The following is a 56775-nucleotide window of genomic DNA, read 5'->3' as shown; positions in this document are numbered from 1 at the left end:
CGCCCGTGTTCGTCACCGTCATGGTGATGACGGGCTTGCCCAGGTAGTCGGTGCCGACCAGGGTGTGGCCGTCGCCGGACAGGGACCAGACGACCGGCCGTCCTTGCGAGTACAGCGCCGTGTCGGCCGGCTTGACCAGCGTCACGGTATGGGCGTCGCCCGAGTCCACGTCGGCAATGATCAGCTTGCCGGAGTAGGTCGCGGCGTCCGTCGTATCGGCAACGCCCTTGTCGTCCTCCAGGCCGAGCGGCAGTCCCTCTTCGGAGATGTTGAGGATGGCGCTGGTGATCGTGGGCGCGTCGTTGGCGCCGTTGATGCTCAGGCTGAGCGTGGCGCTGGATTCATCGCCATCCGCGTCGGTGATGGTGTAGTCCAGCGTGAAGTCCAGCTTGGTGTTCGCGCCCAGCGCCTGGACGGCCGGCTTGCTGTTGTCCAGCGTGAACCGCCAGGTGCCGTCGTTGTTCAGGGTCAGCGTGCCGTACTGCTCGATCTCGGCGCGCTGCGCGTCGGAGACGTTCCAGGTCACGTCCTTGATGGCGTCGGCGCCCTTGGTGTCGTTGTCCACGACGTTGCCGCCCAGAGTGTTGACGGTGGCGTCTTCGGTGACGCTGCCGCCGTCGTCGTCGTTGGCCGTGGGTTCGGTGTCGATGATCTGGATGACGAGGTCACCCGTGGTGGTCTTGCCGGCCACGTCGGTGACGGCGACCTGGAACTCGTCACGCACCTTGTCGTCACCCGCGCTGTGATCGTCCGCGCCGCCCGTTTCCTCGTAGGAGTACGTGATCTTGCCGGTGGCGGCATCGTAACCGGTGATGGTCAGGATGCCCTTGTCGGTGGTGATGACCACCGGCGTGGTGTTGGCGCCGGTGACGTCCTGGCCGCCGACGGTCACGCCACGGATGCCGGCCTCGGCCGAGACCGTGACGGAACCGGTGACGATGTCGCCGGTGCCTTCGAGCACGCTGTTGTGCGCACCGGTGACGGTGCCGTCGCTGTCCTCGGGGGTGATGACAGGCGGGCCGTCGGTCTGGCCGTTGATCGTGATGGTGATCACCGCCTCGGCGATGTCGCCATCGGCGTCGGTGATGGTGTAGCGGATGGTCTCGGTCAGCGTATCGCCATCGTTCAGGGCCTGGACAGCCTCCAGGCCGTTGTTCAACTGATACGACCAGGTGCCGTCGCCGTTGTCGATCAGCGTGCCGTACTTGGCGTCGGCCGTGTTGATGACGGTGGTGCTGGCATCGGCGCCCAGCGTGTCGTTGGCCAGCACGTTGCCGGTGATCGGGGCGGTCGCGTCTTCCGTGACGGAAGCGACATCGTCCTCGGCCTTGGGCTCGGTGTCGATGATCTGGATGACGAGATTGTTATCACGGCTGACGTTGGCCACGTCGGTGACCACGATTTGGAACTCATCACGCACGCTATCGTTGCCTGCACGGTGATCGTCCGCGCCGCCCGTTTCCTCGTAGGAGTACGTGATCTTGCCGGTGGCGGCATCGTAACCGGTGATGGTCAGGATGCCCTTGTCGGTGGTGATGACCACCGGCGTGGTGTTGGCGCCGGTGACGTCCTGGCCGCCGACGGTCACGCCACGGATGCCGGCTTCGGCCGACACCGTGACGGAACCGGTGACGATGTCGCCCGTGCCTTCGACCACGCTGTTGTGCGCGCCCGTGACGGTGCCGTCGGTGTCTTCAGGCGTAATGACCGGCGGGCCGTCGGTCTGGCCGTTGATCGTGATGGTGATCACCGCCTCGGCGATGTCGCCATCGGCGTCGGTGATGGTGTAGCGGATGGTCTCGGTCAGCGTATCGCCATCGTTCAGGGCCTGGACAGCCTCCAGGCCGTTGTTCAACTGATACGACCAGGTGCCGTCGCCGTTGTCGATCAGCGTGCCGTACTTGGCGTCGGCCGTGTTGATGACGGTGGTGCTGGCATCGGCGCCCAGCGTGTCGTTGGCCAGCACGTTGCCGGTGATCGGGGCGGTGGCGTCTTCCGTGACGGAAGCGACGTCGTCCTCGGCCTTGGGCTCGGTGTCGATGATCTGGATGACGAGGTCGCCGGTGGTGGTCTTGCCGGCCACGTCGGTGACTGCGACCTGGAACAGGTCGCGCACGGCGTTGTCGCCGTCGCTGTGGTCGTCGGCGCCACCCGTCTCCTGGTAGGAGTAGGTGATCTTGCCGGTGGTGGCGTCGTAACCGGTGATGGTGAGGATGCCCTTGTCGGTGGTGATGACCACCGGCGTGGTGTTGGCGCCGGTGACGTCCTGGCCGCCGACGGTCACGCCACGGATGCCGGCTTCGGCCGACACCGTGACGGAACCGGTGACGATGTCGCCCGTGGCTTCGATCACGCTGTTGTGTGCGCCCGTGACGGTGCCGTCGCTGTCTTCAGGCGTGATGACAGGCGGGCCGTCGGTCTGGCCGTTGATCGTGATGGTGATCACCGCCTCGGCGATGTCGCCATCGGCGTCGGTGATGGTGTAGCGGATGGTCTCGGTCAGCGTATCGCCGTCATTGAGCGCTNNGTCGCCGTCGTTCAGGGCCTGGACGGCCTCCAGGCCGTTGTTCAGCTGATACGACCAGGTGCCGTCGCCGTTGTCGATCAGCGTGCCGTACTTGGCGTCGGCCGTGTTGATGACGGTGGTGCTGGCATCGGCGCCCAGCGTGTCGTTGGCCAGCACGTTGCCGGTGATCGGGGCGGTGGTGTCTTCCGTGACGGAAGCGACGTCGTCCTCGGCCTTGGGTTCGGTGTCGATGATCTGGATGACGAGGTCGTTGCTGTTGCTGACGCCCGCAAGGTCGGTGACGACCACCGGGAAGCTGTCGCGCACGGCGTTGTCGCCGCCGCTGTGGTCGTCGGCTCCACCCGTCTCCTGGTAGGAATAGGTGATCTTGCCGGTGGCCGCATCGTAACCGGTGATGGTCAGGATGCCCTTGTCGGTGGTGATGACCACCGGCGTGTTGTTGGCGCCGGTAACGTCCTGGCCGCCCACGGTCACGCCACGGATGCCAGCCTCGGCCGAGACCGTGACGGAGCCGGTGACGATGTCGCCGCTGGCTTCGATCACACTGTTGTGCGCGCCGGTGACCGTGCCGTCGGTGTCCTCGGGGGTGATGACGGGCGGGGCGTCGGTCTGGCCGGTGACCGTGACGGTCAGCGTGGCGGTGGTCGTGGCGNNNGGCGGTGGTCGTGGCCCCGTCCGCGTCGACGACCGTGTAGGTGATCGAGGTGGTGGCGGTCTGCTGGTCGTTCAGGTACTGGAAGTCGCCGCCCGGATTGAACGAGTACGAGCCGTCGGCGTTCAGCGTGAAGGTGCCGCCGTGCGAGCCGGCCACCGGCTGGCCGACGCTGGCGTCGTTGTTGTTGACCTGCGAGACCTTGATGGTGTCGCCGTCGGGATCGCTATCGTTGGCCAGCACGCCATTGCTGGCGTCGACGGCGAGCGAGGTTTCTTCGTCGGTCGTGTTCTGGTCGTCGACGGCCTTGGGCGCGGGGTTCTTGATGTCCCATTCGAAGGTCTGGCTGATCTTGGCGCCGGATGCGTCGGTCGCGGTGACGACGATCGTGTAGACGCCGTTGTTGCCGCCCTGCGAGGCCGAGGAGTCGATCTTGCCGGAGATGAGGCCGGTGACGGGGTCCAGCGCCAGGCCCGGCGGCAGGCCGGTGGCGGTGTAGGTGAGGGTGTCGCCCTGGTCCACGTCCTGGAACTGCCTGGCGATGTCGACCGGGGTGATGACGTCGCTGTCGTTGTTGCTCAGGTCGCCCAGGATGACGTCCGGCGTGAGGATCGGGGCGTCGTTGCTGCCGGTGACCGTGATGACCAGCGTGGCCTTGTCCGTGGCGCCCTGGGCGTCGGTCACGGTGTAGGTGATGGAGGTGGTCGCCGTCTGGCCGTCGCCCAGGCGCTGGAAGTCTGCGCCCGGATTGAAGGTGTAGGTGCCGTCGGCGTTCAGCGTGAAGGTGCCGCCGTTGGAGCCGGCCACGGGCTGGCCCACGCCGGCTTCCTTGTCGTTGACCTGCGAGACCGAGAGCGCGTCGCCGTCCGGATCGCGGTCGTTGCCGAGCACGCCTTCGGTGCGGTGGTCGACGACCAGGACGGTGTCTTCCTGGGTGCGGCCGGCGTCATCGAGGGCGATCGGCTCGGGGTTGCCGATGGTCCAGACGAAGGTCTGCGAGACCGAGGCGCCCGATTTGTCGGTGGCGGTCACGGTGATCAGGTACTCGCCCTTGACGCCGGTGTTGGTGTGGTCGGAGGCCCAGTTGGCCAGCGTGCCGGAGAAGGTGCCGGTGGCGGTGTCGAAGGTGAGGCCGCCGGGCACGTGGTCGACGGAGTAGGTCAGCGCGTCGCCATTGTCGATATCGCTGAAATAGCCGGACAGGTCATAGCTGACCGTGTCGCCGTCCATGTTGTCGCGGTTGTCCAGCGCGATCGCCACGGGCGCATCGTTGGTGCCGGTGATCTCGACCGTCAGGGTGGCCGTGCTGGTGCCGCCTTCGCCGTCCGAAACCAGGTAGGTGATGGAGCTGCTGGTTTTCTCGCCGGCCGCCAGGTTCTGGAAGTCCGCGCCGGGGTTGAAAGTGTACGAGCCGTCGGCGTTCAGCGTGAACGTGCCGCCGCCCGAGCCGGTGACGACGCTGCCCACGCCGGCGGCGCTGCCGTTGACTGCGGTGACGGTCAGCGTGTCGCCGTCCGGGTCGTTGTCGTTGGACAGCACGCCGTTCGCGGCGTCGACGCTCAGGGTGGTGTCTTCGTCGGTCTGGCCGACGTCATCCAGGGCGGTGGGCGCGGGGTTGGTCACGTCCCAGTCGAAGGACTGCGAGGTGGTGGCGCCGGAGGGGTCGGTGGCGGTCACGGTGACNTCAGCGTGAAGGTGCCGCCGTTGGAGCCGGCCACGGGCTGGCCCACGCCGGCTTCCTTGTCGTTGACCTGCGAGACCGAGAGCGCGTCGCCGTCCGGATCGCGGTCGTTGCCGAGCACGCCTTCGGTGCGGTGGTCGACGACCAGGACGGTGTCTTCCTGGGTGCGGCCGGCGTCATCGAGGGCGATCGGCTCGGGGTTGCCGATGGTCCAGACGAAGGTCTGCGAGACCGAGGCGCCCGATTTGTCGGTGGCGGTCACGGTGATCAGGTACTCGCCCTTGACGCCGGTGTTGGTGTGGTCGGAGGCCCAGTTGGCCAGCGTGCCGGAGAAGGTGCCGGTGGCGGTGTCGAAGGTGAGGCCGCCGGGCACGTGGTCGACGGAGTAGGTCAGCGCGTCGCCATTGTCGATATCGCTGAAATAGCCGGACAGGTCATAGCTGACCGTGTCGCCGTCCATGTTGTCGCGGTTGTCCAGCGCGATCGCCACGGGCGCATCGTTGGTGCCGGTGATCTCGACCGTCAGGGTGGCCGTGCTGGTGCCGCCTTCGCCGTCCGAAACCAGGTAGGTGATGGAGCTGCTGGTTTTCTCGCCGGCCGCCAGGTTCTGGAAGTCCGCGCCGGGGTTGAAAGTGTACGAGCCGTCGGCGTTCAGCGTGAACGTGCCGCCGCCCGAGCCGGTGACGACGCTGCCCACGCCGGCGGCGCTGCCGTTGACTGCGGTGACGGTCAGCGTGTCGCCGTCCGGGTCGTTGTCGTTGGACAGCACGCCGTTCGCGGCGTCGACGCTCAGGGTGGTGTCTTCGTCGGTCTGGCCGACGTCATCCAGGGCGGTGGGCGCGGGGTTGGTCACGTCCCAGTCGAAGGACTGCGAGGTGGTGGCGCCGGAGGGGTCGGTGGCGGTCACGGTGACCGTGTAGACGCCGTTGTTGCCGCCCTGCGAGGCCGAGTGGTCGATGGTGCCGGTGATCACGCCCGTGTTGGGATCGATGCTCAGTCCGGGCGGCAGGCCGTTGGCGGTGTAGGTCAGCTTGTCGCTGGTGTCCGGGTCGGAGAAGTAGCCGGAGACGTCGTAGCTCACGCCGGTCTGGGCGTCGACGCCGCTGGTGCCGGAGATGGCGGTCGACACCGGGCCTTCGTTGCTGCCGGTGATCGTGATGACCACGTTGGCGGTGGAGGTGGCGCCGCTGGGGTCCGTGATGACGTACGAAATCGTGGTGGTGGTGGTTTCGCCTTCGGCCAGGTGGGTGTAGTTGCCGCCCGGGTTGAAGACGTAGCTGCCGTCGGGCTGGATGGTGAAGGTGCCGCCGTTGCTGCCGTTGACGGTGATGCCGCCCGGGGTCATGGGACGGCCGCTGATCGAGACGATGGCCAGCGGGTCGCCGTCGGGATCGGAGTCGTTGAGCAGCAGGTTGCCGCGCACCAGGCTGTCCTGGCCGCCGCGGCCGGCGTCGTCGAGCGCGTTGGGCGCGTTATTGACGGTGGTGGGGGTGACGGTCGCTTCTTCGTCGTCGCCGCGCGAGCCCAGGCCCGACAGGCGGGGCAGCACGTCGTTGGCGCGGGCAGGATTGGGGTAGGCCAGGTCCAGCGGAGACGTGGTTTCGAGGATGCGGGCCAGGCGCACGAAGCTGCTGCCGCCGTTATCGCCGCCGCCGGCCACCACGGCCGCGGTGGGATCGAGTTCGTCGAACGGGTCGCGGCCGTCGCGCAGGGCGGCCAGCAGGCGGTCGGAATCGGTGCCGCTGGGCGGGGCCACCGCGGCTTCCGAGGGATCGGCCAGCGGGCCGCCCATGTCGCCGTTCATCGCCACTTCGCGGCCTTCGCCGATCACGATCGGCATGCCGTCGCCCACCTGAAGCGAAACCGTGGCGCCCGAGGCCGTGACGACCTCGCTGCCGGCGGGCACTTTGCTGCCCTGGTGCAGTTCGGTCAGGGAACCGTCGCTATTGCGTATCCAGGCGCGACCGGTGATTTCGTTGACGACTGCAGGGGTAGTGTTGGCCATGTTGGTTCCGTTTCAGGGAGTTATCCAAGATGACCAGATACTAGGTCGCGCCGGCGGCGCGGGATATTGTCCTCAAGGACAGTATCAGGAGGCGATTTTGGCGGCGCTGTCGGCGGGGGTGGAAATGCCGTGGACCAGCAGGGCGAGCTGCAGGCGGTCGGTGACGCCCAGCTTCTCGAAAACGGCCGACAGGTGGGCCTTGACCGTGCGTTCGGTAATGCCCAGGGTCTCGGCGATGGGCGCGTTGGCATGGCCGTTGGCGGCGTAGCGCGCCACCGTCATTTCGCGTTCGGTCAAGAGGCCGCCGTCCCACGAGGGCGCGCCCTGGGTGCGTTCAGCCACCAGCTTGAGCAGCCGGGACACCAGGGACCTGCCCATCCAGATGCCGCCGGAGGCCACCACCTCCAGCGCCTGCGACAGGGCCGCCGCCGGCGCATAGCTGTGGCAATAGCCGTGGGCGCCCGCGCCCAGGGCCTGCGTGCCTTCTTCGTCGTTGGGGCTGGGGCTGGCCACGACGACGCGCATTTCCGCCAGGGCGGCGGTCCAGCTGGGGTCCTGCCAGGAGGGAAGCCGGGGCAGGCCGGTATCCAGCACCGCCAGCGTGCGGCCCTGCTCGCGCCAGCGCTGCAGGTCGGCAAGGCCGCGCCCGCGGGCGGCCATCCAGCGCGCCGGGTCCAGCGCGCGCCAGTGTTGCCACAACAGGTCGTCGTGCGTAATCAACAGGACAGGAACGGGTTTCATAAAGCCTTGCAGTCCTCCGTCAACGTTCGGTGAAGGCATTCGCCTTGGCGCGCAATATCGGCTTGAGCAGGTATTGCAGCACCGTGCGCTTGCCGGTCAGGATATGGACCTCCGCCACCATCCCGGGGATGATGGGCAACAGCTTCTCGCCCACGGTGCTGCGGTCCGTGCGGACGCGCACCACGTAGTAGGAATTGCCTTTCTCGTCGGTCACGGTGTCCGCGCCGATCTGCTCGACCTTGCCTTCCAGGCCGCCGTAGATGGCGAAGTCGTAGGCGGTGAACTTCACTTCGGCCTTCTGGTCGGCGTGCAGGAAGCCGATGTCGCGCGGCAGGATGCGCACTTCGAGCAGCAGGGTGTCGTCCTTGGGCACGATCTCGATGATGTCCTTGCCCGGCTGCACCACACCGCCGACGGTGTTGTTGAACAGCGTCTTGACGGTGCCGCGCACCGGGGCGCGGACTTCGGCCAGCTTGACCCGGTCGACCAGCGCCAGCTTGCCTTCGCGCAGCGTCGACAGCTTGGTGTTGGTTTCGGACAGTTCGCTGCGGGCCTGGTTGCGGATATTGAGCTCGGCTTCCTGGATCTTGCTTTCGGCTTCCTTGATCGAGGCCTGGAAACGGTCGATCTGCGCTTCGGCGCCTTTCTGTTCGCCGCAATAGCGCGCCACGTCGCGCTGCAGGCGCAGCAGGTCGACCTCGGAGACGGCGCCGCTCTTGAGCAGCGGGCGGGTCACCTGCAGTTCGCGCGAGGTCAGGCCACAGCTGGCGGCGGCCTGGTCGCGCTTGGCGATGGTTTCGCGCAGGTCTTCCTGGCGCTGATTGAGCTGTTCGCGGGCGACGTTGACGGTGGCGTTCAGTTCGCTGGTGCGGGCCTGCCACGCATTGCGTTCCATTTCGACCAGCCCTGGCGCCTGCGCCAGTACCTCTTCGGGCGCGACGAAGGGCTCGCCCGTGGCCAGCGCCTTCAGGCGCGCCGACTTGGCCAGCAGCGACAGGTATTCGGCGTTGTTCTCGCCCAGCGACGAGGCGAAGCGGGTGGAGTCGATCCTGAGCAGGACTTCGCCGGCCTCGACCTCCTGACCGGGGCGCACCAGGATTTCCTCGACGATGCCGCCGTCCAGGCTCTGGATGATCTGCACCTGGCGCGACGGCACGACCTTGCCTTCGCCGCGGACGACCTCGTCGATGCTGCCCACGGCGGCCCAGAACAGCAGGCCGCCGGTGGCCAGCAGGCTGACCCACAGCAGGATGCGCGAGCCGCGCGCCTGGGATTCGTGGATGACCCATTCCGCATTGCCGACGTAGTCGGAGCGGTGCTGCGGCTTGTTCCGGTCGGCGCCGTCGAGCAGGCGGTCGAAAAAGAACATGAAGACGCCGCGCAGCTTGCGCCACAGGGTTCCAAACAGGCCGTGCCTGGTTTCGGCTGGGTTGTTCAGCATGCTTGCCTCAGCTTCCGCGTCCGACGCGTCCTTGACGCAGGGCTTCGACCACTTGCTCCTTGGGACCGTCGGCCACGATGTGGCCGTTGTCGATCACGATGAGCCGGTCGACCAGGTCCAGCAAGGCGGTGCGGTGCGTGACCAGCAGGATGGTCTTGGTTTCGCTGGCTTCTCCCAGGCGCTTGCGCAGCTGGGCTTCGCTCTGGTGGTCCATGTTGCTGCTGGGCTCGTCCAGCAGCAGGATGGGCGGATCGTTGATCAGGGCGCGGGCCACGGCCACCGACTGGCGCTGGCCGCCGGACAGGGACTCGCCGCGTTCGCCGATCAGCATGTCGAAGCCATTGGGATGGAGGTTGGCGAAATCCGTGACGCCGGCCAGGTTGGCGGCCGCGAGGATGCTGGCGTCGTCGGCGTAGGGCGCGCCCATGGCCAGGTTGTGCTTGAGGCTGCCGTAGAAAAGCAGCGGGTCCTGGGGCACGTGGCCGATGGCCCGGCGCACGTCGGCCGGATCGATCTGGCGCACGTCGATGCCGTCGAGCAGCACCGCGCCCTCGGTGGGCTCATACAGCGCCAGGGCCAGTTTTTCCAGCGTGGTCTTGCCCGAGCCGATGCGGCCGATGACGCCGACCTTTTCGCCCGGCTTGAGCTTGAACGAGACCTTCTTCAGCGCCGGCTGCGCCGCGCCCGGATAGGTGAAGCTGACGTCGCGGAATTCCAGCCCGCCGTGGAACACGGGGCGGTGCAGGAATTCGGCATTGGCGGGGCGTTCGACCGGCAGCTTCATGTAGTTGTCGATCGAACCCAGCGACGTGCGCGCGTTCTGGTACTGCATGAGCAGGCCGGCGACCTGCCCCAGCGGCGCCAGGCAGCGGCCCGCGATCATGGACGCGGCGATGATGCCGCCCATGGAGATGGCGGACTCCTGCGCCTGGTAGACGCCGATGATCACGACCGAGATCGACACCATCTGCTGCACGGCCTGCACGAAACCGACCGTGGACGAGGAGATCAGCTTGAGCTTGCCGCCGGTCTAGGCGATGAATTCGGTGGCGCGTTCCCAGTTGCGCTGGATCGCGCCCTGGGCGTTGAGCGTCTTGACGGCCTCCAGGCCGGTCAGCGCCTCGACCAGGGTGGCGTTGCGCTGCGAGGCGGCCTGGAACGACGACATGGTCAGCGCTTCCATGCGCGCCTGCGCCGCCAGCGACACCAGCAGGATCAGCACGATGGCGACCAGCGGCGGCAGCACCATCCAGGGCGAGATCCAGGCCAGGGCCAGCAGGAACAGCAGGATGAAGGGCAGGTCCACCAGGGTGGTGATGGTGGCCGAGGCGATGAAGTCGCGGATGGACTCGAACGAGCGCAGGTTGGCGGCGAAGGAGCCGACCGACACCGGCCTGCCTTCCAGCCGCAGGTCCAGCACCCGTTCCATGATCTGGGCCGACAGGCGCACGTCGACCCGCTTGCTGGCGCTGTCGACCACGTGCGAGCGGGCGGTGCCCAGGATCATGTTGAAGATCACGACCAGCGTGATGCCGATGGCCAGCACCCAGAGGGTTTCGATGGCGTTGTTGGGCACGACGCGGTCATAGACGTTCATCGTGAACAACGGCATGGCCATCGCGAAGATGTTGATCAGCAGCGCCGCGACCAGCGCGTCGCGGTACAGGCGCCGGTTCTCCATGATGGCGGCCCAGAACCAATGGCGCTCGCGCACCTTGGCGACCTCGGGCGCGCGCGCGTCGAAGCGGAACTGCGGGCGCACGAAGCACACCAGGCCGGTGTATTGCGCCGCCAGTTCCGTGGCGCTCATTTCCATGGAGCTGCCGCCCAGTTCGGGATGGCTGACCACGTATTTGTCGCCGTCCGTCTTCAGCAGCAGACAGGCGCGCTCGCCATGCAGCAGCAGGATGGCGGGCAGCAGGTCCTGGGAAATGCTTTCGAGCGGGCGTTTGACCACGCGCGCCGACATCTGCGCGCGCGCGGCGGCGCGCGGCAGCAGGGCGGGGGTCAGCCGGTGTTCTTCGAGCGGCAGGCCCGAAGACAGCGCCTGGGCCGTGGCCGTCACCCCGTGCAGCCGGGTGATTTCCACCAGACAGTCCAGCAGGGGATCGTCATGCGCGGCGCGGGCGTCCGCGCGCCACTCCCGGGCGGCCAGTTCAGATAACTTGTCCATCTTCGTCATCCAGCAGGTCGAGGTGTTCCGAGAGTCGCGCGCGCTGCTGCTTGCGCTGGGTGAGTTTCTGTTGCGCCTGTATCGGCAGGTCCGTCATACGCAAGGTGCCATTGGCGATCAGCGCGTCGATCAGGTCTTCCAGGACGCGGACGAAGTCCGCGTCCAATTGCGAGAAGTCTTTGCCCTGTTTCGGCATGGGGTCTCCTTGCGCCAACGGGCGCTCAGGGTTTGGCGCTGGGCGAGCTCATGGGAATGAGCGTGGGCGGCAGCGCGCCTTCGTTGTATTTCACATGCACGGGCGCCAGGCGGGCGGTGTCGGGAACCGTCGAGTTGCACAGCTTGATCACTTCGTCGGACACCACCAGCTTGCCGTTTTCCTCGGGCATTTCGTTGCGTGCGGGCTGCAGCGCCAGGGCGGGCAGCAGCGCGTGCGACAGCGCCAGCCAGCGGTACTGAGCGAGCTGCAGATCATACAAGGCGTTGGTCAGCGCGCGACGCGATTCGAAGAGTTCGTTCTCGGTGTCCAGCAGGTCCAGCAGCGAGCGCTGGCCGATCTGGAATTGCTGGCGATAGGCCTCGCGCACCTTGGTGGTGGCGACTTCGTGATCGCGCAGGAACGGCAGCTTCTGGTTCAGGCTGACGATGTTGTTCCAGGCCACGGCCAGGTCCTGCTGCACGTTGCGGCAGGTGTAGTCGCGGATGTCGCGCGCGGCGTAGGACTGCGCGGCGGTCTGGCGCACCCGGGCCGAATCGGCGCCGCCGCGGTACAGGTTGTAGCTCATGACGAGCTGGACGCTGGAGTTCTGGATGTCGCGGTTCTGGGGCGTCGGGTCGTTCTGGTCGCGGCCGGTGGCGGCCACGAATTCGAACTTGGGCGAGAACGCGCCCTTGGACGAGGCGACGCCGGCTTCGGCGGCCTGCTTGGACAGGAAGCTGGGGTTGCGGCGCAGCGACTCGTTGAAGTCGGCGGGCTTGGCCGGCAGCTTGCCGCTGATGTCGGGCGGCGGCTGCATGGATTCCGGGGGCAGGGCGCCGGTCACGCGCTGGAAGCGCTGCTGCACGTCCAGCAGGTTGGCGGTCTCGGTCATCAGGTTGGTCTGCGCCAGCGCCAGGCGGCCGCCGGCCTGTTCCAGGTCGACGCGGCGGCCCACGCCCGATTCGGTGCGCTCGTTGATCTGCTTGAGCGTTTCCTCGTGCAGGGAATAGTTCTGACGGGCCAGCAGTTCCATGTCGCGGTAGCGCTGCAGGTCGACATAGGCCTGCACGGCGGAAAACGCCGTCGTGTCGCTGGTGGCCAGCAGGTCGTAGAACTTCGCCAGTTTGTCGAAGCCCGCCTGCTTGACGTCATTGCTGGTGCGGAAGCCGTCGAAAATCAATTGCCGCAACTCGACGCTGTAGCCCGGCCGGCTCCAGTTCTGCGAACCCACGCCCGGCACGTTGTTGCGGTACTCGCGACCCACATAGCCTTGTGCGTTGACCTGCGGGAAGAACGCCGCGCGCGCGACGTTCTGGCCTTCCAGCGAGGCCTGGAAATCATGGTACTTGGCCTGGATTTCCGGGTTGCTGAGCAGGGTCTGCTCGACGATCTGGTTCATCGTGACCGCGGGCTGCGACGCAGCCGGAGCGGATGACTGTGCAAATGCCGCAGGACCGAATGCCAGGGCAAGGGCCGAAGCCGTGCTTTTGAGCAAAAACGAAGCCATAGTGATTATTCGCGAGTCGAGTTGAGGATTAGATGGCCGCCATATTGTGTGGAAATGTCAGTTTTGACGAGTCAATATTTGTTAATAGTTGACGAACTTTTCCAGGCGCTCCATTGAGCTTCTCCGCGTATCATCCATTAATTCAGGCTAACTTGCACGATCTTTGCTCAGTAAGGTCTTGATATGCGGGTTTAATTCAAATTTAAGTCGGTTTATTTCTCTTTATTTCGTAAAAGAAGCAACCGCGGCCACGAATAATTATATCGGTTTGATAATTTTGTATCTGTTTATCGGTCCGGTTTTACATGTGAGGTTATTTGCAACAACAATGGCCGCTGATATGAAACACACAGCAGAAGGCGTTGCGCGCCCAGCATGGTAGTGCTGGTACTGGTATATCAGGTGTGGTTGTACTAGGTTCCGGGCGTGGGCATAATTCCTCCATGCCGCAGCGGCCGGTGCGGGAGCGAATTGCTCACACCGTGCGAGGCCCGAGTCGGACTGTCTACCAGCAGAGCGCATCCATGGCCCAAACCCTTTACGACAAACTCTGGGACGCCCACGTCGTCCATCAGGAATCAGACGGCACCTGTCTGCTCTATATCGACCGCCACCTGGTGCACGAAGTCACCAGCCCGCAGGCGTTCGAGGGGCTGGCCCTGGCCGGCCGCAAGCCGTGGCGCACCGGCGCCAACCTGGCGGTGGCGGACCACAACGTGCCCACCCTGAACCGCGCCCAGGGCATCGACGACCCGATTTCGCGCCTGCAGGTGGATACGCTGGACGCCAACTGCGAAAAATACGGCATTACCGAATTCCGCATGAATGACCTGCGTCAAGGTATCGTGCACGTGATCGGCCCGGAGCAGGGCGCGACGCTGCCCGGCATGACGGTGGTCTGTGGCGACTCGCACACCAGCACGCACGGCGCGCTGGGTGCGCTGGCCTTCGGCATCGGCACGTCCGAGGTCGAGCACGTGCTGGCCACCCAGACGCTGCTCATGAAGAAAGCCAAGAGCATGCTCATCAAGGTCGAAGGCGAACTGCCCTTCGGCTGCACCGCCAAGGACGTGGTGCTGCACATCATCGGCCGGATCGGCACGGCCGGCGGCACGGGCTATGCCATCGAGTTCGCCGGCAGCACCATCCGCGGCCTGTCCGTGGAAGGCCGCATGACCATCTGCAACATGGCCATCGAGGCCGGCGCCCGGTCGGGCATGGTCGCGGTCGACGACAAGACCATCGAGTATTTCCGCGGCCGTCCCTTCGCGCCCACCGGCGTGCTCTGGGACCAGGCGGTCGCCTACTGGCGCACGCTGCATACGGACGAAGGCGCCAAGTTCGACTCCGTCGTCGAGGTCGACGCGCGCGACATCACGCCGCAGGTCACCTGGGGCACGTCGCCCGAAATGGTGCTGCCGGTGGATTCCCGCGTGCCGGACCCGGACCGCGAAAAGGACGAAGGACGCCGCAGCGGCATGGAGCGCGCGCTGCAGTACATGGGCCTCAAGCCCAACACGCCGCTCACCGACATCCGCATCGACCGCGTCTTCATCGGCTCGTGCACCAACTCCCGCATCGAAGACCTGCGCGCCGCCGCCGCCGTGGCCCGCGGCAAGCACGTGGCTTCCAATGTGCGCCAGGCCATGGTCGTGCCGGGCTCGGGCCTGGTCAAGCAGCAGGCCGAACGCGAAGGGCTGGACAAGATCTTCATCGAAGCCGGTTTCGAATGGCGCGAGCCGGGCTGCTCCATGTGCCTGGCCATGAACGCCGACCGCCTCGAACCGGGCGAACGCTGCGCCTCCACCTCGAACCGCAACTTCGAAGGCCGGCAGGGGCAGGGCGGGCGCACCCACCTGGTGAGCCCGGCCATGGCCGCCGCCGCCGCGGTGGCCGGCCACTTCGTCGACGTCCGCACCTTCCGTTAAGCGCCACGCACCGAGACCGACATCATGCAAGCATTTACCAATCACGAAGGCCTGGTGGCTCCGCTCGACCGCGAAAACGTCGACACGGACCTCATCATCCCCAAGCAGTTCCTCAAGTCCATCAAGCGCTCCGGCTTCGGCCCGAACCTGTTCGACGAACTGCGCTACCTGGACCACGGCGAACCGGGCATGGACAACAGCAAGCGTCCGCTGAATCCGGATTTCGTGCTGAACCAGCCGCGCTACCAGGGCGCGTCGGTGCTGCTGACGCGCAAGAACTTCGGCTGCGGCTCGAGCCGCGAGCATGCGCCCTGGGCGCTGACCCAATACGGCTTTCGCGCCATCATCGCGCCGTCGTATGCCGACATTTTCTTCAACAACAGCTTCAAGAACGGCCTGCTGCCCATCGTGCTGTCCGAGCTGGAAGTCGCGCGCCTGTTCGACGAAGTCAAGGCCTTCGCCGGCTACAAGCTGCGCATCGACCTGGAGCGCCAGGTCGTGGTGGCGGCCGACGGCCGTGAAATGGGCTTCGAGATCGAACCCTTCCGCAAGTACTGCCTGCTCAACGGCTTCGACGACATCGGCCTGACCCTGCGCCAGTCCGACAAGATCCGCGCCTTCGAGGCCGAGCGCCTGGCGCGCCATCCGTGGCTGGAAAGCCGCCCCATCGCCTGACGCACCGCTTATTCCGACCACAGGATAGTTTTCGTATGACTCACAATATCGCAGTCCTGCCGGGTGACGGCATCGGCCCGGAAATCGTCGAACAGGCCGTGCGCGTCCTGAAGGCGCTGGACATTCCCCTCGACATCAAGGAAGCGCCCGTGGGCGGCGCGGCGTTCGACGCGTTCGAGCATCCGCTGCCGCCGGCCACGCTCAAGCTGGCCCAGGAATCGCACGCCGTGCTGTTCGGCGCCGTCGGCGACTGGAAGTACGACAGCCTGCCGCGCGAATTCCGCCCGGAACAGGCCATTCTGGGCCTGCGCAAGGCGCTCGGCCTGTTCGCCAACCTGCGCCCGGCCATCCTGTATCCCGAGCTGGCCAGCGCGTCCTCGCTCAAGCCCGAGATCGTGTCCGGCCTGGACATCCTGATCATCCGCGAACTGACCGGCGACATCTACTTCGGCACGCCGCGCGGCGTGCGCGCCTCGCCCGACGGCGCCTTCGCCGGCGAGCGCGAGGGCTACGACACCATGCGCTATGCCGAATCCGAAGTGCGCCGCATCGCGCGCATCGGCTTCGAATCGGCCCGCAAGCGCAACAAGAAGCTGTGCAGCGTGGACAAGGCCAACGTGCTGGAGACCTCGCAGTTCTGGCGCGACATCGTGATCGAGGTGGCCCGCGACTATCCCGACGTGGAGCTGTCGCACATGTACGTCGACAACGCCGCCATGCAGCTGGTGCGCAGCCCGCGCCAGTTCGACGTCATCGTCACCGGCAACCTGTTCGGCGACATCCTGTCGGACGAGGCGGCCATGCTGACCGGCTCGATCGGCATGCTGCCCTCGGCCTCGCTCAATGCCGGCGGCCAGGGCCTGTACGAACCCAGCCACGGCTCGGCCCCGGACATCGCCGGGCAGGGCGTGGCCAATCCGCTGGCCACCATTCTGTCGGCCGCCATGCTGCTGCGCTACTCGCTGAACCTGGCGCCGCAGGCCGACCGGATCGAGGCCGCGGTGCGCCGCGTGCTGGCCGACGGGCTGCGCACCGCCGACATCTTCGAGGCGGGCACGACCAAGGTCGGCACCGCCCAGATGGGCGACGCGGTGCTCAAAGCCCTGGGCTGAGCCGCCTGACGGACTCGGCAAGAGGCCGTCCAGGTGGCGGCCTCTTGCATTTCGGGGCTTTCCGGCGTGGCCGGGACGCCGCGAAAACCGTCCCGGCCCATTGCGGCCCCAATTTTTTATAGCTGCGCCGCAACATCTCCCCGTGCATTCTGATAAATTGTTGAATTGCACGGCTTTTTTCCCGGACCCTGTCTTCACCTTTATATAGAGCGATTGAAATGAATCAAGCAGTAGGCCTTGTCGGCTGGCGCGGTATGGTCGGCTCGGTGCTCATGCAACGCATGCGCGACGAGAACGACTTCGCACTGATCGAGCCGGTTTTCTTCTCCACCAGCAACGCTGGCGGCGCTGCGCCCACTTGGGCCGACGGCGCGGGCCCGCTGCAGGACGCCTACGACATTGACGCTCTGAAAAAACTGCCGATCATCGTGACGGCGCAAGGCGGCGACTACACGTCCGAGATCTATCCCAAGCTGCGCGGCGCCGGCTGGAACGGCATCTGGATCGACGCGGCCAGCACGCTGCGCATGGCCGACGACGCCATCATCGTGCTGGACCCGGTCAACCGCCCGGTCATCGACGCGGCGCTCAAGCGCGGCGTGCGCAACTTCGTCGGCGGCAACTGCACGGTCAGCTGCATGCTGATGGGCCTGGCCGGCCTGTTCAACAACGACCTGGTCGAATGGATGACGACCATGACGTACCAGGCCGCCTCGGGCGGCGGCGCGCAGCACATGCGCGAGCTGCTGACCCAGTTCGGCGAAATCAACCAGGCGGTCAAGCCGCTGCTGGACGATCCCGCCTCGGCCATCCTCGAAATCGACCGCGGCGTGCTGGCCAAGCAGAAGGACCCGGCGCTGCCTCAGGAGCATTTCGGCGTGCCGCTGGGCGGCAACCTGATCCCCTGGATCGACAAGGACCTGGGCAACGGCATGTCCAAGGAAGAATGGAAGGGCGAGGTCGAGACCAACAAGATCCTCGGCCGCGGCGCCGCCTTCGGCACGCCCGCCACCCCGATCGACGGCCTGTGCGTGCGCATCGGCGCCATGCGCTGCCATAGCCAGGCGCTGACCATCAAGCTCAAGCGCGACCTGCCGATCGACGAGATCGAAGCGCTGATCGCGCAAGGCACGCAATGGGCCAAGGTGGTGCCGAACACCAAGGAAGCGACCGTCGCGGCGCTGACGCCGGTGGCCGTCACCGGCACGCTCGACATCCCCGTGGGCCGTCTGCGCAAGCTGTCGATGGGCTCGCAATACCTCGGCGCGTTCACGGTCGGCGACCAGCTGCTGTGGGGCGCCGCCGAGCCGCTGCGCCGCATGCTGCGCATCGCGCTGGCCGAGGCCTGAGGCCGGTCTGGCGGCGCGTCGCGCCGCCTGTACACGCCGTCAGCGCGAACAAGGGCACCTGCGGGTGCCCTTGTCGTTTTACGCGGGGTCCGGCCGCATGCGCGGGACCGGCGCGCCAGCAAATCCCGGCGGGCCTTTCAGGTTTGTGAAATGCGCTCGATCCATTACACTTTTCCGATGAATTGATGCCGATTCCGGCCATGTTCGGCATGGATCGGCGCCAGCCCGTCATTCGACTACAAGAACGGAATTCCAGCTTATGACCCAGCGTTCGCGCCAAGTGAAGCATGCCCGCCGTTTGAAAGCCTTGCAGTGGGCGATCGCGTTGGCGATCGGTTCAAGCGTGTGCGGCTCGGCTGCGGCCATGCGCGTGGGGCATTCGCGGGTGGTTTCGGTGCCGGGCGCGCCGCTGCAGGCGATGGTGGGACTGCAGGACCTGACGCCCGATGAAGTGTCGTCGCTGAAGGTCTCGGTGGCCGACGAGGCGGCGTGGCAGCGCGCCGGCCTGAAGCCGCCGGTTCCGCTGGCCAGCATGGTGGTGCGCGTCGAAGACGGCATGGACCCCACGCGCAAGAACCTGCGCGTGCGCGCTTCGCAGCCACCGGCCAGCGGCGCGGTGGACCTGCTGCTGGACATCAGTTCCAGCTCCGGCCAGCGCCAGGTGCAGGTCAGCATCCTGGTGCCGCTGCGCGGCACCACCGCCGAGGTCACGCCGGCCGCGGTCGGCACGCCGTCGCGCGCGGCCGGCGGCCGTTCGGTCAACGTCAAGTCGGGCGACAACCTGTTCGGCATCGCCCAGCGCAACGCGGTGCCCAACGCCTCGGTCTACCAGATGCTGGTGGCCCTGTGGCGCGCCAATCCGCAAGCCTTCATCCAGAACAACATGAACCTGGTGCGCGCCGGCGAGAAGCTGACGATCCCGGACGCCGCCACCGTGCGCGCCGTGGACCCGGCCGAGGCGCGCCGCATTTTCAACGAACACGCGGAAGCCTTCGCCAAATACCGCTCGCGCATTGGCGCGGCCTCGGCCGCGAACCCCGCCGTGGTCCGCGGGCAGGGCGGCGCCTCCGGCAGCGTCGCAGCGCCGGCGGAAACCGGCGTCGCCACCGCCACGCCGCCGCAGGACCGCGTGCGCCTGTCCGCCGGACGCGCCGAGGACAGCGCGGCCGCCCAGGCCGAAGCGCAGGCCGATGCGCGGACCTCCCAGCAGCGCGCCATGGCCGACGTGCAGGGACGGGTGGACCAGCTGCAGAGCAACGTCGACGATTTGAACAAGGCGCTCGAACAGCAGCGCGCGGGCGCGGCGGGGGCAACAGGTACGCCGGGCGCCGCGGGCACGCCGGGGGCAGCGGGTACGCCGGGGGCAGCGGGTACGCCGGGGGCCGCAGGTACGCCGGGCGCTGCAGGCACGCCGGGTGCAACAGGCACGCCGGGTGCAACAGGTACGCCGGGTGCAACAGGTACGCCGGGTGCAACAGGTACACCGGGTGCTGCGGGTACGCCTGGCGAAGCGGGTACGCCCGGCGCAGCAGGTGCATCGGGCGCTGCAGGCGCACCGGGTGCTGCAGGCACGCCAGGAGCAACCGGCACGCCGGGCGCAGCAGGCACTTCGAGCGCGGCAGGCACGCCGGGCGCGGCAGGCACGCCGGGCGCAACTGGCACGCCGGGCACAGCAGGTACGCCGGGCACAGCAGGTACGCCGGGTGCTGTAGGTACGCCGGGCGCAGCAGGCACGCCGGGCACAGCGGGCACGCCGGGCGCAGCGGGCACGCCGGGCGCAGCGGGCACGCCGGGCGCAGCAGGCACGCCGGGCGCAGCAGGCGCGCCGGGCGCAACAGGCGCGCCGGGTGCTGCAGGCACGCCGGGCCCCGCGGCCGCGCCCGGCGCCGTCCAGGCGGACAAGCCCGCCGGCACGCCGCCCATAAAGCAGGAGAACTCGTCGGGCATGCCTTCGTGGCTGGCCGACAATCTGCTCGTCATCGTCACCGCCGTGCTGGCGCTGATTGCCTTCGCCATTGCCTGGCTGCTGCGCCGGGCGGGCGCCCGGCGCGAGGACGACGACGAGGAGACCTACGCCTATAACGAGCCGGTGCTGGATACGGCAGCACTGAACCGCAAGCTCGACAGCATCAATCTCGACCTGGACGAACCGCCCACGGACGAACCGCGCCGTGTCGGCGGTCCACGGGTTTGATACATGTCTAGAGTTGCATTGGGGCTGGCGTACGACGGCTCCGCCTGGCAGGGTTGGCAGACGCAGCCGCATCGGCAGACGGTGCAGGATACGCTGGAGGCCGCGCTGGGACGTTTTTGCGGGATCGAGGAACCGGTGCCGACGATTTGCGCGGGCCGCACGGACACCGGCGTGCATGGCGCCATGCAGGTGGTCCACCTGGACACGGCGCTGGACCGTCGCATGGAATCCTGGGTCAGGGGCGTCAACGCGTTTCTGCCGCCCAGCATTTCGGTGCAGTGGGCGCAGCAGGTATCGGATGAATTCCACGCCCGGTTTTCGGCCAGCGCGCGGACCTACGTCTATCTGCTGTGGCGCGGCCGGGTGCGTCCGGCGCTGTGGGCAGGGCGCGCGGGCTGGTGCTTCCAGCCGCTGGACGTGGACGCGATGCGCGCGGCGGCGAGCGCCTTGCTGGGCGAGCACGATTTCTCCAGCTTCCGTTCTTCGCAATGCCAGGCCAGGCATCCGGTGCGCTACCTGCAGCGGCTCGACATCGAAGAGCGCGGGCCGTTCCTGGTGTTCACCTTGAAGGCGAACGCCTTCCTGCATCACATGGTGCGCAATATCATGGGAGCGTTGCTGCAGGTCGGGCAGGGCAGGGAGACGGTCGACTGGATGGCGCAGCTGCTGTCGTGGCGCGACCGCAAGCGCGGCGCGCCGACGTTCGCGCCGGACGGCCTGTACCTCTCGGCCATCGATTATCCCGAAGCGTTCGGGCTGCAGGAACTCGACGGCGGGTCGCAGTTGCTGTCGCCGTTTACTCAAACCTATTAGGAAAGCCGCCGGCGACGGCGCCGCCTTTTCCTGCCCGATGGAGGCCTTTTGCCATGCGACGCCGCGCGTTTTTGAAGCAGACCGCCCTGGGAGCCGCCGCCGGCGGCGCGGCCGTGGCGGCTCCGGTTTTCGCGCAGGAAGCTCCGGCCGTCGCATGGAGGCTGGCTTCCAGCTTTCCCGATGAATCGCCGACGATGTCGGCGGGCGCCGAAGACGTGGCGCGCTATGTCTCCGAAGTGACGGACGGGCGTTTCACCATCGAGATCTATCCGGCCGGCGATCTGGTGCAGCCGGGCCAGATACTCGAGGCCGTGCAGTATCGCGTCGTCGATTGCGGCCATACGGCCTCGACCCGCTATTTCGACACGGACCCGGCGCTGAGCTTCGACGNTTTGAAAGCCTTGCAGTGGGCGATCGCGTTGGCGATCGGTTCAAGCGTGTGCGGCTCGGCTGCGGCCATGCGCGTGGGGCATTCGCGGGTGGTTTCGGTGCCGGGCGCGCCGCTGCAGGCGATGGTGGGACTGCAGGACCTGACGCCCGATGAAGTGTCGTCGCTGAAGGTCTCGGTGGCCGACGAGGCGGCGTGGCAGCGCGCCGGCCTGAAGCCGCCGGTTCCGCTGGCCAGCATGGTGGTGCGCGTCGAAGACGGCATGGACCCCACGCGCAAGAACCTGCGCGTGCGCGCTTCGCAGCCACCGGCCAGCGGCGCGGTGGACCTGCTGCTGGACATCAGTTCCAGCTCCGGCCAGCGCCAGGTGCAGGTCAGCATCCTGGTGCCGCTGCGCGGCACCACCGCCGAGGTCACGCCGGCCGCGGTCGGCACGCCGTCGCGCGCGGCCGGCGGCCGTTCGGTCAACGTCAAGTCGGGCGACAACCTGTTCGGCATCGCCCAGCGCAACGCGGTGCCCAACGCCTCGGTCTACCAGATGCTGGTGGCCCTGTGGCGCGCCAATCCGCAAGCCTTCATCCAGAACAACATGAACCTGGTGCGCGCCGGCGAGAAGCTGACGATCCCGGACGCCGCCACCGTGCGCGCCGTGGACCCGGCCGAGGCGCGCCGCATTTTCAACGAACACGCGGAAGCCTTCGCCAAATACCGCTCGCGCATTGGCGCGGCCTCGGCCGCGAACCCCGCCGTGGTCCGCGGGCAGGGCGGCGCCTCCGGCAGCGTCGCAGCGCCGGCGGAAACCGGCGTCGCCACCGCCACGCCGCCGCAGGACCGCGTGCGCCTGTCCGCCGGACGCGCCGAGGACAGCGCGGCCGCCCAGGCCGAAGCGCAGGCCGATGCGCGGACCTCCCAGCAGCGCGCCATGGCCGACGTGCAGGGACGGGTGGACCAGCTGCAGAGCAACGTCGACGATTTGAACAAGGCGCTCGAACAGCAGCGCGCGGGCGCGGCGGGGGCAACAGGTACGCCGGGCGCCGCGGGCACGCCGGGGGCAGCGGGTACGCCGGGGGCAGCGGGTACGCCGGGGGCCGCAGGTACGCCGGGCGCTGCAGGCACGCCGGGTGCAACAGGCACGCCGGGTGCAACAGGTACGCCGGGTGCAACAGGTACGCCGGGTGCAACAGGTACACCGGGTGCTGCGGGTACGCCTGGCGAAGCGGGTACGCCCGGCGCAGCAGGTGCATCGGGCGCTGCAGGCGCACCGGGTGCTGCAGGCACGCCAGGAGCAACCGGCACGCCGGGCGCAGCAGGCACTTCGAGCGCGGCAGGCACGCCGGGCGCGGCAGGCACGCCGGGCGCAACTGGCACGCCGGGCACAGCAGGTACGCCGGGCACAGCAGGTACGCCGGGTGCTGTAGGTACGCCGGGCGCAGCAGGCACGCCGGGCACAGCGGGCACGCCGGGCGCAGCGGGCACGCCGGGCGCAGCGGGCACGCCGGGCGCAGCAGGCACGCCGGGCGCAGCAGGCGCGCCGGGCGCAACAGGCGCGCCGGGTGCTGCAGGCACGCCGGGCCCCGCGGCCGCGCCCGGCGCCGTCCAGGCGGACAAGCCCGCCGGCACGCCGCCCATAAAGCAGGAGAACTCGTCGGGCATGCCTTCGTGGCTGGCCGACAATCTGCTCGTCATCGTCACCGCCGTGCTGGCGCTGATTGCCTTCGCCATTGCCTGGCTGCTGCGCCGGGCGGGCGCCCGGCGCGAGGACGACGACGAGGAGACCTACGCCTATAACGAGCCGGTGCTGGATACGGCAGCACTGAACCGCAAGCTCGACAGCATCAATCTCGACCTGGACGAACCGCCCACGGACGAACCGCGCCGTGTCGGCGGTCCACGGGTTTGATACATGTCTAGAGTTGCATTGGGGCTGGCGTACGACGGCTCCGCCTGGCAGGGTTGGCAGACGCAGCCGCATCGGCAGACGGTGCAGGATACGCTGGAGGCCGCGCTGGGACGTTTTTGCGGGATCGAGGAACCGGTGCCGACGATTTGCGCGGGCCGCACGGACACCGGCGTGCATGGCGCCATGCAGGTGGTCCACCTGGACACGGCGCTGGACCGTCGCATGGAATCCTGGGTCAGGGGCGTCAACGCGTTTCTGCCGCCCAGCATTTCGGTGCAGTGGGCGCAGCAGGTATCGGATGAATTCCACGCCCGGTTTTCGGCCAGCGCGCGGACCTACGTCTATCTGCTGTGGCGCGGCCGGGTGCGTCCGGCGCTGTGGGCAGGGCGCGCGGGCTGGTGCTTCCAGCCGCTGGACGTGGACGCGATGCGCGCGGCGGCGAGCGCCTTGCTGGGCGAGCACGATTTCTCCAGCTTCCGTTCTTCGCAATGCCAGGCCAGGCATCCGGTGCGCTACCTGCAGCGGCTCGACATCGAAGAGCGCGGGCCGTTCCTGGTGTTCACCTTGAAGGCGAACGCCTTCCTGCATCACATGGTGCGCAATATCATGGGAGCGTTGCTGCAGGTCGGGCAGGGCAGGGAGACGGTCGACTGGATGGCGCAGCTGCTGTCGTGGCGCGACCGCAAGCGCGGCGCGCCGACGTTCGCGCCGGACGGCCTGTACCTCTCGGCCATCGATTATCCCGAAGCGTTCGGGCTGCAGGAACTCGACGGCGGGTCGCAGTTGCTGTCGCCGTTTACTCAAACCTATTAGGAAAGCCGCCGGCGACGGCGCCGCCTTTTCCTGCCCGATGGAGGCCTTTTGCCATGCGACGCCGCGCGTTTTTGAAGCAGACCGCCCTGGGAGCCGCCGCCGGCGGCGCGGCCGTGGCGGCTCCGGTTTTCGCGCAGGAAGCTCCGGCCGTCGCATGGAGGCTGGCTTCCAGCTTTCCCGATGAATCGCCGACGATGTCGGCGGGCGCCGAAGACGTGGCGCGCTATGTCTCCGAAGTGACGGACGGGCGTTTCACCATCGAGATCTATCCGGCCGGCGATCTGGTGCAGCCGGGCCAGATACTCGAGGCCGTGCAGTATCGCGTCGTCGATTGCGGCCATACGGCCTCGACCCGCTATTTCGACACGGACCCGGCGCTGAGCTTCGACGCCGGCGTGCCGTTCGGCCTGAACACGCGGCAGATGCACGCGTGGATGCTCCAGGGCGAGGGCCTGGCGCTGACGCGCGTGCTGTTCGACAAGTACAACATCCTGAACTTTCCCTGTGGCTACACCGGCGCCCAGATGGGCGGCTGGTTCCGCCCGGAAATCAAGACCGTGGACGACTTGCGCGGGCTGAAGGTCAAAGCCGGCGGATTCGCCCGCGCGGTGCTTGCCCGCATGGGCGCGATTCCCGTCGCGGTGCCGGTGGCGGAAACCTATGCCGCGCTGGAACAGGGCGTGGTGGACGCGGTCGCCTGGATCGGCCCCTACGACGACGAGAGCCTGGCGCTCTATAAGGTCGCCAGGAACTACTATTTTCCCGGCTGGTGGGCCGGCACGCTGCAGTTGTCGCTGTACGTCAACCAGGACGCCTACGACGAGCTGCCCAAGCCGTACCAGTCCGCGCTGGCGCTGGCCTGCAACATGGCCACGGGCAACATGATCGCCAAGTACGACGCCGGCAATCCACAGGCGCTGCGCCGCCTGGTCTCGCGCGGGGCCCAATTGAAGGCGTTTCCCAGGCCGCTGCTGCAGGCCGGCTACGAAGCGTCGCTCGCCGTCTATAAAGAAATCAGCGCCAAGAACCCCATGTTCAAGAAACTCTACGAAAGCATGACGGCGTTTCGCGACATGGAAGCGCCGTGGTTCCGCCTGGCCGAAGGCAGCTTCGACAACCTCATGACGACTCTGGCTCAGCCGGGCTCCTAGCGTGCCGGCCTCGCCCGGCGGATATACTGAATCAACCCGTCGCGCATGCGACGAAGCCACTGAAGAATTCCATGCGCACACGCATCAAGATCTGCGGATTGACCCGCGAAGAAGACATCGACGCCGCCGTCGCGGCCGGCGTCGACGCCATCGGCTTTGTCTTCTACCCCAAGAGCAAACGCTGCCTCACGCCCACGCGCGCCGCGCAGTTGCGGCGCATGGTGCCGGCCTTTGTCGATGTCGTGGCCCTGTTCGTCAATCCCGCGCAAAGCGAGGTCGAGGCCGTGCTCGACCAGGTCGGGCCGGAACTGCTGCAGTTCCACGGCGACGAAACGCCGCAGGATTGCGCCCACTACGGCCGCCGCTTCCTGCGCGCGTTCCGCGCCGGCGCGCCTGGCCTGGAAACCGCGGAAAACCTGGCGTCCACCTGCCGCGCCTACGGCGAGGCCGCGGGCTGGCTGTTCGACAGCTACAGCGCGGGCTACGGCGGCAGCGGCCACGGCTTCGACTACGCCTTGCTCGACGAAGTGAGGGCCGATCCGATCTCGCGCCCGCTGATCCTGTCGGGCGGATTGAACGCCCAAAACGTGGGCCAGGCGGTGCGCTCGCTGCGGCCTTGGGGCGTGGATGTGAGCAGCGGAGTCGAGGTCGAGCAAGGAATAAAAAGTTCTGATAGAATCTCGTTCTTCGTTGCCGCGGTGCAAGCCGCGGACGCGATACTGAAGAGTGAAGCAGTGCTGATGAATAAGCCGCACTGAGTAGTGTGAAGTTGTGCTGGGAATGTCGCCAAGCTGGTTTTCCCGGACGCAATGAAAAATGCAAAAAATCTTCCAAGACGATTTGCATAGTTCAAAAAAGCACTATATAATTCTTCTTCTTTGCAGGCGGTTAGCTCAGCTGGTTAGAGCGCCACGTTGACATCGTGGAGGTCGTTGGTTCGATTCCAATACCGCCTACCAAATTCCTGCAAAGTGGTGCCAAGCACCGCCTTAAAAGCCGCGTAAGTCTTAGACTTCGCGGCTTTTTGCTTTCTGTGCTGCAAAGTAGCGCCAAGCGATTTAAGGGTAGGAATGAGTAAGGCCAATCAGAATAAGGGTAGGCCCCCGCCGCCTCATTTTCCCGCCTCTGCCGCGCACCGATCCAGATAATCTGACCACCACTGCATGAGCCGGCTGCGCCCGTCCAGATACTCAGCGTGGTTATTGCGCGCTGCTGCGCTCATGCTTCACGTTTAGCTTTTGACTGTCCAACTTCTTGACGTCAGTTCGCAAACCGTGCCGTTTTGCATTGATGAGAGGAATGCGGTGAGCCTGACGGTTTCTTCTTGTCCGCAATCTCGGCGAGTGAACATTGGCATGCCACCCGTCCATCGCTTGGAAGTCGCGCGCATCCACCCTCGCCGGGCTGAAGGTCCTGCGCCGCAAATATACTGTATAAAAATACAGTATATTGGGGCTATGGGGCTGCGCGAGCCAGCCCCTGGCATGTGCGGTAGGGGACGAGAAATGGCCGATGAGGAATGGACACAACGGGACGAGTATTGCTGGCAGGGACCGCCTGGTTGGACGATCTGCCGCGTGTTTGTCGAGGGCATGTGGCAATACGAACTGTGGTTCAGCCGCGGCGCCAGCGGCACGATCTACGGCATGCGCGCATCGCTGGGCGCCGCGCAGGATCTCTACAGGCAGAAGCTGCGCTAGGCCGTCACCGGCGGGATTCCGGCGCGCCCGAGCGCAAGTCTATCCAGCCAGCTTCATGGAAACGTCGGCGTGCGTACCACGATCCAGATCGATTCCCTTCCCGGCCGTACATTCGGGCAGGTCGAGCAGTTCGGCCGCGACTTCTCCGGCTTCGATTCGTCGCGTGATGTCATCCAGCAGTTCCGTGCGCGAAGCAAACCCTCGACCTCTCAGGCCTTTCACAAAAAGGCGGTAGGTCAAGTTGGGTTCGACGCCTTTCATCACGCCGAGGTCGAAAATCCTGCCTTGTTCGTTCCGAAGAAACAGGTGGCCGGGCCTGGCGTAGATTCTGTATACCCGCCACGGCGACAAGGTCGCGGCGTGCGCAACCGGCGGGCGCGCACGCTGGCCGTCCTGCTGCCGTGACGACGTCGCCGGCGGGATGAGCTTCCGGCAAGCCGTGATGGCGCGGGCGAAGGACCTGCTGAATAGCTTCATAAGGCGGCCTGAATGAATCGAAGCGCGGCGTAGCCGCGATACAGCGAATCAGCCGACCAGATTTGGATTTGGGATTGAAGGCTGCCGGCCTTTATCGAGGTGGAGCATGCGATTCGCCACTAACGAATCCGGCAACAGTGCATCGTCGTGGCAGGCGCCACACCACCACAGTACGCTCAATACCGGCTGGCCCCTACGATTGAATTGAAACAAGCATGGCGCGCGCCCGACCCGCCTGCGGAGCGGCGATTGAAATAAACTGTGCACAACGGAAATATGCCGTATTTGATTTCAACCAGGGGGCGGTGTGAGCGACAAAATGCCGCGGCGGGGGCGATCCACCGCGCGTCGGGTGACGCTGGGACTGGTCGCGGGCTGGCTCGTGCTGGTCGCGGGTCTTGCGCAGTGGATGTCGCAGGGGATCGAAGCGACGCGGCTGGGCAGCCTGGCAGCCAGCGCGGAATATGAAACCCGGATTACCGCGCGCGTCATGGACCGCCTGTTCACCGAGATGATCAGCGTCGCGAACATGGTGTCCCGCCAGGCCCAGGTAATCGAGCTCGCCGCCCGATACCGCACCGATCCTCCCGGCGCGGCGGAGCTGACCCGGCAGGAGCGGGCGGCTTTGTTCACGCGCGATCCCCTGGTGCGCAAGGTGGGCGACCTCATGAATGCGCTGGCCGGCGATCTGCGGTATGCGCGCATTTATATGAACAATATGTCGGACGATACGGTGACGGCCAGCAACTGGGCGGAGCCGGACAGTATCGTCGGCATGGTTTATTCGGGTCGGGCCTATCTGGTGGACGCGTTGCGTGAGGGCAAGGGCAGTTATTTCGGCATTGCCCGGCTGAACAAGAGCCCCTCGTACTTCGTTTCCAGCCGCATCGAGGACGTGAACGAGCAGCCGTTGGGATCGGTGACGGTGAAATTCGATGCGCCGGACGTGGCGCTGTACCTGGCTGGGCGGCATACCACGCTGGTCGTGAACCGCCAGGGGCGGGTGACCACGGCTTCGTCCGCGTCGTTCATGCTGCGCAACGTGGCGGCGCTCATGCCTGCGGGCACGGTGCTGCCTTCCGACGGCGATGAAGATCCGGGCGAGCCCATGGACCTGCGCCCGATTGCTTCCCATGCGGACCAATGGCTGGTCGAAGGCCGGCCGTACCTGGTGCGGCGCCAGCCGCTGTCCAATGCCCAGTACCAGCTGATTACGCTGGCTTCGCTGGACGAGCTGACGCTCATGCGCCGGCAGCATCTGTGGGTGGCGGGGCTGGTGGCGGTGTTCGGCTCGGTGCTGATCCTGCTTTCCAGCCACGCGGTCGGGCAGATCGTGAGACGCCGCCAGGATGAACGGCACGCGGCCAATCATGACGCGCTTACCGGTTTGCCGAACCGGCGGGCCGTCATGGCCGAACTGGAGCGGTATTTTTCGCTGGCGAACCGGATGCAGCGCTGCGTGCTGGTGGCGTTCATCGACCTGGACGGTTTCAAGACGATCAACGATACCTACGGCCACGATATAGGCGACAAATTCCTGATCGAGGTGGGCCGGCGCCTGTCGGCCGGCCTGCGTGCCGGCGACATGCTGGGACGCTGGGGAGGCGACGAGTTCGTCGTGGTCGGGCTGGGCGCGCGGCCCGGGCCGGACGCGCCGGAGGGTGCGATCGTGGAGGCCATGCGCGCGCGGCTTGCGCCGTTGCTCAGCGGCGCCTACACGCTGGACGGCTGCCGCTTTCATTACGCGGGCGCGAGCTTCGGCATCGTGAGCGCGGACCCTGCCGCAAGCACGCTGCCGGCCGTGCTCAAGCAAGCCGATCTGCTGATGTACGCGGACAAGCAGGCGCGCCGTCAGACGCAGACGGCTTGATCCGCCAGGACGCCGCCCTCAGTCGGACAGTTGCTGCTGTTGCCGCCGCTTCAGGTCGGCAAGCCTGGCCTGGGTTTCGCGGCGCCAGCCGTCTTCCCAGGACGTCAGTTTCGCGCGCCACTTGCTGGGCGATTCGCCCGTGTGGCCCGGCATGTTTATCGCCTTCATGTACGGGCAGGCCGAGAGAGGTACGCCGTGCCTTGCAGCTTCCTGGCCAGCCTTGTGGATGAGCTCATCCATTTCGCGCCTCCGAGGGTAGAAGTTGCCTTAGGGACGACGATGACCGTCGTCTCTCCGGAAGTCCAGCACTGTTACTGCGCGAAATAGAGGAGCGGGTCTCAAAAAAAGCGCCCGTAGAGCTGGGCGCGTAAGGAGTGTGCGATGGCGGGCGGCGCATTCGACGTCAGCGGCCTCCCGGCTTGCCGACAGGCGGATTTTTGCCCGCCTGCTCCTGGGTTTTCTTGTTGCGGCCGTAGGCGTCCCGTCCTTCGGGCAGTTCCTTTCCACCGCCGGGATAGCCGGAGTTCGAGTCCGGGTCAGTGTTCTCTCGCCCCGTGGGAGGGCCGTCCGCGGTGGGTTGGGCCTTGCGCCGTTCGTTGTCGGATTCGGCATGGAAGGGAAGCTTGGGCATGTCGCGGGTTCCTGGTTCGCACGATCGCCGCAACGCTGCGGCGATCAGCTTGCAGCAAGCGGCGTGCCGCGGGGCCAGCGTCAGCGGCCGAACTCGTTGGTCTTGTGGCCGCCGCTGCCGGCCTGGCCTCCCGGTATTTTTCCGTCGGGCGCGGGGTTGGCCCGCGAGCCCTTGACGGTGCCCTGGCCGCGTATCTGCTGGGGCTCGCGCTCGGCCGGGCCGGCCGCGGGGGCAGGCGGTTTGGGCGGCGTGGGGCCCGCGGTGTCCGGGCCCTGGCCGTCGGGTCCGGCCTGCTTCGGGACCGGCGCCGATTGTTTGCCGGCCTCCTGGCGGGCGCCGGACTGGTTCTGCGGCTGGGCATGCAGCCGGGTCGTCGACGGATACAGCGCGGCCAGCGCCAGCGGTATGGCCAGGAATGCGCGAGCGGGTTTCATGGCGGTCTCTCCATAATGAATCCCGGCTGCGGAGCAAATGCCGTTCCGGCGGCTCCACGCGTTACCAGCTTGTATCAAGCGCTACCGAGGGTCCGGCAAGCGCGCCGATCTGCACATTTTTGTAGGAATAGGGTGGGCCCTGTAACGCGCCGTCTTATTTGGCGGGCGGGTTGAATCTATGCTGCGGGCGAGCAGTTCTCGCGAGGTAATCATGAAAAAAATAACGTTGCTCTGTGTTGGAGCGTTTATCGGGTGCGCCGCGGTCTCCATGCCGGCGATGGCCGACCACGATGACCATCGGGACTATTATTACGGCGGCCATCATGGCGGCAAGTACAAGCAGGAATACTGGGACGGAAACTGCAAGGTCGAGCGCAAGTGGAAGCGCAACGGCGACTACAAGGAAGAGCGCAAGTGCAAGGCGCCGCGGCCCGTGGTCTATCCCGCCTATCCGCAGCCTGTGTACCCGCAGCCGGGCGTCGTCATTCAGGGCACCGCCGTGATTCGCTAGGCGGTAAGATGGCTGTTCCACGGCATGGAGGTGCACGATGGAAACAGGCAATCCACCCGCCTACCGGAGCACGCTGGTCGTGCAGCCCGGGCGCGGCGGCAAGTATGAATGGGAAATCGTGACGCGTTCCGCCCGCACGGGCGACGTCGTCCGTGTGGAGCGGGGCGAGGACCTGGCCTACGACAACTGGGACGCCGCCATCGAGGCCGGCAACAAGGCGGCGCTCGACTACCGGCCGGACGATCCGCCCGTGCTGCGGCTGCCTGACTGAAGCGGCGCGCCGGCCGCGCACGGCGGCCGGTCTTTTGCGGTTCAGCGCTTGCGCTGCGCCTCGTGCAGCAAGTGGCTCACGTGGCCGTAGCCCGGCCGGCGGCTGATTTCTTTCATGTACTGGCGCAGTTCGTCTTCGGCCGACGGCATTTCGCCGCGGCCGGCGGGCGTCAGCAGCCTGGCGTCCGGGTGCTGCAGCTTGCCCCTCCATTCGGCCGAGTTTTCATCGCGCGAAAAAGGGGAGTTCCGGTCGAGTTTTCCCATTACCATCTCCTGGGCGATTGAAGAAAGCGGCTCGGGGCCGGGCGGCCCCGCAGGTTCACTGCGCGCGGCGAGCGACCGCGCGCGGCACGTATCGCTGGCCATCGCCTGGCGGTTGTTTCCATTTCTTGGTCTGTGCCATCCAACCGGCTTCCCAGGCTTCGACCTTGTCGCGCCATTGCGCGATGGATTCCCCCGTGTGGGCCGGCATGGCCTGGGCACGGTAGTAAGGGCAGTCCCACAAGGTCAATCCGTCGCGGGCGGCTTGCGCGCCCAGCTTTTGGATGTCGTCGCGTTGCATTGCAAAACCCTCCAAAAGTAAACGATTGGGGGGTTTAGTATGGAGGCAAAGCGCAATAGTTCGCAATAGTGTTGGGATACTATCCCGACTGGCCGTCATGCACTGCTACGGTATATTGCGGTGTTTCTTCAGATACGGACTCGCAACCCATGGGTCAGACCGCCCGGGCCAATTTCCAGTCTTCCGTCCGGCGCCCGGCGGCCCGCCGCCGACTGCCATGATGAGAGTGCTGTGGCTATGCCTGGGCTGCCTGATGCTGGCGTTGGGCATCATCGGCGCGTTTCTGCCGGTGATGCCTACGACCATCTTCCTGATCCTGGCGGTGGGCTGCTTTTCGCGCTCGTCCCCCAGGCTGGAAAAATGGCTGCTGGACAGCCCCACCTACGGGCCCGCGCTGCGCGCCTGGCGCGACCAGGGCGCCGTGTCGGCCAAGGGCAAGACCTATGCCTGCCTGGGCATGGCGCTCGGATACGTGCTTTTCTGGTGGGGCGCGGACCCGTCCTGGCAACTGGGGGCGGCGGTCGCGGTTTTCTTCGTGGCCAGCGCCGCCTATGTCCTTACCCGGCCGTCGCCGCGCCCGTCCGCCGCGGATGAAAAGCCGCCCGGCGCATAGGCGCCGGTCTCAGTGCGAATGCCTGGGGTCGCCGCGGGTTTCCACGACCTTCAGGTACAGCGTGGCCGGCTCCAGGCAGCCGCCGGTCGATAGTTGGCCCACCCATTGCCGGTACAGTTCCTGCCACGGCGTCTGCGACGCGGGCGCCTGGTAGCCGGGTTCCTGGCTGCGGCGCGCCATTTCGGTTTCGTCCACCAGCGCCGTGACCGTGCGCTGGTTCAGGTCGACGCGGATGCGGTCGCCGGTGCGCAGCAGCGCCAGGCCGCCGCCCACAGCGGCCTCGGGCGACATGTTCAGGATCGACGGGCTGGCGGAAGTGCCGCTCTGGCGGCCGTCGCCCATGCAGGGCAGGTCATCGATGCCGCGCCTGATCAGGGCCGCAGGCGGCGCCATGTTGACGACTTCGGCGCTGCCGGGGTAGCCCACGGTGCCGGCGCCGCGGATCACCAGTATGCAGCGCTCGTCGATGTTCAGCGCCGGGTCGTCGATGCGCGCGTGGTAGTCCTCGGGGCCTTCGAACACGATGGCGCGCGCCTCGAAGGCGTTTTCCGACCCCGGCTGCGACAGATAGGCGCGGCGGAAGTCGTCGCCCACCACCGACATCTTGATGATGGCGCTGTCGAAGAAGTTGCCCGACAGGACGATGAAGCCGGCGCGGTGCTTCAGCGGCCGGTCGCAGCTGCGGATCACGTCGGCGTCATGGGGTTTGGCCGCGGCGGCGATCTCGCCTATGGTCTTGCCCGACACCGTGGCGCAGCCGGTGTGCAGGCGGCCGGCGGCGGCCAGTTCGTGCAGCACGGCGGGAACGCCGCCGGCGCGGTGAAAGCCTTCGCCCAGGTGTTCGCCGGCGGGCACGCAGTTCACCAGCAGCGGCACGTCTTCGCCCAGCCGCTGCCAGTCGTCCAGGCTGAGATCGATGCCGGTGTGCCGGGCGATGGCGATGAGGTGGGGCGGGCAGTTGCTGGACGCGCCCAGCGCCGAGGCCACGACGATGGCGTTCTCGAAGGCCTCGCGCGTCAGGATGTGGGACGGGCGCAGGTCTTCGCGCACCATGTCGCAGATGCGCACGCCGGTGGCGTAGGCCATCTGACCGCGTTCGCGATAGGGCGCCGGGATGCTGGCGCAGGTGGGCAGCGACATGCCCAGGGCCTCGGCCAGCGAGTTCATCGACAGCGCCGTGCCCATGGTGTTGCAGTGGCCGATGGAGGGCGACGAGGCGGTGGCCAGAGTCATGAAGCCTTCGTAGTCGAGCTTGCCGGCGGCCATGAGCTTGCGGGCATGCCAGATGACCGTGCCAGAGCCCACGCGCTGGCCGTCGTGCCAGCCGTCGAGCATCGGGCCGCCCGACAGCACGATCGCGGGTATGTCTATGGTGGCCGCGGCCATGAGGCAGGCCGGCGTGCTCTTGTCGCAGCCGGTGGTCAGCACCACGCCGTCCAGCGGATAGCCGTGCAGGATCTCGACCAGCCCCAGATAGGCCAGGTTGCGGTCCAGCGCGGCCGTGGGACGGCGGCCCTGTTCGGCCAGCGGGTGCACGGGGAATTCCATCGGAATGCCGCCGGCGTCGCGGATGCCGGCGCGGATGCGTTCGGCCAGCGCCAGGTGGTGGCGGTTGCACGGCACCAGGTCGCTGCCGGTCTGGGCGATGCCGATGATGGGGCGGCCCGATTGCAGTTCCTGCCGGGTCAGGCCGTAGTTGAGATAGCGCTCGACGTAGATGGCGGTCATGTCGGCGTGGGTGGGGTCGTCAAACCATTTCTGGCTGCGCAGTTTGCGGGGATTGTGCGGCATGGACATCTCGCTCTATGGTTGCGTGGCCGCCCGGCGCGGTCCGGGCGGCCGGAAACCGGGTCAGTTGCGCGCCTTCCCGATTTCGTCGTTCAGCTGCTTGATCAGTTCGGGGCCGAGTTCCTGCGTGTACTTGTCGACCACCGGCTGCACCGTCTGGCGCATGCGCGCCACTTCCTGTTCAGACACAGTATTGATCTTCATGCCGGCCGATTCCAGGATGCCCATGGCTTTCTGGGAATCGGCGCGGCTGTCCTTGCGTTCGAAATCGCGCGACGAGGCGGCGGCCTGGCGGATCAGCCGCTGTTCGTCGGCCGACAGGCCGTCCCACCATTTCTTGGACGCCAGCACCACCCACGGTGTATAGACGTGACGGGTGATGGTCAGGTAGGGCTGCACCTCGTAGAACTTGCTGCTCTGGATGGTGGTGATGGGGTTTTCCTGGCCGTCCACGGTGCGCGTCTCCAGCGCCGTGAACAGTTCCGAGAACGGCATGGGCACGGCGTTAGCGCCCAGCGCGTTGAACACGCCGAGCGCGATCTGGTTCTGCATGACGCGCAGCTTGATGCCTTGCAGGTCTTCGGCGCGCACGATGGGGCGCTTGGAGTTTGTCAGGTTGCGAAAGCCGTTTTCCCAGTACACCAGCCCGACCAGGCCCTTGGCTTCCAGCTTTTTCAGCAGGTCCTGGCCGAGCGGGCCGTCGAGCACGGCGTCGGCTTCTTTTTCGCTGTTGAACAGGAACGGCAGGTCGAACATGCCGAACTCCTTGACCATGCCGGCCAGCGGCGCGGTCGAGCCCACCATCATTTCCTGGACGCCGCCGACCAGCGCGCCTTGCATCTGTTCGTCCGAACCCAGGCTGGCCGAGCCGAAGGTTTTCATCTTGAGCTTGCCGTCGCTGATTTTCTGCAGTTCCTGCGCCAGGTGGCGCGCGGCGCGGCCCTGGACGCTGTCTTCGTTCAGGCCGTAGCCGAAACGGATCAGGCGCGGTTTGACGTCGGCGGCCGAAGCGGCGGCGACGGTGCAGCACAGCGTCGCGGCCAGGGCCAGGGTGCGGGTCTTGAAACGGGTGATCATGGTGCTCCTCCTTGGATTTTTCTAATGCATCCAGCGTGCAGGGACGGTGATCAGTTCAGGGAAGATCACCAGCAGGATCAACAGCAGCGTGTAGGCGACGACATAGCGCCACACGCCTTTGATGATGGTTTCCATATTGATGCGGGCGACGCCGCAGACCACGTTGAGCACGGTGCCGACCGGCGGCGTGAGCAGGCCCACACAGCCCACCATGACGAACATCACGCCGAAGTAGACGGGGTCGATGCCGGCCTTGGTGACCACCGGCATCAGCACCGGCGCCAGGATCAGGATGGTGGGCGTGAGGTCCATCACCGTGCCCACCAGCGTCAGCAGGATGAGCAGCGCGAACATCAGCAGCTTGGGCCGGTCCAGCACCGGGTCCAGCAGCGCGATGAGGTCTTCGGGCATGTCGGCCAGCGTGATCATGTAGGAGGACACCATGGCGGCGGCCACCAGGAACATGACCACGGCGGTGGTGCTGGCGGCGTTGACGAATAGCGGCGCCAGATCGCGCAGGCCGATTTCGCGGTAGACGAACAGGCTGATCAGCAGCGCGTAGACCGCCGCGACGACGGCCGCCTCGGTCGGGGTGAAGATGCCGCCGCGCAGCCCGCCTATGATGATGACCGGCAGCATCAGGGCCCACAGCGATTCGCGCAGCGCGCGGGCGCGCTCGCCCCAGGAGGCGCGCGGCGCCGGCCCGGCGCCGCCATGCCGGCGCGCCACCCAGGCCCATACCGCCACCAGGGTCAGGCCCATCATCAGCCCGGGTGCGATGCCGGCGAAGAACAGCTTGGTGATGGAAACGTTGGTGGCGACGCCGAAGATGATGAAGGCGATCGACGGCGGAATGATGGGGGCGATGATGCCGCTGGCGGCGATCAGCCCCGAGGCCTGGCCCGCGTCGTAGCCTTTTTCGCGCAGCATGGGAATCAGCAGGGAACCCAGCGCCGCGGCGTCGGCGACGGCCGAGCCCGACAGGGCCGCCAGCAGCACGCTGGCGAAGATGGCGACATAACCCAGGCCTCCCCGTATGTGTCCCACCAGCAAGGTGGCCAGATTGACGATGCGGCGCGAAATGCCGCCGGCGTTCATCAGTTCTCCGGCCAGCATGAACAGGGGCACCGCCATGAGCGTGAAGCTGTTGGCGCCCGACAGCATGTTCTGTGCCAGGATCTGGGTGTCGAAGAAGTCCAGCTGGACCATCAAGGCGATCGCGCTGAGCAGCAGCGCGAAGGCGATGGACTGGCCCAGGGCGATCAGCCCCAGCAGCACGAACAGGAACAGGGCGAGGGTCATTCCTGGCCTCCCGCATGGCCGGGAGGCAGGGGCAGGGGGCCGCCGGCCAGCACCCGCGCCAGATCGGCCAGCGTCAGCAGGCCCATCGCGACCGCGGCATAGAGCGTGGCTGCGTTGAACGCCGCCAGCGGCATGCCGGTGACGGGCAGCGCCGTGTCCAGGCCAATGACGGTCTGGGTCCAGCTGCCATCGGCCATCAGCCAGAGCACCCACAGGATCAGCAGCTGGCTGAAAACGTGCGCGGCGCGGCGCGCGCCCGGGCCGAGGCGTTCGACCAGCATGGTGACGCCGATGTGCTGGTGGCTGCGCAGCGCGATCACCGAGCCCAGGAAAATCATCCAGACGAAGGCCAGGCGGGAGATCTCGTCCGATACGTTGATGCCGGAATTGAACAGGTAGCGCAGCGCCACATTGCCGAACAGCAACACCACCATTACGGCCAGACAGGCCGCCATCAGCCAGGTCTGCAACGCGAAGCACCAGTCGGCAGCGCGGGCCAGCGGCGAACCGCCAGGCCGCCCCGGTGGGAAGGCTCGCATGGTTTGTCTCCTCTGCGTCGTGCGGAATTTTTGGCTTATGCTGCCGAAAATGTTAGCGCTAACATTTTTGCTTTGGCAAGCCTTTGTTTTTTGGGTCAGACTACGCGCTCGCCAACTCATGCCGAGGACAAATGTCCGTCCGTAAACCCCGAAGCCCGCACGCCGGGCGCGTCACCATGCAGGATGTCGCGCGCCGCGTCGGCGTCAGCGCCATTACGGTGTCGCGCGCCTTGCGCACGCCGGACAAGGTGGCCGAGGCGCTGCGCCTGCGCATCGCGCAGGCATGCGAGGAGCTGGGCTATGTTCCCAATCACGCCGCCAGCGCGCTGGCGTCGGCGCGCTCGCAGACCATCGTGGTGCTGATTCCGTCGCTGAGCAACGTGGTGTTCGTGGACATCCTGGCCGGCATCAAGGAAGTGCTGGACCGCCACGGCTACCACATGCTGATCGGCGTGACCGGCTATGGCCCGGACGAGGAGGAAGGCCTGCTGCGCAAATACCTGCAGCATTCGCCCGACGGACTGATCCTGACCGGCATCGACCACAGCCCCAGCGTATGGGAGCTGCTGCGCGCGCGCGGGCTGCCCACGGTGCACACCATCGAAACCCTGGACGGCGGCGAGCACATGAGCGTCGGCTTCTCGCAGTTCGATTCGGGCTACGCCGCCGGCCGCCACCTGGTCGAGCGCGGCTGCCGGCGCATCGGCATCGTGGGCGCGCAGCTGGACCCGCGTTCGCTGCGCCGCTGCGAGGGTTGCCGCCAGGCGCTGCGGGACGCGGGCCTGTACGACGCGGCGCTGGAGATCATGACGCCGGAAAAATCGTCCATCGGCCTGGGCGCGTCATTGCTGCAGGACCTGCATGCCGCCCATCCCGATTGCGACGCGGTCTTTTTCTGCAATGACGACCTGGCCCAGGGCGCGGTGTTCCAGTGCGGCCGGCTGGGCCTGGCGGTGCCGCAGCGCATGGCCATCGTGGGTTTTCACGACCTGGCCGGTTCGGCCTGGACCACGCCGCCGCTGTCGACCATCGCCACGCCCCGCTACCAGATCGGCGCGGCCGCGGCCGGGCTGCTGATGCGGCACCTGGCGGGCGAGGCCGTCGCCGAACGCCACGTGGACCTGGGGTTCACGCTGGTCCAGCGCGAAACCAGCTGAACGCCGCTGGCTACGCCTCGCCGCCCGGTTCGGGCGTCTGGGTGAAGGCCCGCACCAGGCGGGCGATGCCGTCGAGTTCGTCGTGCGCGCCGGCGACCCATTCGGGCGTTTCGAAGGGGCTGTCGGAAGGGGTGTCGTCCAGGCTGGCCTTCAGGTCGCCGAGCAGTTCCAGCGCCATGTCGGTGGCCTGGGGGCTGCTGCGGGTGGACAGGGCGATGGCGATCGCCAACGCCTGGCGCATGGCCAGAAGGCGGCCATCCAGTTCGGTGCCCATGGGATTTCCTTATCGTGAGACTTGAATGGCCTCATTTTAAGGGCCTGGTTTTGCGCCAGATCAAATGAGGCGGGCCGGCGCAGGCGAATAATCCGGAGTATGCAAGCCGCTCCCCGTCCTCAACCGTCCGAAGCCCAGGCGCCCGCGGTCGCCAAGCCCCTGTTTCCGCCCCAACTGCTGGCAAGGCTGGACAAGAACGGGCCGCGTTACACCTCTTATCCCACTGCCGACCGGTATCACGCCGGTTTCGGCGAACTGGACTACCGGCTGGCCCTGCGGCAGCGGCGGGCGACCAGCCCGGATGAACCGCTCTCGCTGTATGTGCACATCCCTTTCTGCGAGTCGGTCTGTTATTACTGTGCCTGTAATAAGGTGATCACGCGTCACCATGACCGCGCCGCCCGCTACCTGGACGCGCTGGCCGCCGAGATCGGCCTGCACGTGCGCGAACTGGGCGAGGGCGTGCCGGTCTCGCAGCTGCATTTCGGCGGCGGCACGCCGACCTTTCTCTCCGACGCCGAGCTGGACCGCCTGATGGCGGACCTGCGCCGCGCCTTCCGCTTCGAACCCGACGCGGAGCTTTCCATCGAGGTCGATCCGCGCACCGCCACGCCCGAGCGGCTGGCCTATCTGCGCCGGCTGGGCTTTAACCGCCTGAGCTTCGGCGTGCAGGATTTCGACGCGCGCGTGCAGGCGGCGGTGCATCGGGTGCAGTCCTTCGAGTCGGTGGAGGCGCTGGTGCGCAGCGCCCGCGAGCTGCGCTATGACTCGGTCAACGTGGACCTGATCTACGGCCTGCCGCTGCAGACCGCGGAATCGTTCGGCCGCACCATCGAGCAGGTCATCGCGCTGCGGCCCGACCGTATCGCGCTGTATGCCTATGCCCATCTGCCCACGCGCTTCAAGCCGCAGCGCCGCATCAACGAGATCGACCTGCCGCCCCGCGCCACGCGGGTGGGCCTGCTCAGCGCCGCCATCGACGGCTTCCTGAAGCAGGGTTATTCGTACATCGGCATGGACCATTTCGCCCTGTACTCCGATTCGCTGGCCGTGGCCAAGCGGCGCGGCGAGCTGCATCGCAACTTCCAGGGCTACAGCACGCAGCCCGACCGCGACCTGGTCGCGCTGGGCGTGTCGGCCATCGGCCGCATCGGCGACACCTACAGCCAGAACGCCAAGGACCTGGACACCTATTACGCGGCCATCGAGTCCGGACGCTTCGCGGTGGAAAGAGGCCTGGCGCTGAGCGAGGACGACCTGGTCCGGCGCGAGATCATCATGGACATCATGTGCCAGGGGCGCGTGGACTTCGCGCGCATCGAGGCGCGCCACCGCCTGTGCTTCGGCGACTACTTCAGCCCCGAACTGGAGCAGATGACCAGCCTGGCCGAACTGGGCCTGGTCGAACTGCAGCAAGGCGCGCTGCGCGTGACCGGCCTGGGCTGGTATTTCGTGCGCGCCGTGGCCATGGCCTTCGACGGCTACCTGCAATCGGCCGCCAGCGGGGCCAGCTACTCCCGCATCATCTAAGAGACCGATAGCGGGAGCGGCGGGGCGCTTCATTCGATCGCGAACTTCTCGCGCAGGTACAGGGCCAGCGACAAGTCGTCGGACAGCTGCAGCTTGCGCATCGCGCAGCGTTTGTGCGTGCTGATGGTCTTCTTGCTGCGCACCAGCCGCGCCGCGATCTGTGTCACCGAAAAGCCCTGGCTGATGTGGCGCAGGATCTCCACTTCCGAGGTGGTCAGCGATTCGTGCGGGGCGGTGGGCTCTTGCGAGTGGACCCGGCCGTCGCGCACGGTCAGGAACTTGTGCTTGCCGCTGAGCACGCCTCGGATCATTTCGGGCAGCAGGCTCAAACCCCATTTCTTGGCCATGTAGCCGTTTGCCCCCGCCCGGAAGGCGGCGTACTGGGTTTCCTGGCGGTTGCCGGCCGAGAATGTGATGATCGCCATGTTGGGGTGATAGCGGCGCAGGCGCCGCAGATAGCTCACGCCGTCCCAGAGATCCTGCGGCAGGTAGAAATCCACCAGGGCTACGTCGCAAGGCGTGTGGGACAGCTTTTCCAGTAACGATCGGGCCGAGGTTTCCTGGTGCAGGACCCGGAAGCCGGACCGGCTTTCGAGATAGGCGCTTACGCCCACGGCGATGACCGGGTGGTCGTCCAGGACGGCCACGTTGACCACCGGGGGCAGGCGCGACAGCAGCAGGTGTTGGCGGGCTTCCGGCAGATTGCCGGTTTCGGGACGCGCGGGGCTGGAGGAATTGAGTGCCGCGGTGCGGGGCGCTGGAATAGGTTTCATCTTGTGCTTTCCGCTGTTTTGGTTGGGGCGGAATGCCGGAGGCCGGCTCCGCGCTGAGTTCGCTGTTGGTCCTAGATTGGTAGCAGCCAGATTACGTTTTCGGCCGGCTGTTCGCACTGGAAATGCGCTGATTTCGGACCGTTGTACTGTTTGACTTTTCCTGGCGGTAAATATGGCCTATGACGATTAAAGTTTGGTTACAATACAAAAATAATGGATACACGACAAGCCGCCAGACGCAGATTTCGGCATCGAGTCGGCGGACGGCGGTACGGACAGGTCGGAGTCCTAGGGCTGGATGTCGCGCTTTCGCCACGGAAAAGGCGGCATTAGTGCTACAATCGGGTCAGATAAACGAATTTTGGTTACGCGCGTTTCAAGCGCGAGCCACACAGGCACCGCACCATGCTTTACCCGCTGGCACGAACTACGACCCGGAACTTTCGCCCTATGTCGCGTTAGTGTTTTCGTGCGTCGGGTTTCTCCGTGTCAGGTCAGCGGCAGAACTCAGCAAGACAATCCAAAGAACGCGGCTTCCAGGCCGCGTTTTTCGTTTCCGTTTTTTGATTTTTCAGTTTCCAGAACCTCCAGGAAAGACTCCCGATGGTACAGATCACATTGCCCGATGGTTCGCAGCGCCAATATCCGGGGCCGGTAACGGTCGCTGAAGTGGCGCAGTCGATCGGCACGGGCTTGGCCAAGGCCGCCCTGGGCGGGCGCGTCACGTTCGAAGGCGAGCAATCCCGGCTGGTCGACACCAGCTTCCGCATCGAAGGCGACGCAAGCCTGGCGATCGTGACCGCCAAGGACGCCGACGGCCTGGATCTGATCCGCCATTCCACGGCCCACCTGCTGGCCTATGCCGTCAAGGAGCTGTTCCCGGACGCCCAGGTCACTATCGGCCCGGTGATCGACAACGGCTTCTACTACGATTTCTCGTACAAGCGTCCCTTCACGCCCGAAGACCTGGCCGCCATCGAAAAGAAAATGGCCGAACTGGCCAAGAAGGACGAAACCGTCACGCGCGAAGAGTGGTCGCGCGACGACGCCGTCGAATTCTTCAAGGGCATCGGCGAAAAGTACAAGGCCGAGATCATCGCCTCGATCCCCTCGAACGAGACGCTCAGCCTGTACCGCGAAGGCAACTTCATCGACCTGTGCCGCGGCCCCCACGTGCCGTCCACCGGCAAGCTGAAGGTCTTCAAGCTGATGAAGGTGGCCGGCGCCTACTGGCGCGGCGACAGCAAGAACGAGATGCTCCAGCGCATCTACGGCACCGCCTGGGCCACCAAGGAAGAACAGGACGCCTATCTGCACATGCTGGAAGAGGCCGAACGCCGCGACCACCGCAAGATCGGCCGCGAGCTCGACCTGTTCCATTTCCAGGACGAGGCCCCGGGCCTGATTTTCTGGCACCCCAAGGGCTGGACCCTGTGGCAGCAGGTGGAGCAGTACATGCGCTCCGTCTACCGCGACAATGGCTACCAGGAAGTGAAGGCGCCGCAGATCCTGGACATTTCGCTCTGGAAAAAGACCGGCCACTGGGACAACTACCGTGAAAACATGTTCACGACCGAGTCCGAGAACCGTGTCTACGGCCTCAAGCCCATGAACTGCCCGGGCCATGTGCAGATCTTCAACGCCGGCCTGCATTCCTATCGCGAACTGCCGCTGCGCTACGGCGAATTCGGCCAGTGCCACCGCAACGAGCCCTCGGGTTCGCTGCACGGCATGATGCGCGTGCGCGGCTTTACGCAGGACGACGGCCACATTTTCTGTACCGAAGAACAGCTCCAGGACGAATGCGCCGACTTCACGGCGCTGCTGCAGAAGGTCTACCGCGACTTCGGTTTCACCGAGGTGCTGTACAAGGTCGCCACGCGTCCGGAAAAGCGCATCGGTTCGGACGAGGTCTGGGACACGGCCGAGGCGGCCCTGATGGAGAGCCTGCGCCGCACCGGCTGCGAATTCGAGATTTCGCCGGGAGAGGGCGCTTTCTACGGTCCCAAGGTGGAATACACCCTGAAAGACGCCATCGGCCGCCACTGGCAGTGCGGCACGATCCAGGTCGATTTCTCCATGCCCGTGCGCCTGGGCGCCGAGTACGTGGACCAGAACGACCAGCGCCGTCCGCCGGTCATGCTGCACCGTGCGATCCTCGGTTCGCTGGAGCGTTTCATCGGCATGTTGATCGAAAACCACGCCGGCGCCATGCCGCCCTGGCTGGCTCCGGTGCAGGCCGTGGTGTGCTGCATTTCCGAGCCTTCGGCCGATTATGCGGCCCAAATCACGCAAAGCCTGAAAAAACAAGGCTTTAGAGTGGAGTCCGATTTGCGCGGTGAAAAAATCACTCGTAAAATTCGGGAACACAGCCTGCAAAAGGTTCCGTACATCCTGGTCGTCGGCGACAAGGAAAAACAAAACGGCACCGTCGCCGTCCGCGGGCTGGGTGGTCTGGACCTCGGCGCCATCGCCATCGACGAATTCGTCGCGCGACTGGCCGAGGACGTCGCCACCCGCCGCGACGTCAATCAACCCGATAGCAGCGCTGCTTAACATTTCTAGGAGCTTTCAACATCGCCACTGAAAAAGCCAATCGCATCAACGGTGAAATCCGCGTCCCCGAGGTGCGCCTGATAGGTCTGGACGGAGAACAGCTCGGCATCGTCAAGATCGCCGAAGCGTTCCGTCTTTCCGAGCAAAGCGACGTGGATCTGGTGGAAATCGCGCCGAACGCCGAGCCGCCGGTCTGCCGTTTGATGGACTACGGCAAGTTCAAGTACCAGGAGCAGAAGCGCCAGGCTGAAGCCCGTTCCAAGCAGAAGGTCATCCAGGTCAAGGAAGTCAAATTCCGTCCGGCCACCGACGAGGGCGACTACCAGGTCAAGCTGCGCAACCTGCGCCGCTTCCTCGAAGAAGGCGACAAGGCCAAGGTGACGCTGCGTTTCCGGGGCCGCGAAATGGCCCACCAGGAACTCGGCATGCGGGTACTCGAACGTGTGCGCGACGATCTGCTGGAACTTGCCCAGGTCGAAGCCATGCCCAAGCTCGAAGGCCGTCAGATGGTCATGGTGCTGGCGCCCAAGAAGAAGGCCGCGCCCTCGGGCAAGTCCGAATCGGCCTGAGCGCCGGGAGGCGCCCTTAGCCGGGATCGCCTTCAGCACGGTTGCCCGTAGAACCCGCCGTCCGCGCCGTGGACCGGCGGGTTCGCTTATTGGGCGGCTCTGCGCTACGATGTCAAAAAGAAAGCCGCCTTCCCGCGAGGGAAGGCGGCGTCCGTTCAGGGTGTCGCGATGCACGTATTGTTCGTTTTGGATCCCTTGCCGCTGCTCAAGGCGTACAAGGACAGCTCGGTTGCCATGATGCGCGCCCTGGTCGCGCGCGGCCACACGCTCAGCGTGGCCATGCAGGGCGACCTCTACATCGAGGAAGGCACGGTCAAGGCCGTGACCACCCCCATCGAACTGGTCGCGGACGCCGATCTGCACGGCCACGACTGGTGGCGCGAATCCGCGGCGCAGGACCTGCCGCTGGCGGATTTCGGCGCGGTCGTCATGCGCAAGGACCCGCCGTTCGACATGGAATACGTGTATTCCACCCACCTGCTCGAATATGCCGAGGCGCAGGGCGCCCGGGTGTTCAACGGCGGCGCCGCGATCCGCAACCATCCGGAAAAGCTGGCGATCACCGAAATCAGCGAGTTCACCGCGCCCACGCTGGTGACCCGCAACATGGCGCGCCTGAAAGCCTTCCACGACAAATACCAGGACGTCATCGTCAAGCCGCTGGACGGCATGGGCGGCACCGGCGTGTTCCGGCTCCAGCCCAAGGACCCGAACCTCAACGCCATCCTGGAAACCCTCACCGAAGACGGCGCGCGCACCATCATGGCGCAGCGCTACATTCCCGAGATCGTCAACGGCGACAAGCGCATCCTGCTGATCGGCGGCGAGCCGGTGCCATATTCGCTGGCCCGCATTCCGCTGGCCGGCGAAACCCGCGGCAACCTGGCGGCTGGCGGGCGCGGCGTGGCGCAGGAGCTGTCGCCGCGCGACCGCGAAATCGCCGAGGCCGTGGCGCCCAGGTTGGCCGCGCGCGGCCTGTTGTTGGTCGGCCTGGACGTCATCGGCGATTACGTCACCGAAGTCAACGTCACCAGCCCCACCTGCTTTGTCGAAATCGCGGAACAGACCGGATTCGACGTCGCGGGCATGTTCGTCACGGCGCTGGAACGGGCTGTGGCGGGCAAGACCGCGGCCTGAGCCGGGGCGCCGCCATGGCCACGGGTATTGTCATCGTCGTGCACGCGCCCCTGGGCGCGGCGATGCGCGAATGCGCCAGCCACGTCATGGGCGACATCGACGGCATGCTGGCCATCCACGATATCCAGCCCGAGGACCGGCCGGACGATCTGGCGCCCGACGTGCTCAAGGACATCCTCGAACAGGAGCACGGGGGCGGGGTGCTGGTGCTGACGGACCTGATCGGCGCCACGCCCGCGAACATCGCCAAACGGGCCGTGGCCGACGCGCAGGCGCAGGGCATCCAGTGCTGCGTGCTGGCGGGGCTGAACACCCCGATGCTGCTGCGGGCGCTGACCTACCGCAACCTGCCCCTGGCCGAAACCCGCGAAAAAGCCCTGTCCGGCGGAGTGCAGGGCGTCTTGCGTGTAGACTGACGGGCGGTAATTTGCCCTATCATGTCGGCTGATATTTTCGGCTGACATCCGGTTCGACGTTTTGCTGCAATCCCTACCGCGGTTCCCGCCGCGGCCATAATTCTTCCTATGCCTAATACAGACATCGTCATCAGCAATAAACTTGGCCTGCACGCCCGCGCGGCCGCCAAGCTGACGCAACTGGCCAGCAAGTTCTCAAGCGAGATCTTCATCTCGCGCGGCGCGCAGCGCGTGAACGCCAAGAGCATCATGGGCGTCATGATGCTGGCTGCCGGGCTGGGCGTGACGGTGCGGCTGGAGGCTTCGGGCAGCGATGCCGAGCAAGCCCTTGCCGAAATTGAAACTCTGTTCGATAGCAAATTCGGTGAGCAGGAATAGAACTTCTTCTGAATCCGCCGGCCTGAGCGCGGCTCGGGCCGGCACGTCTGCGACCCTCATGGACACACACGACGGGGCTGGCTGTGCCAGCCCCGTCGTGTGTCTTTACGGCAAAGGCGTCGCCAAGGGATATGCCATCGGGCGCGCCGTCGTCATGGGCGCGGCGGCGCTCGAAGTCGCGCACTACCGCATCGCACCCGAGGACGTGGTCGCCGAAAGCCGGCGCCTGACCGACGCCCTGGCTTCGGCGCAGCAGGAACTGCTGCAACTGGCCGAGACCTTGCCGGCCGACGCGCCGCGCGAGCTGGGCGCCATGCTGAACGTGCACAGCCTGCTGCTGGGCGACCCGCTGCTGGCCGAGCAGACGCTGGCCCTCATCGCCGAGCGCCACTACAACGCCGAATGGGCGCTGACCACGCAGGGCCAGATCCTGGGGCAGCAGTTCGACGCCATGGAGGACGAGTACCTGCGCGAGCGCGGGGCCGACGTGCGCCAGGTCATCGAGCGCGTGCTGCACGTGCTGGCGGGCTCCTCGGCGATCCTGCCCGACATGTCCCACATGGGGGGCGACGACGCGCTGGTGGTCGTGGCCCACGACATCTCGCCGGCCGACATGCTGCGCCTGCGCGGCGGGCGTTTCGCGGCCTTCGTGACCGACCTGGGCGGGCCCACCTCGCATACCGCCATCGTGGCGCGCAGCATGGGCGTGCCCGCGGTGGTGGCGATGGGCAACGTGCGCGAGCTGGTCCGCGACGGCGACATGCTGATCATCGACGGCGCGGCCGGCACGGTGATCGTCAATCCCTCCGACCGCATCCTGCAGGAATACCGCCGCCGCCAGTCCGCCTATGCGGACGAGCGCGCCGAACTCAGCCTGCTGCGCGACGAACCGTCGATCACGCTGGACGGCATCGACATCGTGCTGCACGCCAATATCGAACTGCCGGACGAGGCCGCGCTGGCGCTGGCCTCCGGCGCGCACGGCATCGGCCTGTTCCGCAGCGAGTTCCTGTTCATGGGGCGGCCCGACCTGCCCGGCGAGGAAGAGCAGTACGAAGCGTATTCGTCCGTGGTGAAGGTGATGGCCGGGCGGCCGGTCACGATCCGGACGCTGGACATCGGCTCGGACAAGACGCTGGACGGCGAGGCCACCGTGGCCACCAACCCCGCGCTGGGGCAGCGCGCCATCCGCTATTGCCTGGCGCGCCCGGAAATGTTCGCGACCCAGCTGCGCGCCATCCTGCGTGCCTCGGCCCACGGACCGGTGCGTCTGCTGATACCCATGATCGCCCATATGCACGAGGTCGTGGCGACCCGCGCGGCCATCGAAGCGGCGCGCCGCGAACTCGACGCCCGCGGCCAGCCCTACGCGGCGCACATGGATGTGGGCGCCATGGTCGAGGTGCCCGCTATCGCCATTGCCATCGAGCCTTTCGCGCAGGCGCTGGACTTCCTGTCCATCGGCACCAACGACCTGATCCAGTACACGCTGGCGATCGACCGCGGCGATCACGACGTGGCCGGCCTGTACGACCCGCTGCATCCGGCCGTGCTGCGCCTGGTCGCGCACACCATCAATGCCGGCGAACGCGCCGGCAAGCCGGTCGCGGTGTGCGGCGAAATGGCGGGCGATTCGCGCATGACCCGCCTGCTGCTGGGGCTGGGCCTGACCGAGTTCTCCATGCACCCGCAACAGCTGCTGGACGTCAAACGCGAAGTGCGCCGCGCCCACTCCAACGCCCTGCGCGTCAAGGTGGCCGCCGCCCTCAACCGCGCCCTCCCGGTCGACCTGGACGCCCTGGGCCCCGGCTGAACCGCGCCCAGCCGCCGCAGACAAAAAAGCCCGGAGCCACAAGCCCCGGGCTTTTTTTTTCGACAGACTGAGACGCCGCCTCCCCGATCGGGGCCGCCTTGGATCCGGCTTTGCCGGTCCAAGCGCGGCGCCCCCTTGAGGGGGAGGCGCCAAAGGCGCCTCGGGGGTGGGCCTAAGAGTGATAAGCCGATTCGCCGTGGCTCGTCACGTCCAGGCCCTCGCGTTCCTGGTCTTCCGGCACGCGCATACCGCACAGGGCATTGGCGATCTTGTAGGCGATCCAGGCCACCACGCCGGACCAGACCACGGTCAGCAGCACGCCTTCGAGCTGGACCCACAGCTGATGGCCGATCATGCCGGCCTCGGCCAGGCCGGGACCGCCCAGGACCTGGGCGTTGAACACGCCGGTCAGCAGGGCGCCGACGATGCCGCCCACGCCGTGCACGCCGAACACGTCCAGGGCGTCGTCGGCGCGCAGCAGGCGCTTCAGGCCGTTCACGCCCCACACGCAGACCGCGCCGGCGACCACACCGATGACCAGCGCGCCCACCGGGCCGACCAGGCCGGCTCCCGGGGTGATGCCGACCAGGCCGGCGACCGCGCCGGAGGCCGCGCCCAGCATCGAGGGCTTGCCCTTGACGGCCCATTCCGTGAAAAGCCAGGCTAGCACGGCGCCCGCAGTGGCGATCATGGTGTTGAAGAAGGCCAGCGTGGCGTTCTCGTTGGCGGCCAGCGCGGAACCGGCGTTGAAGCCGAACCAGCCCACCCACAGCAGGGCCGCGCCCACGAAGGTCATGGGCAGGTTGTGCGGCTGCATGGCTTCGCGGCCGTAGCCCACGCGCTTGCCCACCACATAAGCGCCCACCAGGCCGGCCACGCCGGCGTTGATGTGCACCACGGTGCCGCCGGCGAAGTCCAGCGCGCCCTTGGCGTTGAGCAGGCCGGGCGCCGTCTCGGACGCGAACCACACCATGTGGGCGATGGGCACGTAGGCGAACGTGAACCAGATCACGGTGAACACCAGCACTGCCGAAAAGCGCGCGCGTTCGGCGAAGCTGCCGACGATAAGCGCGCAGGTGATGCCGGCGAACGTGGCCTGGAACGACGCGAACAGCAGCTCCGTCAGGGTGTTCGACATGGCGTAGGCGCCGTCCGCCGGATTGAAGATGCCGGCGAAAAAGGCGCGCGACAGCCCGCCGAAGAAGGCGTTGCCCTCGGTGAAGGCCAGCGAATAGCCATAGATGAACCACAGCACCAGGCCCAGCACGAACGTGCACAACACTTGCAGCAGCACCGACAGCACGTTCTTGCTGCGCACCAGGCCGCCATAGAACATCGCCAGACCGGGTACGGCCATCATCAATACGAGCAGGGTAGAGACGAGCAACCAGGAGATATCCGCTTTATCCATTTTCAGGCTCCATTGAGTCTTTATTTATTTGTTCGTTCAGAGCGCCGCTTCGCCGGCTTCGCCTGTTCTGATCCGGATCACCTGTTCCAACGGGGCGGTGAAGATCTTGCCGTCGCCGATCTTGCCGGTGCGGGCGGCCATTTCGATGGCCTCGATGACCTGGTCGACCAGGTGGTCGGGCACGGCGGCCTCGATGCGCAGCTTGGGCAGGAAGTCGACCGCGTATTCCGCGCCGCGGTAGAGCTCGGTGTGGCCTTTCTGGCGGCCGAATCCCTTGACCTCGGTAACGGTCAGCCCCTGGACCCCGATCCCGGACAGAGCCACCCGCACTTCGTCGAGCTTGAAGGGCTTGATGATGGCGATGATGAGTTTCATGGCATTTCCTCTCATGGTTGCACGTTGGCTCCGGGTATCAAGCAAAGTCCGTGCCATGTTTGCGCACGCGGGAGGCGCCCCGGTGCACGCCCGCAACCGTGCCTGGCCGCACCGAGGTGGTGCGCGCGAGCCGTGTCGCGGCCTCAAGTTGGTGCGCGGTCTGCACCGTTCGGAACATGCAACCAAACATGTTTCAAATCCGATATGTGTTGCAAATCAATGCAACGTATATTTCGATAAATATCTGCATATACCCCTAATTTCACGGCCCGATTGAACCGCGCAACGGGCCGCTCAGCCTTGCGGCATGAGGCTTTCGCATGGAATCACGAGCGCGCGGCGAGCTGCCGCGATGAGGCGGAATCGAGGACTGTTGCGGTTTTTGCTGATACGAGGGTTTACACGCACGAGCTTGTTGCGCGCGTTCGGGTGAAGAAGAATCGAACACAGTTCCTGTCGTCATGAAGACGCCACGGGCCGCAGGCCGCGGCCCGACGGGTACCGATGTTGGTAGGGGGTTGCCGCCATGGCAGCCCGGTTTTCTCCTGTGCTTTGAAGGGCGGTCACCGCATGCGGCCCGCCCTTTTTTTTCGTCCCGGGAAAGCGCGGCGCGGCGACGCATTACACTTGAGTCATCAAGAACATCGTGAGGCCGTCATGAACAATCGCACCCAGTGGATGGAAGACATCCAGAAGAATCTCTCCGACCTGATCGCCCGCAGCCCGGCCGCGGACGTGGAGCGCAACGTGCGCGCGATGATGACGCAGGCGTTCTCCAAGCTGGACCTGGTGACGCGCGAGGAATTCGACGTGCAGGCCGATCTGCTGGCCCGCACCCGCGCCCGCGTGGACCAGCTGGCCGCGCAGGTGGAGCAGCTGGAAACCCGCCTGTCCGCGCTGGAAAAATAATTCCGCGCCAGCCGTATGCCGCGGCCGCCTTCGGGCGGCCTTTTTTATCGGCGCCCGGCGGGACCGATTTGTCGCGCCGGCGCCGACGGCGCGGCGGTCTTTGCCGATACTGGCGGTTTGCATCCCTTTCCGGAGGCCGCCTTGACGCTAGCGGTGCTTGCCAGCCGGGCCCTGTGCGGCCTGGATTCCCACGCGGTGCGCGTGGAGACCCACCTTGGCCCGGGCCTGCCCAGCTTCAATGTGGTGGGCCTGCCCGACACCGAGGTGCGCGAGAGCCGCGAACGGGTGCGCGCGGCCATCCTGAACAGCGGATTCGAGTTTCCGCCCGGACGCATCACCGTCAATCTTTCGCCGGCCGACATACCCAAGGAATCCGGCCGCTTCGATTTGCCCATCGCCCTGGGGCTGCTGCTGGCTTCGGGCCAATTGGCCGCCGCCACGGGCGAGGGCGAGGCCAGGCCCGCGCCCGCGCCGGCGGCGCTGGCCGATCTGGTGCTGGCCGGCGAACTGTCCTTGACGGGGGCGCTGGTGCCGGTGGCCGCGCCGCTGGTCATCGCGCTTAGCGTGGCGCGCGAAGCGCCCGGCGCCAGCCTCATCCTGCCCGCGGGCAGCGCCGAAGAGGCGGCCTGGGTGCCCGGCCTGCGGGTGCTGTCGGCGCGCAGCCTGGCCGACGTGGCCGCGCATGCGGCCGGCGCGTGCCGGCTGCCCGACGCGATTGCCCGTCCCTGGCCCGACGCCGGGCCGGGTCCATGCCTGTCGGACGTGAGGGGCCAGCCGGGCGCGCGGCGGGCCCTGGAAGTGGCGGCGGCGGGCGGCCACAGCCTGCTGATGATCGGTCCGCCGGGCGCGGGCAAGAGCATGCTGGCCGCACGCCTGCCCGGCCTGCTGCCGCCGCTGGCCCGCGCCGAGGCGCTGGAAGCGGCCGCCGTGGCGGCCCTGGCCGGCCTGCCGGACGCGCCGATGGGCCTGCCGCCGTTCCGGGCGCCGCATCACAGCGCCTCGGCGGCCGCGCTGGTCGGCGGCGGCAGCCGGCCGCGCCCGGGCGAAATCAGCCTGGCGCACCACGGGGTGCTGTTCCTGGACGAACTGCCGGAATTCAGCCGGCGCACGCTGGAGGCCCTGCGCGAGCCGCTGGAGGCGGGCAGGGTGGTCATCGCGCGGGCGCTGCATGCCGCGCAGTTTCCGGCGCGCTTCCAGCTGGTCGCCGCCATGAACCCGTGCCCCTGCGGCTGGCGCGGCCATTCGGCGCGGGCCTGCATCTGCACGCCGGACCAGGTGGCGCGCTACGTCGGCAAGATCTCCGGCCCCTTGCTGGACCGCATCGACCTGCACGTGGCCCTGCCGGCCTCCGACCCCGACTGGCTGTCGGGTCCGCCGGGCGAGCCGTCCGGCCCGGTGCGCGAGCGCGTGGTGCGCTGCCGCGAGCGCCAGCTGCAGCGCCAGGGCAAGCCCAACGCCGCGCTGGCGGGCGCCGAACTTGACGCGCATTGCCGGATGGACGCCGAGGCCGCGGCCCTGCTGGCGCAGGCCATGCGCCGGCTGGGCGGCTCGGCCCGCGCCCAGCACCGGGCGCTGCGGGTCGCCCGGACCATCGCCGACCTGGAGGGCGCGCCGCTGCTGGCCGCCGGCCACGTCGCCCAGGCCGTGCAGTACCGGCGCACCGGCGTATGATCGTGTCGGCCCGGTCCCGTCGGCCGCGCCCGCCCGCCGGCTCGACAAATTGCGGGAAATCACCATATAATCAAAGGCTTTCCCGGATCTGGGCTTTTGGATTTGTCCGTTTTCGGGGAAAGGGTTCAGGCGAGGCGCCTGGGCCTGGGTGGCGACACCCGAGTAGTACCCCAAGCAGTACCCCCCAGAAGTGGCAACAGGTACACCAAGTTTTGCCGTAGCGCAGCAGGGCTTGGCCGGTGGTTTAACCCCGGCCATACACGCGAGGCAAGCACCTGGCGTCATATAAATCAACAATGCGTGTTTTAGTTTAGGGAATCAACATGCCCAAGATGAAAACCAAGAAAAGCGCCTCCAAGCGCTTTAAGGTTCGCGGCAGCGGCTCCATCAAGCGTGGTCAGGCGTTCAAGCGTCACATCCTGACCAAGAAGACCACCAAGAACAAGCGCCAACTGCGCGGTTCGGCTGCGGTCCATGACTCCAACGTGGCCTCCGTCAAGGCCATGATGCCTTTCGCTTGATATATAACGGAGATCTACTATGCCTCGCGTCAAACGCGGCGTAACCGCCCGCGCCCGTCACAAGAAAGTCATTGCCGCCGCCAAGGGTTACCGTGGCCGCCGCGGTAATGTGTTCCGTATCGCCAAGCAAGCGGTCATGCGCGCTGGCCAATACGCCTACCGCGACCGCCGCAACAAGAAGCGCACGTTCCGCGCTCTGTGGATCACGCGTATCAACGCCGCCGTCCGCGAGCATGGCGTGAGCTACAGCGTGTTCATCGCCGGTCTGAAGAAGGCCTCGATCGAACTCGACCGCAAGGTCCTGGCCGATCTGGCCGTGCGCGACAAGGCCGGCTTCGCCGCCATCGTGCAGCAAGCCAAGGCTGCCTTGGCTGCCTGATCGCGCGCTTTAACTCATCGCGCATCGCTGCGAACGGGGCTGTAATGGCCCCGTTTGCGTTTTGAAGGCTGGATTTCATGACTCACACGGTTGACGACCTGGTCTCCCAGGCGCAAGAACGGTTCGCCGCGGCCACTGACGCCGCCGCGCTGGAAAACGCAAAGGCTCGGTTCCTGGGCAAGGAAGGCGCGCTGACGGTGCTGCTGAAAGCCCTGGGCAAGCTCGATCCCGAGCAGAAGCGCGAGATGGGCGCCAGGATCAATCAGGCCAAGCAAAAGGTCGAGGAACTCCTGAACGCGCGCCGCGCCGCGCTGGCGCAGGCCGAACTGGACGCCCGGCTGGCATCCGAAACCATTGACGTCACGCTGCCGGGACGCGGTCGCGCGCCGGGCGGCATCCATCCGGTCATCCGGACCTGGGAAAGAGTGGAAGAAATCTTCCGCTCCATCGGCTTCGACGTGGCCGACGGCCCCGAAGTCGAAAACGACTGGACCAATTTCACCGCGCTGAACAATCCGCTGGACCATCCGGCGCGGTCCATGCAGGACACGTTCTACGTCGACATGAACGACGCCGACGGCCTGCCGCTGCTGCTGCGCACGCACACCAGCCCCATGCAGGTGCGTTACGCCCGCATGAACAAGCCGCCCATCAAGGTCATCGCGCCGGGGCGCACATATCGCGTCGACAGCGACGCCACGCACTCGCCCATGTTCCACCAGGTCGAAGGGCTCTGGATCGCCGAGGACATCTCGTTCGCCGACCTGAAGGGCGTGTACACCGATTTCCTGCGTTGCTTCTTCGAAAGCGACGATCTCGTCGTGCGGTTCCGCCCGTCGTTCTTCCCGTTCACGGAGCCGTCCGCCGAGATCGACATGATGTTCACCTCGGGTCCGAACCGCGGCCGCTGGCTGGAGATTTCCGGCTCGGGCCAGGTGCATCCGCAAGTGGTGCGCAACTTCGGCCTCGATCCCGAGCGTTACATCGGCTTCGCCTTCGGTTCCGGGCTCGAGCGCCTGACCATGTTGCGCTACGGCGTCAACGATCTGCGCCAGTTCTACGAAGGCGATTTGCGCTTCCTGCGCCAGTTCAACGAATAACCCACGGCTGATCATGCAATTTCCCGAATCCTGGCTGCGTACGCTGGTCAATCCCCCGATCGCAACCGACGAACTCGCGCACCGGCTCACGATGGCCGGCCTGGAAGTCGAAGACACCGTGCCCGCCGCGCCCGCGTTCTCGGGCGTGGTGGTGGCCCACATCGTCGAGATCGCTCCGCATCCCGACGCCGACAAGCTGCGCGTCTGCCAAGTGGACGACGGCTCCGGCGAGCGCCTGCAGATCGTCTGCGGCGCGCCCAACGCCGCGGCCGGCCTGAAGGTGCCGCTGGCCCGCGTGGGCGCGGAACTGCCCGGCGGCATGAAGATCGGCGTGGCCAAGATGCGCGGCGTGCAATCGTCGGGCATGCTGTGCTCGGCGCGCGAACTGGGCCTGTCGCAAGACCATGCCGGCCTGCTGGAACTGCCGGCCGACATGGTGGTCGGCCAGTCGATCCGCGAAGCGCTGGACCTGGACGACACGCTCTTCACCCTGAAGATGACGCCCAACCGCGCGGACTGCCTTTCGATCCTGGGCGTGGCGCGCGAAGTCGCCGCCCTGACGGGCGCGCCGCTGTCGGTGCCCACGGCCGCCGCCGTGCCCGTGACGCTGGACGAGCGCCTGCCGGTCAAGGTCGAGGCGCCCGATCTGTGCGGCCGTTTCGGCGGCCGCGTGATTCGCGGCGTCAACGCCCGCGCCGCGACCCCTGAGTGGATGAAGACGCGCCTGGAGCGCGCCGGCCAGCGTTCGCTGTCGGCCCTGGTCGACATCTCCAACTACGTCATGCTGGAACTGGGCCGCCCCTCGCACGTGTTCGATCTGGACAAGATCCAGGGCGACCTGTGCGTGCGTTGGGCCCGCGAAGGCGAGACCCTGGAACTGCTGAACGGCCAGACCGTGACCCTGGACCCCAAGGTCGGCGTGGTCGCGGCCGGCGACCAGGTCGAAAGCCTGGCCGGCATCATGGGCGGCGAAGCCACCTCGGTCACGCTGGATACGCAGAACATCTACCTGGAGGCCGCTTTCTGGTGGCCGCAGGCGCTGGCCGGACGCGCGCGCCGCTACAAGTTCAGCTCGGAGGCCAGCCACCGCGGCGAACGCGGCGTGGACTTCGCTACCATTCCCGAGCACATCGAATTCATCACGCGCCTGATCGTCGACATCTGCGGCGGCCAGGCCGGCCCGCTGGACGACCAGATCGTCAACCTGCCCAAGCGCCTGCCGGTGCGCATGCGCCTGGCGCGCTGCCACCGCGTGCTGGGCGTGCCGGTCACGCAGGCCGAGGTCGCCAAGATTTTCGCCAGCCTGGGTCTGGAGTACACGGTCGAGGGCGACGACTTCGTCGTGACGCCGCCGTCCTACCGCTTCGACCTGGAACTGGAAGAAGACCTGATCGAGGAAGTCGCCCGCATCTACGGCTTCGAGAACATTCCCGCCGTGCCGCCGATGGCGCGCGCCAAGATGTTCTCGCAGCCCGAGATCCGCCGCGGCAACCACGCGCTGCGCCGCCTGGCCGCCGCGCAGGACTACCAGGAAGTGGTGAACTACAGCTTCGTCGAAGCCGACTGGGAACGCGACTACGCCGGCAATGACAGCCCGGTGCGCCTGGTCAACCCCATCGCCAGCCATCTGTCGGTCATGCGCTCCAGCCTGATCGGCGGCCTGGTGGCCAACATCCGCCACAACGCCAACCGCAAGCAGTCGCGCGTGCGCGTGTTCGAACTGGGCCGCGTGTTCCTGCGCGACGCCTCGGTGCAGGACGGCCCGCTGGAAGTGGCCGGCGTGCGCCAGCCGCTGAAGCTGGCGGGCGCCGCCTGGGGCCCGGCGGTGGAAGAGCAGTGGGGCGCGGCCACGCGCCAGGTCGATTTCTTCGACGTGAAGATGGACGTGCAGGCGCTGTTCGGCGCGCGCGGCCAACGCCTGCGCTTCGAAGCTGCCGTCCATCCGGCGCTGCATCCGGGCCGCAGCGCCCGCATCGAACTCGACGGCCGCGAAGTCGGCTGGATCGGCGAACTGCATCCGCGCTGGGCGCAGCAGGCCGACCTGGCGCACGCGCCCGTGGTCTTCGAACTCGACGTCGCCGCCCTGTCCGAAGGCGAACTGCCGCAGGTCCGCGAACTGTCGCGCCAGCCCGTGGTCATGCGCGACCTGGCGCTGTGGGTCGACGCCCAGGTGTCGGTCCAGTCCATGCTGGACACCGTCGCGGCCGCCGTCAAGGCGGACCCGCAGCTCGCGGTGGTGCAGGACGTGCGCCTGTTCGACGTGTGGCGCGAGAAGCCGCAGGGCGGCGAACCCGTCACCGAGAAAAGCCTTGCTTTCCGGTTCTGGCTACAGGACACTGAAGTCACGCTGGACGAAGCCCGGGTGGCCGACTGCCTGGCGCGCATCAAGGACGCCTTGGTGGCCGCGCACGGCGCGCGCCAGCGTTGAACCATGGGGAACAGTATGCTTGCCGAGCCACGCACCCTGACCAAGGCCGAGCTGGCCGAACTGCTTTTCGAGCGGGTCGGCCTGAACAAGCGCGAAGCCAAGGACATCGTCGATACTTTCTTCGAGGAAATCCGCGACGCCCTGGCGCGCGGAGACTCCGTGAAGCTCTCGGGCTTCGGTAATTTCCAGGTGCGCGACAAACCGCCGCGCCCGGGCCGCAATCCCAAGACGGGCGAGACCATTCCCATCGCCGCGCGGCGCGTGGTGACCTTCCATGCGAGCCAGAAACTCAAGAGCGTGGTGGAGCAGGCGACGCCTGCTGCATCCGACGACACCGCGGAGTGATACGCTTTGTCGG

50 protein-coding genes, 1 tRNA gene and 3 pseudogenes (1 of these 54 cut by a window edge) are annotated in these 56775 nt (G+C 66.7%); 32 read left to right on the top strand and 22 right to left on the bottom strand.

Features of this window, described 5'->3' with window-relative positions; all coding sequences use genetic code 11:
- The 8 genes and pseudogenes from C1I89_RS35090 to C1I89_RS05155 all read right to left on the bottom strand — a co-directional run.
- On the bottom strand, positions 1-2815 hold the 5' end (the start) of the coding sequence (locus C1I89_RS35090) for a VCBS domain-containing protein (RefSeq protein WP_440130620.1). Its footprint begins 4385 nt before the window's first position; 2815 of the gene's 7200 nt are visible here — the first part of the coding sequence; it begins with the start codon at positions 2813-2815; its stop codon lies beyond the left edge, outside the window.
- Between the two features lie 424 nt (positions 2816-3239).
- Positions 3240-4802 (bottom strand): annotated as a pseudogene (locus tag C1I89_RS05185) (Ig-like domain-containing protein); the annotation flags it as partial.
- Positions 4803-4852: 50 nt separating this feature from the next.
- Positions 4853-6865 carry a retention module-containing protein gene (locus tag C1I89_RS05180; RefSeq protein WP_102771676.1) on the bottom strand — a complete coding sequence of 671 codons (2013 nt, stop codon included), beginning with the start codon at positions 6863-6865 and terminating at the stop codon, positions 4853-4855.
- A gap of 84 nt (positions 6866-6949) precedes the next feature.
- On the bottom strand, positions 6950-7606 hold the full coding sequence (locus tag C1I89_RS05175) for a response regulator transcription factor (protein ID WP_102771675.1): 657 nt from the start codon (positions 7604-7606) through the stop codon (positions 6950-6952).
- 19 nt (positions 7607-7625) lie between these two features.
- On the bottom strand, positions 7626-9047 hold the full coding sequence (locus tag C1I89_RS05170; RefSeq protein ID WP_102771674.1) for an HlyD family type I secretion periplasmic adaptor subunit: 1422 nt from the start codon (positions 9045-9047) through the stop codon (positions 7626-7628).
- A 7-nt stretch (positions 9048-9054) separates the two neighbouring features.
- Positions 9055-11220: pseudogene (locus tag C1I89_RS05165) on the bottom strand (type I secretion system permease/ATPase).
- The gene (locus tag C1I89_RS05160; protein WP_043542665.1) at positions 11204-11416 is read right to left on the bottom strand and encodes a hypothetical protein; all 213 of its coding nucleotides are present in this window, start codon (positions 11414-11416) and stop codon (positions 11204-11206) included. The pseudogene C1I89_RS05165 and the gene C1I89_RS05160 overlap by 17 nt, the downstream one beginning before the upstream one ends.
- A gap of 25 nt (positions 11417-11441) precedes the next feature.
- Complete coding sequence (locus C1I89_RS05155) at positions 11442-12923, bottom strand: TolC family outer membrane protein (protein ID WP_102771673.1); 1482 nt, start codon at positions 12921-12923, stop codon at positions 11442-11444.
- 524 nt (positions 12924-13447) lie between these two features.
- On the opposite strand from C1I89_RS05155, the gene leuC reads away from it, so the two are divergent.
- The 13 genes and pseudogenes from leuC to C1I89_RS05095 all read left to right on the top strand — a co-directional run bounded on the left by leuC (position 13448) and on the right by C1I89_RS05095 (position 26946).
- Positions 13448-14851, top strand: a complete 1404-nt coding sequence (leuC, locus tag C1I89_RS05150; protein ID WP_102771672.1) for a 3-isopropylmalate dehydratase large subunit — start codon at positions 13448-13450, stop codon at positions 14849-14851.
- Between the two features lie 24 nt (positions 14852-14875).
- Positions 14876-15526, top strand: a complete 651-nt coding sequence (gene leuD, locus C1I89_RS05145) for a 3-isopropylmalate dehydratase small subunit (RefSeq protein ID WP_102771671.1) — start codon at positions 14876-14878, stop codon at positions 15524-15526.
- A gap of 35 nt (positions 15527-15561) precedes the next feature.
- Positions 15562-16638 carry a 3-isopropylmalate dehydrogenase gene (gene leuB, locus C1I89_RS05140; RefSeq protein ID WP_102771670.1) on the top strand — a complete coding sequence of 359 codons (1077 nt, stop codon included), beginning with the start codon at positions 15562-15564 and terminating at the stop codon, positions 16636-16638.
- Between the two features lie 218 nt (positions 16639-16856).
- Entirely contained in the window at positions 16857-17987 is a 1131-nt protein-coding gene (asd, locus tag C1I89_RS05135; protein ID WP_102771669.1) for an aspartate-semialdehyde dehydrogenase, read from the top strand.
- A gap of 259 nt (positions 17988-18246) precedes the next feature.
- Positions 18247-20181 carry a FimV/HubP family polar landmark protein gene (locus C1I89_RS05130; protein ID WP_102771668.1) on the top strand — a complete coding sequence of 645 codons (1935 nt, stop codon included), beginning with the start codon at positions 18247-18249 and terminating at the stop codon, positions 20179-20181.
- A 3-nt stretch (positions 20182-20184) separates the two neighbouring features.
- Positions 20185-20994 carry a tRNA pseudouridine(38-40) synthase TruA gene (truA, locus tag C1I89_RS05125; protein WP_102771667.1) on the top strand — a complete coding sequence of 270 codons (810 nt, stop codon included), beginning with the start codon at positions 20185-20187 and terminating at the stop codon, positions 20992-20994.
- Positions 20995-21047: 53 nt separating this feature from the next.
- Positions 21048-21314, top strand: a pseudogene (locus C1I89_RS35830) (twin-arginine translocation signal domain-containing protein); the annotation flags it as partial.
- A gap of 57 nt (positions 21315-21371) precedes the next feature.
- Positions 21372-23282, top strand: a complete 1911-nt coding sequence (locus tag C1I89_RS05120; RefSeq protein WP_102771873.1) for a FimV/HubP family polar landmark protein — start codon at positions 21372-21374, stop codon at positions 23280-23282.
- Positions 23283-23285: 3 nt separating this feature from the next.
- Positions 23286-24095: a tRNA pseudouridine(38-40) synthase TruA gene (gene truA / locus C1I89_RS05115; RefSeq protein ID WP_102771667.1), complete on the top strand. Its 810-nt coding sequence runs from the start codon at positions 23286-23288 to the stop codon at positions 24093-24095.
- Positions 24096-24148: 53 nt separating this feature from the next.
- On the top strand, positions 24149-25246 hold the full coding sequence (locus tag C1I89_RS05110) for a TRAP transporter substrate-binding protein (RefSeq protein WP_102771666.1): 1098 nt from the start codon (positions 24149-24151) through the stop codon (positions 25244-25246).
- Positions 25247-25305: 59 nt separating this feature from the next.
- On the top strand, positions 25306-26004 hold the full coding sequence (locus C1I89_RS05105) for a phosphoribosylanthranilate isomerase (RefSeq protein WP_258231351.1): 699 nt from the start codon (positions 25306-25308) through the stop codon (positions 26002-26004).
- A gap of 124 nt (positions 26005-26128) precedes the next feature.
- A tRNA-Val gene (locus C1I89_RS05100) sits at positions 26129-26205 on the top strand.
- Positions 26206-26751: 546 nt separating this feature from the next.
- Positions 26752-26946 (top strand): hypothetical protein, encoded by a 195-nt coding sequence (locus C1I89_RS05095; protein WP_102771664.1) that lies wholly within the window; start codon positions 26752-26754, stop codon positions 26944-26946.
- A gap of 39 nt (positions 26947-26985) precedes the next feature.
- Here C1I89_RS05095 and C1I89_RS35085 read toward each other — a convergent pair whose 3' ends face one another.
- A complete protein-coding gene (locus tag C1I89_RS35085; protein ID WP_102771663.1) occupies positions 26986-27423 on the bottom strand; it encodes a hypothetical protein in 438 nt (145 codons plus the stop codon).
- A 319-nt stretch (positions 27424-27742) separates the two neighbouring features.
- On the opposite strand from C1I89_RS35085, the gene C1I89_RS05085 reads away from it, so the two are divergent.
- Entirely contained in the window at positions 27743-29293 is a 1551-nt protein-coding gene (locus tag C1I89_RS05085; RefSeq protein WP_102771872.1) for a GGDEF domain-containing protein, read from the top strand.
- A gap of 18 nt (positions 29294-29311) precedes the next feature.
- On the opposite strand, the gene C1I89_RS05080 is transcribed toward C1I89_RS05085, so the two are convergent.
- From C1I89_RS05080 to C1I89_RS05070, 3 genes are all read right to left on the bottom strand, one after another.
- On the bottom strand, positions 29312-29533 hold the full coding sequence (locus tag C1I89_RS05080) for a CrpP-related protein (protein ID WP_102771662.1): 222 nt from the start codon (positions 29531-29533) through the stop codon (positions 29312-29314).
- A 163-nt stretch (positions 29534-29696) separates the two neighbouring features.
- The gene (locus tag C1I89_RS05075) at positions 29697-29924 is read right to left on the bottom strand and encodes a hypothetical protein (protein ID WP_102771661.1); all 228 of its coding nucleotides are present in this window, start codon (positions 29922-29924) and stop codon (positions 29697-29699) included.
- Positions 29925-30004: 80 nt separating this feature from the next.
- The gene (locus tag C1I89_RS05070; RefSeq protein WP_102771660.1) at positions 30005-30358 is read right to left on the bottom strand and encodes a hypothetical protein; all 354 of its coding nucleotides are present in this window, start codon (positions 30356-30358) and stop codon (positions 30005-30007) included.
- 211 nt (positions 30359-30569) lie between these two features.
- Between C1I89_RS05070 and C1I89_RS05065 the strand changes: the two genes are divergently transcribed.
- Together C1I89_RS05065 and C1I89_RS05060 are read left to right on the top strand one after the other, a co-directional pair.
- Complete coding sequence (locus C1I89_RS05065) at positions 30570-30869, top strand: hypothetical protein (RefSeq protein WP_102771659.1); 300 nt, start codon at positions 30570-30572, stop codon at positions 30867-30869.
- A 37-nt stretch (positions 30870-30906) separates the two neighbouring features.
- The gene (locus C1I89_RS05060) at positions 30907-31140 is read left to right on the top strand and encodes a hypothetical protein (RefSeq protein ID WP_102771658.1); all 234 of its coding nucleotides are present in this window, start codon (positions 30907-30909) and stop codon (positions 31138-31140) included.
- Between the two features lie 41 nt (positions 31141-31181).
- Here C1I89_RS05060 and C1I89_RS05055 read toward each other — a convergent pair whose 3' ends face one another.
- Both C1I89_RS05055 and C1I89_RS05050 read right to left on the bottom strand, forming a co-directional pair.
- Positions 31182-31403: a hypothetical protein gene (locus C1I89_RS05055; protein WP_102771657.1), complete on the bottom strand. Its 222-nt coding sequence runs from the start codon at positions 31401-31403 to the stop codon at positions 31182-31184.
- 55 nt (positions 31404-31458) lie between these two features.
- The gene (locus C1I89_RS05050) at positions 31459-31701 is read right to left on the bottom strand and encodes a CrpP-related protein (RefSeq protein WP_102771656.1); all 243 of its coding nucleotides are present in this window, start codon (positions 31699-31701) and stop codon (positions 31459-31461) included.
- Between the two features lie 217 nt (positions 31702-31918).
- Here C1I89_RS05050 and C1I89_RS05045 point away from each other — a divergent pair, with 217 nt between their 5' ends.
- Complete coding sequence (locus C1I89_RS05045) at positions 31919-32314, top strand: YbaN family protein (protein WP_102771655.1); 396 nt, start codon at positions 31919-31921, stop codon at positions 32312-32314.
- 9 nt (positions 32315-32323) lie between these two features.
- Here the strand turns inward: C1I89_RS05045 and C1I89_RS05040 are convergent, their stop codons facing one another.
- From C1I89_RS05040 to C1I89_RS05025, 4 genes are read right to left on the bottom strand one after another with little or no spacing between them, the layout of a single operon-like run.
- Positions 32324-34105 (bottom strand): IlvD/Edd family dehydratase, encoded by a 1782-nt coding sequence (locus tag C1I89_RS05040; protein WP_102771871.1) that lies wholly within the window; start codon positions 34103-34105, stop codon positions 32324-32326.
- 60 nt (positions 34106-34165) lie between these two features.
- Entirely contained in the window at positions 34166-35179 is a 1014-nt protein-coding gene (locus tag C1I89_RS05035) for a TRAP transporter substrate-binding protein (protein ID WP_102771654.1), read from the bottom strand.
- Between the two features lie 21 nt (positions 35180-35200).
- Positions 35201-36481 (bottom strand): TRAP transporter large permease, encoded by a 1281-nt coding sequence (locus C1I89_RS05030; RefSeq protein ID WP_102771653.1) that lies wholly within the window; start codon positions 36479-36481, stop codon positions 35201-35203.
- Positions 36478-37020 (bottom strand): TRAP transporter small permease, encoded by a 543-nt coding sequence (locus tag C1I89_RS05025; RefSeq protein WP_102771652.1) that lies wholly within the window; start codon positions 37018-37020, stop codon positions 36478-36480. Before C1I89_RS05025 ends, C1I89_RS05030 begins: the two co-directional genes overlap by 4 nt.
- 131 nt (positions 37021-37151) lie before the next feature.
- Here C1I89_RS05025 and C1I89_RS05020 point away from each other — a divergent pair, with 131 nt between their 5' ends.
- The gene (locus C1I89_RS05020) at positions 37152-38177 is read left to right on the top strand and encodes a LacI family DNA-binding transcriptional regulator (RefSeq protein ID WP_102771651.1); all 1026 of its coding nucleotides are present in this window, start codon (positions 37152-37154) and stop codon (positions 38175-38177) included.
- A gap of 10 nt (positions 38178-38187) precedes the next feature.
- Here C1I89_RS05020 and C1I89_RS05015 read toward each other — a convergent pair whose 3' ends face one another.
- The gene (locus C1I89_RS05015; RefSeq protein WP_102771650.1) at positions 38188-38451 is read right to left on the bottom strand and encodes a hypothetical protein; all 264 of its coding nucleotides are present in this window, start codon (positions 38449-38451) and stop codon (positions 38188-38190) included.
- A gap of 99 nt (positions 38452-38550) precedes the next feature.
- Here C1I89_RS05015 and hemN point away from each other — a divergent pair, with 99 nt between their 5' ends.
- Positions 38551-39981, top strand: a complete 1431-nt coding sequence (gene hemN, locus C1I89_RS05010) for an oxygen-independent coproporphyrinogen III oxidase (protein WP_102771649.1) — start codon at positions 38551-38553, stop codon at positions 39979-39981.
- 29 nt (positions 39982-40010) lie between these two features.
- On the opposite strand, the gene C1I89_RS05005 is transcribed toward hemN, so the two are convergent.
- Complete coding sequence (locus C1I89_RS05005) at positions 40011-40754, bottom strand: response regulator transcription factor (RefSeq protein ID WP_102771648.1); 744 nt, start codon at positions 40752-40754, stop codon at positions 40011-40013.
- Positions 40755-41357: 603 nt separating this feature from the next.
- Between C1I89_RS05005 and thrS the strand changes: the two genes are divergently transcribed.
- From thrS to ptsP, 6 genes are all read left to right on the top strand, one after another.
- A complete protein-coding gene (thrS, locus tag C1I89_RS05000; protein WP_102771647.1) occupies positions 41358-43310 on the top strand; it encodes a threonine--tRNA ligase in 1953 nt (650 codons plus the stop codon).
- A 20-nt stretch (positions 43311-43330) separates the two neighbouring features.
- Positions 43331-43879: a translation initiation factor IF-3 gene (gene infC, locus C1I89_RS04995; RefSeq protein WP_102771646.1), complete on the top strand. Its 549-nt coding sequence runs from the start codon at positions 43331-43333 to the stop codon at positions 43877-43879.
- A gap of 168 nt (positions 43880-44047) precedes the next feature.
- A complete protein-coding gene (gshB, locus tag C1I89_RS04990) occupies positions 44048-45016 on the top strand; it encodes a glutathione synthase (protein ID WP_102771645.1) in 969 nt (322 codons plus the stop codon).
- Positions 45017-45030: 14 nt separating this feature from the next.
- Positions 45031-45432, top strand: coding sequence for a PTS sugar transporter subunit IIA (locus tag C1I89_RS04985; protein ID WP_102771644.1), 402 nt, complete (start codon positions 45031-45033; stop codon positions 45430-45432).
- 108 nt (positions 45433-45540) lie between these two features.
- Positions 45541-45810 (top strand): HPr family phosphocarrier protein, encoded by a 270-nt coding sequence (locus C1I89_RS04980; protein WP_102771643.1) that lies wholly within the window; start codon positions 45541-45543, stop codon positions 45808-45810.
- 58 nt (positions 45811-45868) lie between these two features.
- A complete protein-coding gene (gene ptsP, locus C1I89_RS04975) occupies positions 45869-47623 on the top strand; it encodes a phosphoenolpyruvate--protein phosphotransferase (protein WP_102771642.1) in 1755 nt (584 codons plus the stop codon).
- A 172-nt stretch (positions 47624-47795) separates the two neighbouring features.
- Here the strand turns inward: ptsP and amt are convergent, their stop codons facing one another.
- Positions 47796-49034 carry an ammonium transporter gene (gene amt, locus C1I89_RS04970; RefSeq protein ID WP_102771641.1) on the bottom strand — a complete coding sequence of 413 codons (1239 nt, stop codon included), beginning with the start codon at positions 49032-49034 and terminating at the stop codon, positions 47796-47798.
- Between the two features lie 36 nt (positions 49035-49070).
- Positions 49071-49409, bottom strand: a complete 339-nt coding sequence (locus tag C1I89_RS04965) for a P-II family nitrogen regulator (protein ID WP_102771640.1) — start codon at positions 49407-49409, stop codon at positions 49071-49073.
- 657 nt (positions 49410-50066) lie between these two features.
- Here C1I89_RS04965 and C1I89_RS04960 point away from each other — a divergent pair.
- From C1I89_RS04960 to C1I89_RS04930, 7 genes are all read left to right on the top strand, one after another.
- Positions 50067-50318, top strand: a complete 252-nt coding sequence (locus C1I89_RS04960; RefSeq protein WP_102771639.1) for an accessory factor UbiK family protein — start codon at positions 50067-50069, stop codon at positions 50316-50318.
- A 141-nt stretch (positions 50319-50459) separates the two neighbouring features.
- Positions 50460-51989 carry a YifB family Mg chelatase-like AAA ATPase gene (locus tag C1I89_RS04955; RefSeq protein ID WP_102771870.1) on the top strand — a complete coding sequence of 510 codons (1530 nt, stop codon included), beginning with the start codon at positions 50460-50462 and terminating at the stop codon, positions 51987-51989.
- Positions 51990-52312: 323 nt separating this feature from the next.
- Complete coding sequence (gene rpmI / locus C1I89_RS04950) at positions 52313-52510, top strand: 50S ribosomal protein L35 (protein WP_102771638.1); 198 nt, start codon at positions 52313-52315, stop codon at positions 52508-52510.
- Between the two features lie 19 nt (positions 52511-52529).
- Positions 52530-52889, top strand: coding sequence for a 50S ribosomal protein L20 (gene rplT, locus C1I89_RS04945; RefSeq protein ID WP_006218741.1), 360 nt, complete (start codon positions 52530-52532; stop codon positions 52887-52889).
- A 77-nt stretch (positions 52890-52966) separates the two neighbouring features.
- Entirely contained in the window at positions 52967-53989 is a 1023-nt protein-coding gene (gene pheS, locus C1I89_RS04940; protein ID WP_102771637.1) for a phenylalanine--tRNA ligase subunit alpha, read from the top strand.
- 13 nt (positions 53990-54002) lie between these two features.
- Positions 54003-56417 (top strand): phenylalanine--tRNA ligase subunit beta, encoded by a 2415-nt coding sequence (gene pheT, locus C1I89_RS04935; protein ID WP_102771636.1) that lies wholly within the window; start codon positions 54003-54005, stop codon positions 56415-56417.
- 3 nt (positions 56418-56420) lie between these two features.
- On the top strand, positions 56421-56762 hold the full coding sequence (locus C1I89_RS04930) for an integration host factor subunit alpha (protein WP_102771635.1): 342 nt from the start codon (positions 56421-56423) through the stop codon (positions 56760-56762).
- Positions 56763-56775 lie beyond the last annotated feature (13 nt).

This window comes from Achromobacter pulmonis (assembly GCF_002885955.2).
In the GTDB taxonomy this organism is placed as follows: Bacteria; Pseudomonadota; Gammaproteobacteria; order Burkholderiales; family Burkholderiaceae_B; genus Achromobacter; species Achromobacter pulmonis_A.
The sequence above is the reverse complement of the archived record's forward strand: the minus strand, read 5'-3'. Positions and strand labels throughout refer to the sequence as shown.

Bases quoted from the DNA above. Each gene is read 5' to 3' on its own strand.
- rpmI (WP_102771638.1), top strand. From the start codon at position 52,313: ATGCCCAAGATGAAAACCAAGAAAAGCGCCTCCAAGCGCTTTAAGGTT.
- C1I89_RS04960 (WP_102771639.1), top strand. From the start codon at position 50,067: ATGAACAATCGCACCCAGTGGATGGAAGACATCCAGAAGAATCTCTCC.
- C1I89_RS04965 (WP_102771640.1), bottom strand. From the start codon at position 49,409: ATGAAACTCATCATCGCCATCATCAAGCCCTTCAAGCTCGACGAAGTG.
- C1I89_RS05170 (WP_102771674.1), bottom strand. From the start codon at position 9,047: ATGCTGAACAACCCAGCCGAAACCAGGCACGGCCTGTTTGGAACCCTG.
- C1I89_RS05035 (WP_102771654.1), bottom strand. From the start codon at position 35,179: ATGATCACCCGTTTCAAGACCCGCACCCTGGCCCTGGCCGCGACGCTG.
- C1I89_RS35085 (WP_102771663.1), bottom strand. From the start codon at position 27,423: ATGAAGCTATTCAGCAGGTCCTTCGCCCGCGCCATCACGGCTTGCCGG.
- C1I89_RS05070 (WP_102771660.1), bottom strand. From the start codon at position 30,358: ATGAAACCCGCTCGCGCATTCCTGGCCATACCGCTGGCGCTGGCCGCG.
- C1I89_RS04980 (WP_102771643.1), top strand. From the start codon at position 45,541: ATGCCTAATACAGACATCGTCATCAGCAATAAACTTGGCCTGCACGCC.
- gshB (WP_102771645.1), top strand. From the start codon at position 44,048: ATGCACGTATTGTTCGTTTTGGATCCCTTGCCGCTGCTCAAGGCGTAC.
- pheT (WP_102771636.1), top strand. From the start codon at position 54,003: ATGCAATTTCCCGAATCCTGGCTGCGTACGCTGGTCAATCCCCCGATC.
- C1I89_RS05015 (WP_102771650.1), bottom strand. From the start codon at position 38,451: ATGGGCACCGAACTGGATGGCCGCCTTCTGGCCATGCGCCAGGCGTTG.
- C1I89_RS05080 (WP_102771662.1), bottom strand. From the start codon at position 29,533: ATGGATGAGCTCATCCACAAGGCTGGCCAGGAAGCTGCAAGGCACGGC.
- C1I89_RS05085 (WP_102771872.1), top strand. From the start codon at position 27,743: ATGCCGCGGCGGGGGCGATCCACCGCGCGTCGGGTGACGCTGGGACTG.
- rplT (WP_006218741.1), top strand. From the start codon at position 52,530: ATGCCTCGCGTCAAACGCGGCGTAACCGCCCGCGCCCGTCACAAGAAA.
- C1I89_RS05055 (WP_102771657.1), bottom strand. From the start codon at position 31,403: ATGGGAAAACTCGACCGGAACTCCCCTTTTTCGCGCGATGAAAACTCG.
- leuB (WP_102771670.1), top strand. From the start codon at position 15,562: ATGACTCACAATATCGCAGTCCTGCCGGGTGACGGCATCGGCCCGGAA.
- C1I89_RS04985 (WP_102771644.1), top strand. From the start codon at position 45,031: ATGGCCACGGGTATTGTCATCGTCGTGCACGCGCCCCTGGGCGCGGCG.
- C1I89_RS05175 (WP_102771675.1), bottom strand. From the start codon at position 7,606: ATGAAACCCGTTCCTGTCCTGTTGATTACGCACGACGACCTGTTGTGG.
- leuC (WP_102771672.1), top strand. From the start codon at position 13,448: ATGGCCCAAACCCTTTACGACAAACTCTGGGACGCCCACGTCGTCCAT.
- C1I89_RS05020 (WP_102771651.1), top strand. From the start codon at position 37,152: ATGTCCGTCCGTAAACCCCGAAGCCCGCACGCCGGGCGCGTCACCATG.
- ptsP (WP_102771642.1), top strand. From the start codon at position 45,869: ATGGACACACACGACGGGGCTGGCTGTGCCAGCCCCGTCGTGTGTCTT.
- C1I89_RS05075 (WP_102771661.1), bottom strand. From the start codon at position 29,924: ATGCCCAAGCTTCCCTTCCATGCCGAATCCGACAACGAACGGCGCAAG.
- C1I89_RS04930 (WP_102771635.1), top strand. From the start codon at position 56,421: ATGGGGAACAGTATGCTTGCCGAGCCACGCACCCTGACCAAGGCCGAG.
- C1I89_RS05045 (WP_102771655.1), top strand. From the start codon at position 31,919: ATGATGAGAGTGCTGTGGCTATGCCTGGGCTGCCTGATGCTGGCGTTG.
- leuD (WP_102771671.1), top strand. From the start codon at position 14,876: ATGCAAGCATTTACCAATCACGAAGGCCTGGTGGCTCCGCTCGACCGC.
- truA (WP_102771667.1), top strand. From the start codon at position 23,286: ATGTCTAGAGTTGCATTGGGGCTGGCGTACGACGGCTCCGCCTGGCAG.
- C1I89_RS05095 (WP_102771664.1), top strand. From the start codon at position 26,752: ATGGCCGATGAGGAATGGACACAACGGGACGAGTATTGCTGGCAGGGA.
- C1I89_RS05065 (WP_102771659.1), top strand. From the start codon at position 30,570: ATGAAAAAAATAACGTTGCTCTGTGTTGGAGCGTTTATCGGGTGCGCC.
- C1I89_RS05060 (WP_102771658.1), top strand. From the start codon at position 30,907: ATGGAAACAGGCAATCCACCCGCCTACCGGAGCACGCTGGTCGTGCAG.
- C1I89_RS05110 (WP_102771666.1), top strand. From the start codon at position 24,149: ATGCGACGCCGCGCGTTTTTGAAGCAGACCGCCCTGGGAGCCGCCGCC.
- C1I89_RS05160 (WP_043542665.1), bottom strand. From the start codon at position 11,416: ATGCCGAAACAGGGCAAAGACTTCTCGCAATTGGACGCGGACTTCGTC.
- C1I89_RS05155 (WP_102771673.1), bottom strand. From the start codon at position 12,923: ATGGCTTCGTTTTTGCTCAAAAGCACGGCTTCGGCCCTTGCCCTGGCA.
- asd (WP_102771669.1), top strand. From the start codon at position 16,857: ATGAATCAAGCAGTAGGCCTTGTCGGCTGGCGCGGTATGGTCGGCTCG.
- truA (WP_102771667.1), top strand. From the start codon at position 20,185: ATGTCTAGAGTTGCATTGGGGCTGGCGTACGACGGCTCCGCCTGGCAG.
- C1I89_RS05030 (WP_102771653.1), bottom strand. From the start codon at position 36,481: ATGACCCTCGCCCTGTTCCTGTTCGTGCTGCTGGGGCTGATCGCCCTG.
- hemN (WP_102771649.1), top strand. From the start codon at position 38,551: ATGCAAGCCGCTCCCCGTCCTCAACCGTCCGAAGCCCAGGCGCCCGCG.
- C1I89_RS05025 (WP_102771652.1), bottom strand. From the start codon at position 37,020: ATGCGAGCCTTCCCACCGGGGCGGCCTGGCGGTTCGCCGCTGGCCCGC.
- amt (WP_102771641.1), bottom strand. From the start codon at position 49,034: ATGGATAAAGCGGATATCTCCTGGTTGCTCGTCTCTACCCTGCTCGTA.
- C1I89_RS05130 (WP_102771668.1), top strand. From the start codon at position 18,247: ATGACCCAGCGTTCGCGCCAAGTGAAGCATGCCCGCCGTTTGAAAGCC.
- C1I89_RS05005 (WP_102771648.1), bottom strand. From the start codon at position 40,754: ATGAAACCTATTCCAGCGCCCCGCACCGCGGCACTCAATTCCTCCAGC.
- thrS (WP_102771647.1), top strand. From the start codon at position 41,358: ATGGTACAGATCACATTGCCCGATGGTTCGCAGCGCCAATATCCGGGG.
- C1I89_RS05040 (WP_102771871.1), bottom strand. From the start codon at position 34,105: ATGCCGCACAATCCCCGCAAACTGCGCAGCCAGAAATGGTTTGACGAC.
- C1I89_RS05050 (WP_102771656.1), bottom strand. From the start codon at position 31,701: ATGCAACGCGACGACATCCAAAAGCTGGGCGCGCAAGCCGCCCGCGAC.
- pheS (WP_102771637.1), top strand. From the start codon at position 52,967: ATGACTCACACGGTTGACGACCTGGTCTCCCAGGCGCAAGAACGGTTC.